We start from the raw sequence: 56836 nt of genomic DNA on the forward strand, positions 1-56836 counted from the left end.
ACGGATCAACGTGCTGTTCGCGATGCTCCGCGACGGCACCTTCTACGAACCCAGAACCCCACGCCTCGCTTGACGAAAGACATAGAGGCACCCCCGCGCGCCCCGGGAAGCCGCGGCCCTGACCGGATCCGCCAAGCTCTCCCGGACCCTCGGGGACGACATCACCTTCACCTTCGACGCGCATCTAGCCGCCGAGCACCGGATGGAGCCCGCGAAGGCCACCGGAACGTTCCGCTTCAGTCACTACCTCAACGGCGAGGGCGCCTGGGCCAAGGGAAGGATCGACTGTCTGGTGACCGGGGGGAAGGTCGCCGTCGCCACCGGTGTCATCACCGGCAGCGATCTGGCGGGAGCGAAGGGCAAGCGGGTCGGCTTCACCGTGCACGACATGGGGCGACACGACCGGCTGGGCTACAGCTGGGCCGTGAGCAACCCGGTGGAGACCAAGAACCTGCCCAAGTGCGTGAGTTCGGCGCCGTTCGAGCGCGTGAAGAACGGCACCGGCGACTTCCGGGTCCTGCCCTGGCAACCGGACGGCATTTGAAGGGGCCCCCGGTTCAGCGCACGGGGAAGCCGAAGGAGTAGCCCTGCTCCTCGAGCCGGGGCAGGATCTGGCGCAGCGCCTCCACCGTTTGGGAGCGGTCGCCGCCCGCGTCGTGGAACAGGACGGTCGGGCCGCCCGGCAGTTCACGTTCGACCGTGGCGACGATGGCGTCCGTGCCCGGCCGTTCGAAGTCCTTGGAGTCCACGTTCCAGCCCAGCGGACGCATGCCCCGGGAAGCGGCGAGCTTGCGGCTGAAGGGGGTGAAGGCGCCGCCGGGGGCCCGGTAGTACATCGGCCGTACGCCGCCCGAGGCCTGGGTGATCATGCGTTCGGCGTCGAGAATCTGCTGCGACTGGTATGCCTCGGACTTCTTGTCCATGGTGGTGTCGTGGGACACCGAGTGGTCGCACAGCCGGTGTCCGGCGGCGACGACCTGCTTCACCAGGTCAGGGTGGGCCTGCGCCTGCGTTCCCACCATGCAGAACGTGGCCTTGACCCCGTACTCCCGCAACACGTCCAGCACTTGGGGGGTCCACGCCGGGTCGGGTCCGTCGTCGATGGTGATGTTGACGCCGCGTGCTCCCTTGTCCGAGGCGTGCACGATGGTCACATCGACGGGCTTCACCGCACTGGCCGGCTTGGACGCCTTGGGCGGCGTGACCCCTACGGCGCCGGCCTGCGCGGTCCACACGGAGGCACCGGCGGCGAGCATCGTCACCCCGAGCGCCGCCCCGAGCACCTTGCCGTTCCAGCCCCGCCCACCGTGCCGTGCCATGTCCGCCCCGCTTTCCCGCAGTTCCTCGTCAATTCCCCGGTCACTCCGTGACCACCTGACAAGACGAGGAACTGCGGCCACGGGATGCGTCCGTTACGGATCAAGGACAATTCCGGGAGGGTTCACGGACAACCCGGCTGCGGAACACGGTGTCACACCCCCGTGGGAGCGTGAGAGGACGGACAACGGCGCGCGGTCGCCGTGCGCCCCGGACTGAGGGAGGCCGTGTCATGACCGACATCGACACCCAGTTCCTGCGCAGCCTGTTCGACGAGGAAGGCAGCCTGCACACCGCGGGCCGCACCGCCCTGTACCGGCTCTACGGCATCGAAGGCCTGCTGTACGTCGGCATCTCCACCTGCCCGCTCACCCGTATCCGCACCCATCTGCAACAACAGCCCTGGGGCCCCCGCGTCATCGGCGTCCAGATCGACTACCCCGACGACGCCCATGCGGCCGAACGCGAAGCGGTCCACACCGAACGCCCCCTGCACAACGTCGTCTTCAACGGGGCCGCCCCTCCCCCACCACCCGATCGGGCCGCGCGGCTCAGGGCGGAACTCGCCGCGCAACGCAGGCGGTTGGAAGAACTCGAAGCCGCTGTACCCGAGTCCGCCACCCACCTGCGTCTCATACTCCGCGGCATCACCGCGGCACAGGCGAAAGTCGCGAAACTCGCCGGAGAAGCGGAAGAGGCCGAGCCCGCACGACCCCCGGATCCGACCCGCGCCCCCTGATCCTCCACAATGGAGGCCGGAGTTCTAGCGTGCTGGACATGACCTCATATCAATCCCACGGCGAGCGACTGTTCGGGATCAACGGCGTCGAGCTGTGTGTCGAGACCTTCGGAGACCCCGCGGACCCGGCGATCACGCTGGTCGCCGGGGCGGCCGCCTCGATGCTGTGGTGGGACGCCGACCTGTGCGGACAGCTCGCCGCCCGCGGCCGCTTCGTGGTTCGCTACGACCAGCGGGACACCGGCCGGTCGACCTGCTGTCCACCGGGACAGCCGGACTACTCGTCCACGGATCTGGGCCTCGACGTGCTCGGCATCCAGGATGCTCTGGGCATCGAGCGCGCCCATGCGGTCTGCCAGTCGATGTCCGGCGGGATCGGACTCGCCCTCGGTGTCGACCATCCCGACCGGGTCGCTTCGCTGACGTTCGTCTCGACCTCGACCGGTGCCGACGACCTGCCGCCGCCGTCGAGCGACCTGGCCATGGCCGCCGCGCCGGACGTCTCCGACGTGGCCGCGCTCGTGGAGTACGTCGTCGACGGCGCGCGGGCCTACGCCGGCGGCTCGCCGTACTTCGACGAGGCCGCGACCCGGGCGTTGGTCCAGCGGGACGTGGCGCGGGCCAGGAACTACGCGTCGACGTTGGTCAACCACTTCGCCATCCGGTTCGACGGGCCGGCGCACGGCGGCTTCGGCGACATCGTGGCGCCGACGCTCGTGGTCCACGGCGACCGGGACCCCCTGCTGTCGTTGCCGCACGGCGAGGCGCTGCGTGACGCGGTCCCGGGGGCGGAGCTGCTGGTTCTCGAGGGCGCCGGACATGATCTGCCGCGGCCCGTGTGGGACGACTTCGTGTCGGCCCTGGTGCGGCACACGGAAGGAGGTCGCTCATGAACCCGCCGCGGTCGGCACAGTGATCGCCTCTTCGACCGGATCAGCCGTGCCGACGGGCGCCGGGCCCGCCGGGCGCGGCCCTCACCCGGCTCCGGCACCGGTCATGAGGTCTGCCGGGTCCGGTCCGCACGCGGGGCGGACAGCACGGTCCTGTCGACCGTGCCGGCCTCGTCGCTCGCGACGAGTCGCAGGTGAGCGGTGATCTCCTTGCCGTCGTCACGGGGGGTGACGACGACTCTGTCACTGACCGAGTGCACCAGGCGGAGGCCGTGCCCGCCGACGCGGCACCGGTCGGGCGGCTGGACCACGGGAGCGTCGGGCGAGGTGTCGTACAGGCTGATCGACAGCTCGGTTCCGGACACCCGGAGCATCAGCGCACAGGGGCCGGGAGCATGCTGCAAGGCATTGGTGACGAGCTCGCTGACGACGAGTTCGGCGTCCATGACCCTGGACACGGGGACGGCGGGACGGTCGCCGCACGGAGCGTGGGCGAGGACGGCGCGCACATCCCGTCGCGCGTCCACGGCGCGGGGGGTACTCGGGCCCCAGGCTGCGGCATAGCGCAGCCTGGCCTGCTCGTCCGCGTCCAGTTCATCCGCCGCCTGCTTCATAAGCGGGATGACCATGTAGAACTCTTTCGTCGCGTTCACCACTTCGGCCGGTTGCCGCTCTTGCGGCTACCCGGGCGCGCGGGGCGTACGCCAGGTGGTGCGGGTCAGGCCTTCTTCGCGCGGTCGGAACGGACTCGCTGGGCGACGTCGCGCAGCTTGATGTTGTGCTGCTGCGAGATGCGGCGCAGCACGTTGAAGGCGTCGTCCTCGCTCAGCTTGTGGCGTTCCATGAGGATGCCCATGGCCTCGCCGATGGCGTGCCGGGTCTCCATGGCCTCCTCGAGCTGGTCGATGGTGCGGGCGTCGGCGAGGGCGACGGCGGCGTGCGAGGCCAGCAGCCAGCCGGCGGTCTCGATGTCCTTGCCGAAGGCGCCGGGGCGCCGGGAGTACAGGTTCAGGGCGCCGAAGTCCGCGTCGTGGGTGTAGAGCAGTACGCCGGTCATGCTGCCGATACCCAGGTCGCGAGCCGCCGCGGCGAACCGCGGCCAGGACGGTTGCGGCTCGGTGATGTCGGGGATCCGGAAGACACGCTCGCCGTTCACACCGTCGGCCCGGGCGGCGAGATCGAAGCACGGGCCTTCGGCCAGCTCACCCTGCAGCCGGTCCGATGCCTCCACCACCTCGCCGCATGCGGAGAGCGTGACCGCCCGCCCCTTGCGGACCGCCAGGATTCCGGCCGCGTCACAGCCGTCAACCAGTCGCACCGCCGACGCCGCGATCTCGTCCAGCGTCCCCTGCACCGACTCCTGCGCCAGCAACTGCCGCGCGAGCTGAGCCATCGCCTCGGCGAACTCTCGCCACTCCACCGCCACCACCCGCCTCGACCACTGGTGCGGCCACCCTACCGCTGCCCTGCTGTGCGTCTTGGAGTGTGAGTGGCCTCGCCAGTGTGGGTGGCCTCGCCGGAACGCGGCTTCCCCGGCTCGTTGGCTGAACCGGAGAAGCCTGGCCGGTGCGGCCCCCATGGGTGCGCCGCCGCGCCGGCCTGCTCTTCAAGTCCCCACCCCTGACAGTGCTACTCCTGCGCAGTCGGTGCCGTCAGTGCCGGACGCGTACGACGAGCTTGCCGGTGGCGCGGTCGTGCTCCATGTCGTCGTGGGCCTGCGGCACCTGCTCCAGGCCGTCGTAGACACGGTCCACGGGGAAGGCCAGCCGGCCGGCGGCGACCGCGTCGAGGATCTCCTGGAAGGCCTCCCGTGGCAGGTCGGCGGCGTCGCCGAAGTAGCCGGCGAGGCGTACGCCCCGGGGCAGGTACTCGTTCGGGGAGAAGTCCCGCACCGTCCACTGGTTGGAGAGGCTGCCGCCGAAGCAGGCCGTGCCGTGCACGCGTACCGCGCGCAAGGTGTCGGGCAGGGTCGGTGTGCCGACGAGGTCGAGAGCGGCGTCGACGCCGTGCGGGTACAGCTCCCGTACGGCGGGCGCGATCTCGCCGGTGTCGAGCAGGGGGTGGTCGACACCGTGCTCGGCCAGCAGAGCGAGGCGGTCGGCCCGCCGGGTGGTGGACAGGACGGTGGCGCCGCGCCAGGTGGCCAGCGCGGCCGCTGCCAGGCCCACCGAGGAGGTGCCGCCTCGGATCAGCACGGACTGGCCGGGGGTGAGATCCAGGCCGACGGTGAGCGAGCCGTAGGCGGTCTGCACCATCTCCGGCAGGGCGCCCAGCACCTCCCAGGGCAGGTCGGTGTCCACAGGGAGGACCTGGGACAGCGGCACCGAGGTGTACTCGGCGTAGCCGCCGTCGTAGGTGCGCCCCATGTCCCCCATCATCGCGACGACCTTCTGCCCGGGAACCAGTCCGCTGCCCGGCGGGGCCGCGTCGACGGTGCCGGCGGCCTCGATGCCCGGCACCCGGGGGAAGGTGACACCGACGCCCAGACCCAGCCGCAGTTTCAGCTCCGACCGGTTGAGGCCGAACGCCTCGACGCGGATGCGTACCCAGCCGTCCCTTGCGGGCGGGACCGGGAGCGTCGTGAGCCGCAGGTTCTCCACGGGGCCGGGAGCGGAGAGCTGGACGGCGCGCATGGTGTTCGGCGAGGACGTCATGAGCCTGCTTTCTTCCCGGGACCGGGGAGGGCCGGTCGGCGGGTGCGCAAACATGCGGAGGCCGCCGGTTCATTCCCGACTCGCCCCGGATCACCGCCCGGTCGGGACTGCGCGGCGCTGTTCCGGCACTCACGGGACGGAGGTGAGCGATTTCCTGAACACTTGCGCGAGCTGAGTTACGCTCTTCTCTCACTGGGGGTGAACTGGCGTGCATCGAACGTGACTTCGGGGGACTTCTTGTCGGTACAGCGGCCGGCGTCGGCGGACGACGCGACTGCCGCGCTGCGGCAGACCGGTGCGTTACCACTGCGGCTCGGCGACCCGGGGCGCGTCGGCCCCTACGCGCCGGTGGCGCTGCTGGGCAGTGGCGGTATGGGTCGGGTCTACCTGGCGCGTCCCGCGGACGACAGTCCGGGGCTGGTCGCCGTGAAGGTGATCAGGCCGGAGTACGCGGAGGATCCCAGGTTCCGGCGCCGCTTCGAGCGCGAGGCAGCGGTGCACGCCCGCCTGCGGACACCGCACGCACCGCGGCTGTGCGGCACGGGCTTCGAGGACGAGCTGCTGTGGATGGCCACGGAGTACCTCCCGGGCTTCGATCTGGCGGAAGCCGTGAAGGAGTACGGCGCCCTGGAGGCGGCCGCGGTGTGGCGGCTGGTCGCGGAGCTGGGGCAGGCCCTTGCGAGCCTCGCCGTCGAGGAGATCGTGCACCGGGACCTGAAGCCGTCCAACGTGCTGCTGTCCGTCCGGGGCGCCCACGTGATCGACTTCGGTATTTCGAAGGCCGCTGACGCGAGCGCCATCACCGGCACGGGCAACCGGGTCGGCACTCCCGCCTACATGTCGCCCGAGCATCTGAGAGAGGGCCGGTCCGACACGGCGTCGGACGTGTTCTCGCTGGCCGGAACACTGGTCTACGCGACGACGGGACGTGCGCCCTTCGGTGACGGCACAGGGGTCGACGTGATGCACCGGGTGGCGTACGAGGACCCCAATCCCGAGGTCGTCGATGAGATCTCGGCGGCGGACGAGGAGCTCGGCGCCCTGTTGACCGCCTGTCTGGACAAGGAGCCCGCGCGGCGGCCCACCCCGCAGGAGCTGATCGACGCCGCCCGGGCACGTCCCGTAACCTCCGCCTGGCCGGAGCCGCTGGGCGGCGAGGTGCTCGCCCGGCAGCAGGCGTACGAGGCACTGCACCGTCTGCCGGTGGCGGCCATGGACCGGCTACGGTCTCCGGACAACCTCCCCCTGCTCCTGTCCGCGCGTCTGCCCCAGCCTGCTGCTCCTCGTGATGCGCAGCCGCCCGCGAAGGCCGAGGGCACCCCGCCCCCGCCCCCGCCGGCCCCGTCAGGTGCCCCTGCCCGGAGCCGGAGGAGGGCGCTACTCGTCGCCGTCGCGGGCGTCACGGTCTGTGTGGTGGCTGCGACAGCGTTGCTGCTGATGCGTCAGGATCCCCCTGCCGTCGCCTCTCCGAAAGCCGGTGCCACCAGCGCGGACGGCACGGGCTCCGGTGGCGCCTCCAGTGGTTCGGGGTCCCCGAGTACAGGCGGACTGAGCCGCACGAACGTCGACGGCGCCGCGGTGGAGGACCGCGACACCAAGACGGGGACCTCCTCGGCCCAGCCCAGGGTCTCGGGATCCGCCGGCGACCGGGACGACGTCGACGCGCCGCCTCCCGGTGCCGATCCGTCCACCACGCCGTCCCCCACTCCGTCCGCCGACAGCCCGTCGGCCGGAACCGACACCGCTCCCTGGCTCTCGGAGTGCACGTACTACGCCGGCAACGGACGCAGCAGCCTCGGCGACAGCGGCAAACGCGTACAGCAGGTGCAATGCATCCTGACGCAGCGCGGCTACGGCGTCGGAAGCGCCGGTGTGGACGGTGAGTTCGGCTCCGGAACCGAGAGCGCGGTCCGGGCCTTCCAGAACGAGCGGGGCCTCGGCGCCGACGGTGTCGTGGCGCACGACACCTGGGTCGCGCTGCGCAGCGCCGAGTGACGGCCACGGACCGGACGCGTCACGCTCACTCGTCGATGACCGCGCCGAAGTGGGCGCCGTGGGCGCTTCCGCCGAGGGCGGCGGCGCCGTAGGAACGGGAGCCGTCGGCGAGCAGGCCGTCGCCGCTCGCGGGCAGCAGCCACACCGCGCCGTCACCGGCGTTCTCGTCGGGCGCCGCGGCCACCAGCTCGGACCGGCCGTCGCCGTCGGTGTCGATCAGCCGAACCTGGACGCCCCAGCCGTCGCCGGCCTCGGCGGCTCCCGGGATGCCCCGCGTGTTCTGGTCGAAGTGCTGGTACCCGGTAGCGGTCACGCCCTCCCGCGAGCCGCGCAGCAGCGACACCGCGCCCGCCCTCTGTTCGCCGTCCGCGTCCTCGCCGGGCCCGCCCACCGCCAGGTCGGCATAGCCGTCACCGTCGACGTCGGACACCGAGAGGTCGTTGCCCCAGGCGTCGTGCTCCCCGGGCGAGCCGATCAGGCCCGGGGAGTTCTGCGACCACCACTGCGGGGCGGTGCCGGGACCCACCTCGCCGGCGGGCCCTTCCCCACCGCCGTAGTAGACGCCGACCAGACCGCCGGGGGCGTCCGCGTCACCGGCCGACTCGTCCACGCCGCTGCGCTGGCCGACGACGAGGTCGTCGTAGCCGTCGCCGTTGATGTCGCCGGAGGCGGTGCCCAGGCCGCCGTGCAGGTCGCTCCGGTAGCTCAGGCCCTCTTCTCCGCCTGCGTAGAGCGCCGACCAGCCCTTGACGTAGTCGTCGTCGGGGCTGTAGCCGGAGACGACGAGGTCGGCGAAGCCGTCGCCGTCGTAGTCGCCGGTGGTCAGGTAGGCGGCCTGCAGGGTGTGGCCGGTGGAGTGCGGGGTGCCGACCTGGCGCAGGACGCCGGCGTGGTAGGTGAAGACGTGCAGGCCCACCTTCTGGTCCAGAACGACGAGCTGGTCGCCGTAGATGTCCCCGGTGAACCGGGCGGCTGCCACCGAGTGGCCGAACCGGGCGCCCTCGGCGGGCTTGGCGGCGGTGATGGTTCCGGTGCGCCCCGTGTCGAGGCCCTTGGCGGATCCGTAGACGACGGTCACCCGGCCCGCGTCCTCGAGGGTGCCCTCGTCCTCGCCGGGCGTGCCGATGACCGCGTCGTCGTAGCCGTCGCCGTCCAGGTCGCCGCTCGCGACGGCCTGTCCGAAGAGGTCACCGGTCTCCGAGGTGCCGGGCACGCCCTTGGTCGACTGGCTGAGGAGCTGGACCTCGCCCTTGGGCACGGTGTTGTTGGTGCCGATGCCGTTGGGAGCGCCGTACTGGACGGTGACGTATCCGGCGCCCTCCTTGCCGTCGACGGTGCCCTCCGGGACCCCGATGAGGAGGTCGCCGTAGCCGTCGCCGTTGAAGTCGTTGTTGCGGTCGGCGGCGGAGGTGCCGCCGGGGACGCCCGCGAACGCGGTCGGCGCGGCCAGGATGCCCGCTCCCGCCAGCAGCAGGAAGGAGGCCGCCACGACGGCGGCCGAACCTGCGGTACGCCGGGTGGTGCGCGTGGTGATGCTCATCTGGTTCCCCCGTTGGATATTGACGCTCCGTCAGTCGGCTGGTCCGGCCGACTGGTCTTGTCTCAACGCAGGGTTCGACACGACGACCGCGGAACAGGTTGTGGGGGCCTGGCGTCCTGTGACACGCCAGTGACAACCGTTGCCGCACCACAACACCGAAGGGCGGGGGCGGGGTCAGTGCCGGGCGAACTGGACCCCGGTCGACTGCACGACGTCCGGCTTCACGCTGATTCCGTCGATCTCCAGCCGCTCCCCGTAGATGTCGGTGATCCTGATCGCACCACCGCACCCGCTGCCCTTCTCGGAGAGGAAGTAGTTGTAGTCGGTGCGGGGCAACTCGGACCACCCGGCAGAGGTTTGCACTTCCAGCCGGGCCAGCGGGTTGCGGTGGCCGATCGCCTGGATGCCGCACCAGTAGCGGCTCGATCCCGTCTTGTACCGGATCGAGATCGTGTCGGAGGTACTGGGGCTCAGCAGGCTCCACGTGATCGGTGTCTGACCCTGCACGGGGGCGGCGAGTTTCGCGAACGCCTGCGGACTGAGGTCGAGTTGGCCGGGGGCGCAGGGCAGGGGGCACTCGTTGGTGATGCGGACCGTGACGGAGGCACCGCTCGCGGCGCGGACGAGGATGTACGCCCCGCACGCCTTGGACGTCTCGTAGTCGGTGTGGTTCATCGCGGCGGTCATGACGTCGGTCGTGGGGCCGTACAGACAGGCGCCGTTGCCGTCGCCGACGTCGTAGAAGGTGGCCACGCCGTCGTAGGAGACGCCCGGCTTGATCCGTCCGGTCAGCGAGGCCGACGTGGACGTCTTCCGCGCCGGCTGCGTGACCGGCTTCTTCGAGGGGCGGGGCGAGGCGCTGCTGCTCGCGGTGGCCTTGGGGCTGCCGGTGCGGGCCGACGCCGAGGGGGACGCCGTGGTGGGCTCCGACTTCTCGGTCGTCGGGGTCGGCGTGCCACGGGTGCCGGCGACGCGCGTGGCCGCGGCCGGGCCGGCGTCGGTCTCGTGGTCGGGACTGAAGGCGAGGATCAGCGCTGCCACGAGCGCCACGGCGGCGACGGCGGCCGCCGAGACGAAGGCCGTGCGCCCCCTGCCCGACGAAGGGGAACGATGCGAACGAGATGCCACTGGTGCGTCCTTGGTGATCCGTGCGAGCCTCCGGCGGAGGGCCTTGCGACTTGTCAGTCGCCGCCGGGTCCGGAAAGGTTGCCGCCGATTTCGTGGGCCACCGCGTCCCCGGTCGGGTCGAGGCCCGTCATCAGTTCGGCGAAGGCACCGGCCGCGGCCGGGGAGTTGAAGAGGCGGTCGAGGCGGGCGCGGGCCAGGTTGCGCAGGAAGGGTTCGGCGTCGCCCGCGTCGTGCAGGGTGCGGGTGAGCCAGTGGGAGAACTCCTGGTCGTTCCAGACGCGACGCAGACAGCGCGCCGAGTAGGTGCGCAGGCCGGAGTCGTCGCCCCGGACGAAATCGCGTACGGCCCGGGCGAGGAGGTCGGCGTCGTACAGGGCGAGGTTCATGCCCTTGCCGCCCATGGGTGACACGATGTGCGCCGCGTCGCCGACCAGGAAGAGACGGCCGTACTGCATGGGGTCGTGGACGAGGCTGCGGAGCCGGAAGACCTCGCGGTCGGTGATCGGCCCTGAGACGAGGGCGGGGTCGCCGAGCCGGGTGCGCAGGGCGTCCCAGACGCGGTCCGCGGGCCAGGCGCCGGGGTCGTCGTCGGGCGGGCACTGGAGGTAGTAGCGGCTCGCGTGCGGACCGCGGGGGAAGTGGGCGGCAAAGCCCTCTCGGCCGGTTGCCAGGAGGGGGTGGGCAGGGGGCGGGGCGTCGGCCAGGACGGTGAGCCAGCCGATGCCGTGGTCGAAGGCGTACGCCGTCAGCTCGCCGTCCGGGACCGAGGTACGGCTGACGCCGTGATCGCCGTCGCAGCCGGCGACGACGTCGCAGGTGATCGCGTGGAGCGTGCCGTCGGCACCGCGGTAGCGGACGGTCGGGCGATCACCGCTGAGGTCGTGCAGGGAGACCTCGGCGGCCTCGAAGCGCAGGTCGCCGCCGTCGTCGAGGTAGGTCGCGGTGAGCTTCTGCACGAGGATCTGCTGCGGGCACAGGCGGGCCGCGGGACCGTCGGAGCCGTCGCTGTCGGACACGAGGTGGCTGCGGCCGTCCACCCGGAACTCCAGGATGCCGTCGTAGGGGACACCGCCGAGGACCCGGTCCGACAGTCCCCAGGAGTCGAACATGCGGACCGCGCGCGTCTCGACGATGCCGGCGCGCTGGCGTTGCGCCACATGGTCGCGCGAGCGGCGTTCCAGGACGACGCAGTCGATGCCGCTGTGCCGCAGCAGCGTGGCGACGGTCATCCCGGCCGGGCCGGCGCCGATCACGACGACGGTCGTGGATTCGGGAACATCCTGCAACTGACTTGTTCTGACGGCCACTTGGGCACCTCCGGCGGCAGCCTAGCGAGGGCTGCCGCCGGAGGTGCCGGATTCGATCAGCGATGGCAGGTGGTGAGGCCCGGTCGCCAGGGGCAGGCGAGCCCGGCGAAGCCGCCGTTCGCCACGACGTCGACCGTGAGGGTGTCGCCGCCGCGCAGCACCCGCCGGTCCTGGACGAGTCCGTCGGCCCCGTCCCGGATGGTCTCCACCAGCCACCGGCCGGGACCGAGGGACAGGGGCACCTCGGCCGTGCGGGCGGCACCGGCGTAGACCCCGCCCAGGAACCAGCGGTTTCCGCTGCGGCGGGCCAGTACGGCCTCCTGCCCGGGTTCGCCGGCCAGGAGGCGGGTGTCGTCCCAGGCCGCGGGGACCTGGTCGAAGTAGGCCCGGGCGAGCGGCCGGGCCTCGTACGACTCCGGGGTGCCCGCGAACATCTGCAGCCCCGACTCGTAGGCGACGGCGAGGCCGATCTCGGCCGCGTCGGAGTTGGGGCGCAGGCCCACCCGCTGGAAGGCGCCGGGGGTGAAGTCCATGGAGCCGATGACGTTGCGGGTGAAGGGCAGGGTGGTGAGGTGGGCGGCGGTGTTGGTGCGCTTCTCCTCGCCCGCGACGCCCTCCAGGGTCATGACCTGCGGCCAGGTGCGCTGGATGCCCTTGGGGATCGTGGAGCCGTGGAAGTCGACCATGAGGTGGTGGGCGGCCGTCTCCGCGAGGACGGTGTCGTACCACTGGAGCATGGGCTGCGCCTCGGAGTTCATGAAGTCGATCTTGACTCCCTTTACTCCCCACTTCTCCAGGGTGGGCAGCCACCGGGCGCGTTCCTCTGGGGTGTCGAGGTCGCGCTGGTGGATCCAGACGATGATGCCGACGCCCTTGGCGCGGGCGTACCGGACGAGTTCCGGTATCCAGCTGTCGGTCTGCCAGTCGGGGTTCGTGACGTCCCACTCCCCCGGCCGGTAGTACCAGCCGGCGTCGACCGCCTCGTAGGGCCAGTGGCGTTCGGCCGCGTAGTCGACGTACGCCTTCTGCGCGGCGAGGCTCTGACCCGCCGTCCTGCCGCCGGCGAGCCAGGTCCACAGGACGGTGCCGGGACGGATCCAGGACGTGTCGCGGACCTTGGAGGCGGGGGCGAGGTCGTCGGTGAAAGTGGAGCGGGTGACGGTGGCGAGGTCGCCGGTGACCATGGCCCGCCAGGGGGTGGCAAGGGGGCCGTCGGCCGTCACCCGGTCGTCGGCCAGCTCGATGCGGTAGGTGCCGGTGCCCTGGGTGTGGGCGAGGCGGGCGCCGGAGTAGGCGCCGGTGAGGTCGGACTCGGCGAGCAGGGTGTAGCCGCCGGGGGTCGAGAACAGGGCCTGGTCGGAGTACTCGCCGGTGGGGGCGCCCGCGGCGGTGTACGGGGCGAACTGGCCCTCGTTGTCCGCCCGGTAGGTGCCGAGCCACGCGCGCGCGTCGGCCGGGAGGTTGAAGGCGGACGTCTCACCGAGGACGTCACCGGCTCCGGCGGGCAGGACGTAGCGGTAGGCGACACCGTCCGCGGAGGCACGGACGACGAGGTCGAGGCGGGCGCCCGCGGCGGTGGCGAAGGACAGCCGGGTCTCGTTCATCCGGACCCGGCGGTCCAGCCGTTTGCCGGACCTGGTGCGGTAACGCTCCTGCACCGTACGGCTCTTGCGGTGCAGGAAGCGCAGGTCCTTGGACAGGTCGGCCTGTTCGGTGACGATGCCCACGGGTGACGGCTCGATGACGGTACGGCCCTCCCGGGACACGGCGAGGCTCAGCGTGCCCGTGGTGTCGTCGAGGGTGACCTGTGCGCGGGGCGCGTGTGCTCCTGCGGACACGGACCAGGCCCCGTCGCGCAGGTCGTGCTGTTCGGCTTGTGCGGGTGCGGTGGTGAGGAGTGCGGCCGCCAGCGAGGCGCAGAGTGCGGCGACCGCGGTTCTGATCGGAACCGCCATCGGAATCCTCCGTGTTGTGTGGCCTTTACGACAGTCCCCACGCCGGGCCCGGCTCGCTGACGGCGACGGGCGCGATGCTCAGGTCGGGACGGGAGCCGGTGTGGACGAGCACCTCGCGGCCACGCGGCAGGTCGATGGCGAGGGTGCCGTCGCCGAGGTCGTGGGTGCGGGCCGGGGTGCCGTCGTCCAGCACCGCGGTGAGGCGTCCGGTCAGGCCGTGCCGCAGCTTGAGGGGCTCGCCCGCCAAACTCTTGACCCTGATGAACCGGGTGGTCCCCGCCTTGCGGACGGCGCTGACCAGGAAGGCGCCCTGCGTACGGAAGTTGTGCAAGGTGAGATCGGCCCAGGCGGTCGGCACGGCCGGAAAGACGCGAATCACTCCGCCCCAGCTCTGGCAGAACATGTCGTGCAGGGACTGCGAGGCGGACAGCGGGGTCTCGATGACCGGGCCGGCCTCGGTGTAGTGGGTGTTGACCCGGCAGGGGTAACGGGTGGTGGGGTCGAAGAACTTGCGGAGATAGGTGATCGCGGTGTCGCCGTCGCCGGTCATGGCGTACAGCGAGGCGGCACCGGTGTAGCTGTAGCCGCGGTGGGCGCCGGTCAACGCGTGCCAGTGCACGACCGACTTGGTGATCAGGTCGCGGTTCTCGGGCTGGTCCCAGTTGACGAGGTAGAGCGGGTAGACCATCAGCAGGTGCGAGTAGTGGCGGTGGGACTGGGCGTAGGGAGTGTCGGCGCCGATCATGAAGCCGTTGGCGTCGACCGGGTACGGCGTGAGTCTGGCGAGGACCTCCTGCCAGCGCGGGGCCAACTCGTCGTCGATGCCGAGGAGTTCGGCGGAGTCGATGAGGGTCTGGCAGCCCCAGCGAATGAGGGCGAGGTCGTAGTTGGTGTCCTGCGGCGGTACGACGGGGTATTCGGGCGAGAGGGTGCTGGGCAGGTGGAGCTTGCCGTCGCTGCCCGGGGTGAGGAAGTGCAGGTAGTAGTTGATGGCGCGGCGCAGTACGGGGTAGATCGTGTCGCGCAGCAGGGATTCGTCCATGGAGTGGCGGTAGGACAGCCACACGTTGTGCAGGGCCCAGGTGAGGTCGCCGGTCTCGGCTCCGGTGCCCGGCCGGCCGACGCCGCGGTTGGCGAACATGTCGGAGCTGCGGCCGATGCCTGAGCTGTCGGCGCGGTAGGCGGCCGGCACGTTGGCGATCAGCTGTTCCTGGTTCTGGCGCAGGGTGGTGGCCAGGGAGTCGAGCTCGGGGTGGTTGAAGCCGTGGATGAGCCAGTACTCCAGTTGGACGTTGAGGTTCCACCAGACCGCGGGCCAGGGCGTGGGCTCCAGCCAGGGTCCGGAGGTCGCCATGACGGGGCCGCCGGCGCGGCTGGCGGAGGCGACCTTGTAGAGCTGGATCCAGTGGAAGCTCTGCAGACGCCGGTCGGGGAACGACACGAAGCTCTTGCGGTAGAAGGCGTGCCACCAGCGGAGGTGCCGTTCCCTGAGCGCGCTGTAGGACTTCGCGCGGCGGAGGTTGCGCAGCGAGTCGGCCTCGGCGGCGGTGTCGGACGGGTGGCTGTGGCCGACGCTGAGGAGCAGGTCGTTGCCGGTGCGGCGGTGGGCGGTGGCGGTCTGGCCGCCGCCGGTGAGGGGCTGGAGGACCTGTTCGGTGCCGTCGGTGGCGGTCCGTGTGGTCCAGGGCGGGTTGGCGGTGTAGTCGGCGGGCGGGGCCTCGCTGATCTTGCGCGGGCTGATGGCCTCCTCGGGGTGGAAGGTCCAGGTGGCCCGCTCACCGCCGGCGGCCTTCACCCGTACGGCCAGGACCTCGTCGTGGATGAGGGCGGCGAGGGTGAGGGTGCCGGCCGTGGTGGTGACGGTGCCGGTGAGTTCGGCGTTCCACAGGCTCAGCCGCCAGTCGACGGCGGTGATGGTGCCGACCGGTTCGAGGGTGAGATGGCCGACGGGGAGGCGGCAGGTGCCCCAGCCGCTGCCGAACTCGGGGCGGTGGTCCTGGACTCGGCCGTGTTGGACGGTGAAACGGATCTGGTTGGCGCCGGGTTCCTGGTAGATCATGCTGCCGAGTTGGCCGTCACCGAGGAACGGGCCCTCGTACCAGAGGGTGGGCAATCTGGTCCACAGCAGGTCCTGGTCGCGCAGGAAACGGGCCCAGGCGCTGTCGGTGCTCATGGTGTCGCGGAGTTTCCAGGGCCTTTTGGCGCCCCGCTGCGAAGACATCGGTTCTTCGGCGTGGGCCGTACCGGGTAACACGACCGCCGCGGCGCCGCCCAGCGCGGTGCCGAGTACGGCCCTGCGGGGCGGCTGCGCGTGTCTCTCGGGCTGTGAGGTCATCGTCGTCCTCCAGAGCGGGCGGATCCTTGATACATCGGGTGTATCCGGGAACCTAAGAGGCGTCCGTGTACCTGTCAATGGCTCGGCGCCTCACGAATCACGTAACCCATCCGATGTATTGCGACGCGAGCGGGGCCTGAAAGGAGCGTTGACACTCGTCGGGTTCGGCGTCACGGTGAGGGTTCTCGCGCATCGGGCCCGGAGGTCGTGTCTTGGCTGGTTCATCCGCACCGAACTCGGACGCCGAACTCGTCGAACATGTAAGGAAACTTCAGCCCCTCATCCGTTCGCACGCCCTGCGCACGGAACAGGAACGCCGGGTGACGGACGAGGTCGTCGCGGCTCTGACGGACGCCGGGGTCCACCGCATGAACGTCCCTCGCCGGTACGGCGGTTACCAGTCATCGGTGCGCACGCAGATCGACGTGTTGAGCGAGGTCTCGGCGGCGTGCGGGTCGACCGGGTTCACGGCGCTGATCCAAGCCGGGTGCGCGTTCATCGCGGCGCTCTTCCCCGACGAGGCGCAGGATGAGATCTTCACCGACTCCGGCATACGAGTCAGCGGCACTCTCGTCCCGAAGGCGAAGGCCCGTCCGGTGGACGGCGGTTATGTAATCGACGGGACCTCACCGTTCGCCACCGGCTGTCAGGACTCCGACTGGCATCTGCTGACCGCTGTGGCGGACTCCGGTGACGGCCGCCCTCCAGACCTGCTGTGGACGGCCGTTCCGATGACCGACCTCGACGTGCTCGACGACTGGAAGGTCTCCGGTCTGGCCGGGAGCGGCAGCAACAGTGTCGTGGCCCGAGAGGTCCATGTCCCGGCCCACCGTGTGCTGCCGCTGGGACCGTTGCTGGCCGGCTCCTTCCCCTCTCGCCTCAACAGCGCCGACCCTTCTACGGCATGCCCGTCCTCCTGCTGTTCTGCGCCTGGACGGCGGCCGGCGCCCTCGGTCCGGCCAGGGCGACGCTGGCGGACTTCGGTGAGCGCATCCATCGGCGGGGCATCACCTACACGTTCTACGGCCATCAGCACGAAGCCCCCGTGACGCATCTGCAGTTCGCCGAGGCCGCGATGAAGATCTCCTGCGCCGAACTGCTCACCGCCGACTTCGTCTCGCTGATGGACGCCCGGGTCGCCGGCGGCAACTCCTACACGACGGAGGAACGGGCTCGGATCCGGGCCAAGGCCGGCTATGTGGCGCGGCTGTGCAAGGAGGCCGTGGATCTGATCGGTTCCGCGTCCGGCGCGTCCTCGCTGAACCTGGAGGTGCCGGTCCAGCGGGCCGTGCGGGACCTGAACGCCCTGAACCTGCACTCCTTCGTCAACCCCGCCGCCAACCTGGAGCTGTACGGCAGAGTGCTGTCCGGACTGGACGCCGGGACGCCGTTCCTCTGAAGGCCCCAGTAGAACGCGGCCGGCGCGCATCCGGCGGTGGCGAGGGCGAGTTGCTAGACCTCTGTGCCCGAGAGTCGCTCAGCCGTTCGCCAGGAGCTCCAGCGTGTCGATCACGCGGTTCGAGAAGCCCCACTCATTGTCGTACCAGGCGACGACCTTCACGTGACGGCCCTCCACGCGGGTGAGGGCCGAGTCGAAGATCGACGAGGCGGGGTTGCCCGTGATGTCCGAGGAGACGAGCGGGTCCTCCGAGTACTCCAGGATGCCGGCGAGGGGGCCCTCGGCCGCGGAGCGGTACGCGGCGAGCACGTCCTCGCGGGTGACGTCGCGGGCGACGGTCGTGTTGAGCTCGACGATGGAGCCGACCGGAACCGGGACCCGGATCGAGTCGCCGGACAGCTTGCCGTCCAGATTCGGCAGCACGAGGCCGATCGCCTTGGCGGCTCCTGTCGTGGTGGGCACGATGTTGACACCGGCGGCGCGGGCGCGGCGGGCGTCGCGGTGCGGGCCGTCCTGGAGGTTCTGCTCCTGTGTGTAGGCGTGCACCGTGGTCATGAAGCCGTGCTCGATGCCGGCGAGCTCGTCGAGGACCGACGCCAGCGGGGCGAGCGCGTTGGTCGTGCAGGAGGCGTTGGAGACGATCGTGTGCACGTCCGGGTCGTAGGCGTCGGTGTTGACGCCGTACGCGAGGGTGACGTCCGCGCCGTCCGAGGGCGCGCTGACCAGGACCTTCCGCGCGCCGGCGTCGAGGTGGGCGCGGGCCGCCTTCGCCGACGTGAACCGGCCGGTGGCCTCCAGCACCAGGTCGACGCCGAGCTCGGCCCAGGGAAGCTGCGCAGGTTCGCGCTCGGCGAGCACGGTGATGCGGCGGCCGTCGACGACCAGGGTGTTCCCGTCGACGGTCACCGGACGGCCCAGGCGGCCGGCCGTGCTGTCGTAGGCGAGCAGCCTCGCGAGGGTGGCGGGTTCGGTGAGGTCGTTGACCGCGACGATCTCCAGGGCGCTGTCGCGTTCGAGGAGCGCGCGCAGCACATTGCGTCCGATGCGGCCGAATCCGTTGATGGCGATGCGAGTCATGAATGGTGTCCCGTGTCCGATGTCGACTTCCTACGCCCACCAGGCTCGCGCGCGGCCTCCACCGGTGACAGTGGCGCGATCGCCACGGTTCAAAAGGATCGCGCCAAGGGCGGTGCGGACGCGGGGACGCTACTCGCCCCGGGCGAAAGTGCGCCGGTACTCGCTCGGCGTCGTCCCCAGGATCCGCTGGAAGTGCGTCCGCAGATTCGCGCCCGTCCCGAGGCCGACGTCGGTGGCGATCTGCTCGACACTCCGCTCCGACCGCTCCAGCAGCTCGCGGGCCATGTCGATGCGGGCCCGCATGACCCACTGCATCGGCGTGTACCCGGTCTCCTCGACGAAGCGGCGTGAGAACGTGCGCGGCGACACCGCGGCCTGCCGCGCCAGGACGTCGAGGGTGAGGGGCTGGTCGAGCCGGTGCAGGGCCCACTCCCGGGTGGCGGCGAAGCGCTCACCGAGTGGCTCGGGCACGCTGCGCGGCACGTACTGCGCCTGACCGCCGCTGCGGTAGGGGGCCGCGACCAGGCGCCGGGCCGCGTGGTTGGACGCGGCGACGCCGAGGTCGCCGCGCAGGATGTGCAGACACAGGTCGATGCCGGAGGCGGCGCCGGCCGACGTCAGCACGCTGCCCTCGTCGACGAACAGCACGTTCTCGTCGACGCGGACGAGGGGATGCCTCGCCGCGAGCGCTCTCGTGTAGTGCCAGTGGGTCGTGGCGCGCCGCCCGTCGAGCAGGCCGGTCGCGGCCAGTGCGAAGGCGCCGGTCGAGATGGCGGCGAGCCGGGCACCCCTGCCGTGAGCGGCGACCAGGGCCTGGACGACGGACGGCGGCGGGTCCTCGCGGTCCGGGAACCGGTAGCCGGGGATGAAGACGAGGTCCGCCCACGCGAGCGCCTCCAGACCGTGGGCGACGTGGTACGACAACCCGTCCCCACCGCTCACGAGCCCCGGGGCCGCGCCGCACAGCCGTACCTCGTACGGCATGCTCGCGCGCGTGGTGAACACCTGCGCGGGGATGCCGACGTCCAGGGGCTTCGCGCCTTCGAGGACGAGAACGGCGACGCGGCGAAGGCGGGAGGCTGACACGGGGACAGGCTACGCAGAGGTCAGGCGTCCTCGACGGTGGCGGTGACGGGCGTGCCGATCTCGACCGTGCGGCTGACCGTGCACAGGCGGTCGTGGGAGGTCTTCACCGCCCTGGGCAGGATCGTGCGGGCCCGGTCGGCGCCCTCGCCGTCGGGGAAGGCCACGGTGAAGGTGACCGCGAGGTCGGTCAGCCGGTTGCCGAGTTCGTCGTCGACCTTGTTGCCGCTCACCTCGACGGTGAAGGAGCTCGGCTCGGCGTGGCGGCTGGTGGCGAGGGCGACGTCGACCGCCGTGCAGCCGCCGAGCGCGGCGAGAAGCAGTTCGACCGGGGTGAACTCGGCGTCGGAGCCGGTGCCGAAACTGATCGTGCCGCCTCGGGTGTTGGTGGCGACGAAGTGGCCGGTACTGGTGCGTTCGACGGTGACGGACCGCGCGGAGTTTTCGCTCATGCCGAGGACATTAGCCGGGGGTGCCGAGCGGTGCCGTCAGCGCCTCCGTCAGGCGCCGGACGGCAGTCAGGTCGGGCAGGCCGCGCAGCTTGGCCACGGCCTCGCGACTCCCGAACGCGCGCTGCTCGGCGGTCACCGCCGGGTCGACCGCGCATTCGGCCTGTACGTACACGTAGTTGAGGTCCGTCGCGAACAGCATCGAGAAGGAGTCCGGGCCCTTGACCACCGCGCGGCCTCCGGCGTCCCGGTAGGCGCGCACCAGGCGCCGTGCCTCCTCGGCGTCGAAGCGGTTGCCGCCCGACCACACGTACACGGCACGGGCCAGTTCGCGCTCCGCCGAGACGGGCCCGGCGTTGTCCCAGTCGAGCAGGACCGGTCCGTCCGGGCCGACCAGGACGTTCTGCGGCCGCATGTCGAGATGGGACGTCACCACCTCACCGGAGGACGACGGCGAGACGTACCGGGCCAGCTCGACGGCGGTCGTGGCGACGAACCGGCCCAGTTCCCCCGCCCAGGGCAGGCCGGCCCGCTCCACCTTCCCGAGCAGTTCGGCCCAGGCGGACGCCGGGTTGCAGCGCTCGTACCAGGCGCTCGGAGTGCCGCTCGCGCCCTGACCGGCCCTGTGCAGAAGGGCGAGCGTACGGCCGCACCAGCTCAGGATCTCCGGGTCCGACGGGTCGGCCGCAGTGCCGTCGACCCAGTCGTACAGCTTCACGTAGGAACCCCCGGGGAGCCGTACGACGTGGGCGCCGGTGCGGTCGGGCAGGAGACGCGGTGCGGAGATGCCCAGCATCCCGGCCGCGTCGCGCAGTGCGGACTCGGCGCCGACGTCCGGCTCGTCCTTCTCGAAGAGCAGTTCCTTCACCGCCCACGCGGTGCCGTTCCCGGACAGCTTCCAGATCTGTCCCAGGGCACCGCGGGCGACGGGCGTCATCGTCCACTCTCCCGGGCCGAGCGCGTAAGCCTGCGCGATGAAGTCACTCGTGTTCCGCATGCAACCCCCCGCTACCGCCCCCCTGTTGACGAGAGCCTATCCGCAGCAACCCGAACCGTTCTCCAGACGGCAGAAGCACGACGCCTGCACCGGTACGTCGGCCAGCGCGGCGGCGACCCGCAGTTGCTGGGCGATGATGCGGGCCTCTCCTTCCTTCCCCCCGCGGACCAGGCACTCGTGGAGGCCGTGCAGCGCCCACACGTTGCCCGGGTGCTGGAGCGGGCGCGGGAGGGTGTCGTCGAGACCGAGGTCGGCGCGGTAGACGGCCTCGGCCTCGGTGACGCGACCCTGTTCGAGCAGGAGGGCGCCGTAGGCGTGCCGAGTCGGCTGCATCCAGCCCCAGGGCTCGTCGTAGGGGAGGTTGTCGTCCAGCTCGACCGATCGCTCCAGGGCCGCGAAGGCGGTGTCGAACTCGCCCTTGCGGTAGGCGAGTTCACCGTCCAGCATCGCCGAGGCGACGGCCAGGATGTCGGCGCACGTGTTGTTGAAGAGCATGCGGGTCTCGGGGACCTCGCCGACCGCCTCGTGGAACAGGGCGCGTTCGCCCTCCGCCTCCGTGATGCGGCCGAGGGCGGACCAGGCGACACCGCGGGCGTAGTGAAGCATCGCGGTCGTCACGCAGTACAGGCGGGGGTCGGCGGGCAGGGGGAGGTCCAGGATCTCCGCCCAGCGGCCGAAGCGGATCAGGACGTGGACGCGCATCGCGCGGAAGCCCTCCAGCCAGTCGGCCATGGGCGGGCTCTCCACCCGCAGCAGCTCCTCCGGGATCGACTCCTCCAGCTGGGCGGCGGTCTCCAGAGCGGTCTGCGACTGGCCCAGGAACATCGCGCCGTAGATCTTGAAGTGGTAGTTGTGCGAGCGGTAGAGCGTGTAGAAGTTCAGCGCTCCGGCCCGGGCGAGGTCCTTCTCGTCGGCGGCGATCGCGGCGCTGTTGTCCGTCACCACCCGCCGGTAGTCGCCGCACAGCACCTCCAGGTGCGAGGGCATGTGCAGCAGGTGTCCGGCGTCGGGCACCAGACCACGCAGCCGGTCCGCGACGGGCAGGGCCAGTTCGGGCGTGGGCGACATCTCCATGAGGTGGACGTACAGGTGCAGGACGCCCGGGTGGCTGCGACCGGAGGCGCCGGCGAGCGCCCCTTCCAGGACGGCCCGTGCCTCGCGGGTGCGAGCGCCGGCGGCGGGTTCGCCGGTGCGCAGGTCCCACAGCTGCCAGGGCGTGAGGTTCATCAGCGCGTCCGCGTACGTCGCGGCCACGTCCGCGTCGTCCGGGGCGAGTTCATGGACGGCGGCCATGCTGTCGGCGTACGGCACGTTCCACACCGCGCAGTCCTGGGCGGGCTCGGCCTGCGGGTAGCGGGAGCGCAGGGCGCCGATCAGAGCCCGCTCGACCGCGGTGGCCCGGGTGGCCGCCTTGTGGTGCGCGGCCTCGACGGCCGCATGGGTGCGCTCGACGGTCCGGGCCAGGTCCCGGTCGTCGAAGGACTCCCAGGGCTTGTTGTAGTTGGGGCCGAGCGCGTAGGCGATGCCCCAGTGGGCCATCGCGCAGTCCGGGTCGGCGGCGGCCGCCTTCTCGAAGCAGGCCACGGCCTCCTCGTGATGAAAGGCGTACGTCCACACCAGGCCGCGGTCGAACCAGAGTTGGGCCTCGGCGGAGTCGGTGGTGACGGGACGGCCGTGAGAGCCGAGGTCGTAGTACTCCATGCACGGCGATTCTGCCCGAAGAAGGGCCAGTCGGCCGCGTGGGAGCCGGTTCGTCGCCCGAACGAACGCAGGTGCCGGAGAGAGGACCTTGTGAAGCGGTCAGTTCTCTCTCCGGCACCTGTCGGGCGGTGCTAAGCCGTCACACACGGAAGATCTCGAGGAAGCTGCTCCAGAAGCCCTTCTTGGCCGGCTTCTGCGACACGGGTGCGGGCGCGGGCGCGTGGACACGCGCCGCCTGCTGGGGCTGCTGGACGACGGTCGGGCGGGGCGCGGTGGGCACGCCGTACGCCGATGCCATCCGGGTGGCCGGGGTGGGGGTGAACCGCACGGGGAGGGCGGCCAGGGCGCGGTGGAAGGGGCCGGGGCGCCAGTGCAGTTCCTGGGCCGGGACGCTCAGGACCAGGTCGGGCAGCGCGTTGAGGATCAGCTCGATGGCGGTGACCGCGATGACCTGGGCCGGGCTCTTGGCCGGGCAGGCGTGCGGGCCCGCACCCCAGGCGAGGTGGGCGCCACGGCTGTGGGCCTGGCCCGACGAGGCGAGCGCGGGGTCGCTGTTGGCTCCGGCGAAGCTGATGACCAGCGGGGAGTTCGCCTGAACCACCACTCCGCCGAGGTCGACGTCCTGGAGCGGGAAGTGCGTCGCGTAGTTGGCGATGGGCGGGTTGTTGAGCAGGACGTGGTCGAGGGCGTCCTCGATCTGCATGCTCGGCCCGTCCTCGCCGTCCCGGTCCAGGAGCAGGAGCAGGGCGTTGGCGATGAGGTTGCGCTCGGGCTCCACGCCGGCGCCGACCAGCATCACCAGCTGGTCCTTGAGCTCCTCGTCGCTGAGGCCGGCGGGGTGCTGGACCAGCCAGGAGGTGATGTCGTCACCGGGTTCGCGGCGCTTGAGGGAGACCAGCTCCATGAAGCAGGCGGTGAGTTCGTCGCTGGCCTTCAACGCGTCCTTGCCGTCGAACATGTCGGCCATCGCGCTGGTGACGCGGTCGCCGATGGCGGCGGGGCAGCCGAAGAGCTTGTTGATCATCAGCAGCGGCAGCAGCTTGGCGTAGTCGTTGATGAGGTCCGCCCGGCCCCGCTCGCTGAACTGGTCGATGAGGTAGGCGGCGATCGGCTCGACGTCGCGGCGGATGCGGGTGACGTTGAGGCGGTCGAGGCTCTCGGTGACCGCCTTGCGCAGCCTGAGGTGCTGGGCGCCGTCGGTGAACAGGCAGTTGGGCCGGTACGCCATCATCGGCAGGACGGGGCTGTCGAGGGGGACCCGGCCGTCGTTGAGGGCGGTCCAGCGGCGACCGTCGCGCGCGAACAGGTTGGGGTTCTGCAGTACGCGCAGGGCGGTCTCGTGGTCGACGACGAGGGTGGCGTCGACACCGGGGGCGAGTTCGACCGGGCCGGCGGGGCCGTGGGCCCGGAGGTAGTCGTAGACCTTCTGCGGGTCGGCCGCGAAGGAGCCGTCGTACATGGGGCATCTGGCCGCACCGGTGGCGGCCGTGTCGTGAACGTCCATGTGTGTCCTTTGGTGGCCCGGACCGTGCGGTCCGGGCGGGGGGTGGTGGTTCAGGCGGCGCGGTCGAGCAGGTGACGCACGAGGGCGATCAGGGCGCGGGCGGAGGAGCGCTGATCGCGGGCGTCGCAGTAGATGACGGGAGTGTCCGGAAGCAGGTCGAGGGCTTCACGGATCTCCTCCTCCTCGAAGTGGCTGGTCTGCGAGAAGGTGTTGACGGCGATCGCGTACTCGAGGCCGTACTCGTCGATCAGGTCGATGACCGGGAACGTCTCCTCCAGCCGCGAGGGATCGACCAGGAGCAGGGCACCGAGCGCGCCGCGGGCCATGTCCTCCCACAGCTGCATGAAGCGCTGCTGTCCGGGGGTGCCGAACAGGTACAGCACCAGCTCGTCGCTCAGCGTCAGCCGGCCGAAGTCCAGCGCCACGGTGGTGGTCGCCTTCTCGGGCGCCCCGCGCAGGTCGTCGACGTGCATGGACGCCTGGGTCATCTTCTCCTCGGTACGCAGAGGAGTGATCTCCGACAGGGACCCGATGAAGGTCGTCTTGCCCACGGCGAAGTGTCCGACCACCAGGATCTTCGCGGCGGTGGTCACGTCGGCGGAGACGTAGATGGAGCCGTTCGCCCCGGGGTCAGCCGATGTTGAGGGTTTCGAGTCCATGCAGAACCTTCTCGAGTATCGCTCGGGGGACGTGCTGGGCGGGGGCCGGTTCAGCGCGGCGCAGGAGGTGCCCCTGTTCGAATAAATCGGACAGCAGCAGTCGGGCCACGCCGACGGGCAGACCCAGATGACCGGCGACTTCGGCGACCGAGAGGTAGCCGCCCGAACACAGCTCCCAGATGGCCCGTACCTCGGGTCCGGCCCCGAGCGGCAGGGTCCGGTCGGGGGCCAGGCACACCAGGGTGTGCAGGGCCAGGTCGTCGTCGGAGGGGAGACGGCGGCCGCCCGTGATGACGTAGGAGCGGACGAAGTCGCTGGTTACCGGAGCGTCCTCGCCTGGCCAGGTCATGCGTCTGCGCCGGTGTGCTGGCGCGGGGTCGCGCTCATCGCCTTGGTGAGCGCGCCCACCGTCTTCTGCATCCTGATCGACATGGCCTCCATGTCGACGTCCAGGGCGGTCGAGACGGCGAGGTAGGAGCCGCTGCCCCCGGCGATGAGGAAGATCCATCCGCCGTCGAACTCGATCAGTGTCTGCTTCCACAGGCCCTTGCCGCCGCCCACGAAGGGGGCCACGCTGCGGCACAGGGACTGCAGCGAGCTCATCGCGGCGGCGTTGCGCTCGGCGTCGTCACGGACGATGCCGTCGGACCGCTGCATCAGCAGACCGTCCGCCGAGACGAGGATGGCGTGGCGGGCTCCGCGTACCTCGAGCACGTCGTTCAGCACCCACGACAGGTCGGGATTCACTGGTTCTGAGGTCCTTCCGTATTGTCCGAGTCCCGCCCGAGCAGGGTTCCGCGAGCGAATGCCTTGAGCCGTGAGGCGGTCTCCTCGCCGGCCGCGTCCAGGTCGGGCACCTCGGCCCTGGGCGTGGTGACCATGGAGACGGCGCCGTTGCGGCGGCGACGGCGCTTGGGCAGGCCGCCGGCCGTCTGTCCGACGACGAGGGAGGCGACCGGGGTCGGCTTGGCCGCCACGGGCTCCCCCTCCTGGTCGTCGAGTTCGACGGGCGCGGGTGCGGGCACGTCCGCCGTCAGGAGGTTCTCGGGCACCCGGATCACGGCACGCACACCGCCGTAGGGGGAGACCGCGTCGACGGAGACGTGGAACCCGTAGTGGGCGGCGAGCTTCCCGGAGAGGGCGAAGCCGAACTTGGGCGGGTCGCCGAGGCTCGTGATGTCCACGGATCCGCCGGTGGTCAGCAGGGACGCGGCGCGGGCCTTGGTCTCCTGGTCCATGCCGAGACCGGCGTCGTCGACGATCAGGCAGATCCCGGTGGGGACGGCCTGGATGTTGATCTCGACGGGGGTGCCGGGGGCGCTGTACTTGGTGGCGTTGTCCAGCAGTTCGGCCAGGACCATGGCGACCGGTTCGACCGCGCGGCTGGTGATCGCGACGTTGGCCTGCGAGTGGACCTTGACCCGCTCGAAGTCGCGGATCCGCCCCTGGGCGCTGCGGGCGACGTCGTACACCGATGCGTCCCGGTCACGCCGGCCGAGCCAGCCGCCACAGAGCACCGAGATGCCCTTGGTACGGCGGCTGAACTGGCTGCCGGTGTGGTCGACCAGCATCAGGTCGGCGAGGACCGCGTGGTCGTCGCCGTACTTCTGCTGGAGTCCGTCGAGCAGGGACAGCTGCTCCTCGGCCAGGGTCGCCAGGGTGCCCACGGCCGACTTCAGGGTCGCCTTGGTCGCCGACTCGGCGTCTTTGCGCACCTCTTCCAGATCCGCGGCGTGCCGTGCGCTCACCGACGAGTAGGTCGTCTGGAGCTCGGCGAGCTGACCTCGCACACTCGCCATGTCGCCGTGCAGTTTGTTGTTGTTCGCGCGGAGCTGGATGTTGGTTCTCCGTGCGCGCATCACTGCGAAAACCGCAGCGATGAGTACCACGAGCAGGACCCACAGGAGTGGATCTTCGAACAATGACGTCATGAGACTCTCTTCAAGTCGCCTCGCGTCGGGAGACTGACCGTGCATGGGACCCCGGACATGCCCGTCGCCGTACGGCGCGGACGTCACCGGCGGACCAACCGTCACTCCTTCACGATGGGGCCGTTTTGGCTGTCCCCGTACGCGCGTATGACGCGTCATCAGCCTACTGAAAAGTGTAATGATCTTATCAGCCGTCACGGTGTCAACAGGCGCACCAGGCACCACACTTGAGGACTCTCCATAAAGATCCCGCAAAGGACTCGTCCAGGCCGGGCGGGGGTGGTGGTCGCTGTGGCGGCGGTCCGCAGGGGATCCCCCTGTTCCGGCCGCTCGTTCATGATCGACGGCCGCAGCCTACCAAGCCCCTGAGAACGCTTTCTCTCGCTCACGCAAAAACTCGTTTGCGACCGCCGCGCCCGCCCCCGACCCTTGCCTCATGCCCTATCTCCTGCGCGCTGCCGCGCCCACCGACGCGCCGGCCGTCACCGAACTGCTCAACGAGATCGACCGGATCGAGATCGGGCGGCCCGAGACGGATCTGCACACGGTGGAGTCCGATCTGGGGCACCCCGAGACCGATCTCGAGCGCGACTCCTGGCTGGCCTTCGACGGACCGCGTCTGGTGGCGTACGCCCTGGTGTGGGACGACTCCAAGGGCGAGCGCATCAACGCCGACCACTATGTGCTCCCGGACCATCAGCAGGCCGGTGAACTCCTCCTGGAGGCGGTCGAGACCAGGGCGCTGGAGAAGGCCCGGGCGAACGGCGCCTCCCGGGCCGTGCTCCATCTGCACCTCAACGCGGCACCCACGACCGACCTCGCGCTGATACGGTCGCGCGGGTGGTCGGTCGTACGCCGCTACCACGTGCTGGAGCGGGCGCTGCGGTCCGGCGAGGACCTGCCGCCCGAGCCGCCCGCGGGCGTACGGGTGCGGGACTGCTCCGACGAAGCGGACCGGAAGCAGGCGTACGCCCTCGACCAGGCCGCCTTCGCCGAGCACTTCGACTTCCAACCGCGCCCGTACGAGCAGTGGCTGGCCGACATCCACGCCGACCGGCTCGACTGGTCCCTGGTGTGGCTGGTCGCCACCGAGGATCTCGGGGACGTCGGTTTCCTGATCGCCCGCGACGACCGCGAGGCCATGGGGTGGATCCGCAGCGTCGGAGTCGTCCGCGAGGCCCGCGGCCGGGGCCTCGGAGGGCTGCTGCTGCGGCAGGCCTTCGCGGCGTTCGCGGCCCGGGGGCGGGACACCGTCGGACTCGGCGTGGACACCGAGAACACCACCGGCGCCCCCGCGTTGTACGCGCGCAACGGAATGTCGGTCCATTACGCCGTCGACACCTGGGAAATCGTGGTGAGTTGACATCTGGATGGCCGCGGGAAATCGCTATTGATTCCTGCCGTGCAGCAATGCGCAGACGAAGTTCTCCTGAAGGGCGCGCATTCTTTGCAGCTGTTCCGCGTCGGAGGACCGGGTGATCTGAGCGGTGACCGAGAAGGTCAGTGAACGGCGCCCGTCCGGGGTGGCCGCGATCAATTGGGTATATCCGAGCGTGTTGCCGGTGTGCCCGAGGACGACACCGCAGCGCGTCTCGTACCGGAAGAGGGCCAGGCCCGCGGAGTTGCGTCCCGGTCCGGCGGGTTCGGACGCGCCGCCCTCGACCCATCGCCGTTGCTGTTCCACGACCGGCCCGCCGTACAGCCGTCCGCCGGCGTAGTTCCCGATGAAGCGGGTCATGTCGGCCGGCGTGGAGACGATGCCCCCGGAGGCCCAGACGCCCGACATGCCGATGACCTCGCTGACGTCCTCCGGGGTCGCGGGCCGGCTCACGTCGTAGCCGTGCAGATAGGGCTTCGGCATCCGATTGCCCTGCGGCAGGCTGGTGGAGTGCAGCCCGAGCGGCTCCTGGACGATTTCCCGCAGGAGTTCCTCGTACGGCCTGTGGGTCGCCGCCTGGGCCATGAGCGCTACGGCGATGTTGTCCGAGTTGGAGTAGCGGTACTGCGTGCCCGGCTTGAAGAGCAGGGGCTGGTCGGCGACGTAGTCGAGCAGACGCTGGGAGTCGAAGTGGTGGAGGGGGTCGGCCCGCAGCTGGTCGAGGAACCCGTCGCTCCGGGAGTAGTCGGGCAGACCGCTGGTGTGGTTGAGGAGTTGACGGAGCGTCACGGACGCCCATGTGTCGGGAAGTTGGGGAAGCCGCTCGCCCAGCGTGTCGTCCAGGTGCAGAGCGCGCCGGTCGACCAGGGTCAGGGCCACCGCCCCGCTGAAGGCCTTGGCCGTGCTCGCGATGCGCATGTGGTCGTCGGGACCGGGCCGGCGGTCCGTGCCGACCTCGGCGGCGCCGGCGCGCACGACTCTCGTCCCCTTCTCGGTCCGCAGGACGGCGATGGCTCCGGGCGGGCCTCCCGAGCGGCGCACGAAGTCGTCGAGCTGACGCTGAAGCGACTGGTCATCCGATGGATCGGCGCCGGCACCGGCCGTCGTCGGGGCCAGTGCGGCGAGGCAGACCGCCAGGACGGATGCCGCTCGCAGGCGGGGTCGGCGTAGAGACATGGGGGCTCCCGGAGCTGGGACGTCCTGGCCCGTCAGGCCGCGCCGGGAGCCACGGTCCCCTGCTTCCCGGACTGCCGCACATGGACCAGTGGCGGGGCCACGGAGTGGTGCCGTGAATTCACCCCGCCGGGATCAGCGGCCGCCCGTGTTCAGCTTGGTTTGAGGATACAACGACCTTTCCCGAGGCGGTCGCGGGGTAGGGTCCGAATTCGGTTTCCCAGACCAAGAGTAACCACGTCGATTTCGAGGTGCATGTCAGCAGTCGAGTGGCTGTCCGCCGGTGGAACCGCGCGGCGGACAGCCACTCCGCTTGTCATTCGTGCCGGTTGATCACATCGAGCGGCGGCTGGTACGTCGTAGGAGGACGAAACCGGAGATCAGGAGAATCGCGCCGAGTGCGGCCGGCCACAGCTGAGTGCCGGTCTCGGCGAGGCTGCTCTGGTTGCCCTGGGGTTCGGGCTGTGCGGCGACCGGGGGCTGGGCGACGGCAGCGGGGGCGTCGGTGGCGGTGTCGTCCTGGGGAGCGGGCTGGGTCGCCTGGTTGTTGCCGGTTCCGGTCGCGGTGCCCGTCCCGTTGCCGCTGCCGGTCTCGTTCTTGGGCGACGGGGCGGTCGTGCTGTGGGCGGTGGGTGAGCTGTAGGTCTTGGGCTCGTTGTCGGCCGGGGCGGTCGTCGGGCCGCCTGCGGGGGCTTCGGCGGTCTGCGTCGGCTGCTGCTGCGGCTCGTCGTTGTTTCCGGGGTTGTCCTCGGAGCCGTTGTCGCCGCCGTTGCCGTTGTCGTTCCCGTTCTCGTTCCCGTTGCCCGGGTTCTGGCTGGCGCCGGGGTCCGGGGCGGAGCCGCCACCGTTGTCGCCGTCACCGTTGTCGCCGCCGCCGTTGCCCGGGTCGTCCTGGCCCGTGCCCGCGCCGCACTGACGGCCGTCGTTGATGCAGCCGACCATCTCGTTCATCAGGTCCTCGTCGAAGACGTTGATGAAGTCGCCGTGGTCGGTGACGGGCTTGTGGAGCTGCTCCGGGAAGGAGTCGACCGCGAACAGCGGGGTCGTACGGCCGCCGTCGTTCAGGCTCGGCGCGTCGACGTCGTAGACGATCCGCTGGACCAGCTGCGGGATGGCCTCGAAGCCCTGCGGGCAGGTGCCGTCGTTCTGGGCGAACGCCACGTGGGTGCGGTGGTTGGCGCTGTCGATGTTGCGACCGTCCCAGCAGCTCTGGAACTTGAAGGTGCGCACCACGTCACTGCCCTGCGGGCACAGCGGGTACTTGTCCTTGAGCTGCCGGTCCTCGAACCCGGTGCAGCTCCAGGACGCGTTGGCGTTGGCGGTGCCGTTGACGAAGGCCTTGGCGTCGCCGGTGATGACGCGCAGCAGCCGCGGCATCGCGGTGACCTTGCTGCGCGGGTTGCCCACGAATGTCAGCGTCACCTCCTTGGGGGTGACGATCTCACCGGCGTTGCCCTCGACGCCGCCGCCGGGCGAGTTGGCGTCCTGCTCCTGCGTTCCGTTCTGGAGCCGGATCACGGGCCAGTAGTACGTCGACTTGTCGCCCTGGTCGACGCAGCTCGTCTCGGCGTTCGCCAGGTCCTGGTCGCTCGCGAAGGCGGTGTTGGACTGGTTGCCGATGTAGTCGTGGAAGTGGTGGGCGCCGTTGGAGACACCCGGGGCGACGATGACGTTGTCCGAGTTGAACAGGCCGTTCGCGTTCACACCACAGCTGGTGACGAACGTTCCGCGGGAGGCGTCGCCCTGAGCCTGCGGCGCCTGTGCGGTGGACGGAGCGCTGTTGATGTCGGCGTAGTCGGCGGCGACGGGACCGTTGCCCGCCTGCCCGCCGTTGCCCTGCTGACCACCCTGGTCCTGGCCGTCACCCTGCTGGCCGTCGCCCTGCTGGCCGTCCTGGTTCTGACCGTCGCCCTGCTGGTCTCCCTGGTCCTGACCGTCGCCCTGCTGCTGGTCCTGACCGTCGCCGTTCTGGTTCTCGGTCTCGCGCAGGGTGCAGTCGGCCATGTCGCCGAGGCCGTCCGGCTGCTCTCCCGCACCTTCGAGCGCGGCGCCGATGCGCTCGATCGTGGCGGCGCGGTTCTCCTGGAGCGGGTCGACGATACGACTCTGCGCGTCCTCGCGGTTCTGCACCGACGGGTCCTGGAGTTGCTGGTAGGCCTCGGCCACCTGCTGGTCCAGCAGGGCGAGTTCCTTGTCTACATCCGCCCTCGCCCCGTCGGGCACGCTGGTGAGCGTGTCCCCGACGTCCGGGCAGTCGATGGTGACGGCTCCCCACGAAGTCTGCTGCGGCGTGCCGCTCTCCGTGGCGGAGGCGTACACATTCGCCGCGACCAGGCCACCACCCCCCAGCATCAGGGCCACTGCGGCGAAGGTCGCACGTCGTGCGCCTGTCGGTCGTCTGCGATTGCTGCGTCCCACGGAAGTACTCCTGCGCGTGTCGGCTCTCCGGGCATGCAAATCCCTTGCCCCATACGGACGGCGGGCCCCCGGTGTTCAAGCGCCTCGGAAATTCACAGCACTCTCATACGGAACACCGGGTTCCATCACCCCCTCTCGAACCTCCTTGCAGGGAAAACGAGATGACTCGCACACATCTGCGCCCTTACGGTTCTCGTCATGAACGACACGGGCAGCGGGCGCCTCCTGAACGTGGTGGACGTCGAAGCCACCTGCTGGCCGGGCTCCCCTCCCCCCGGTGCGGTCGGCGAGATCATCGAGATCGGACTGACGGTGGTGGACCTGTCGACCGTCGAGCGCGTCGAACGGCACCGGATCCTGGTGCGGCCCGCCCGGTCCGAGGTCAGCGACTTCTGCACGGAGTTGACCGGCCTCACCCGGGAAGAGGTCGACGGTGGGCTGTCGTTCGGGGAGGCCTGCCGGCTGCTGGCCGCGGAACACGCCTCCGGGGCGCGGCCGTGGGCGAGTTGGGGCGACTACGACCGCCACCAGTTCACCCGGCAGTGCGGGGCCACGAGGACGCCGTATCCCTTCGGCCGCCGCCATGTCAACGCCAAGGCGGTCTTCACCGAGGTGCACGGACTGCGCAAGCGCCCCGGGATGGCGCAGGCGCTCGAGATCGCCGGGCTGCCTCTCGAAGGACGGCATCATCGCGGCGAGGACGACGCGTGGAACATCGCGGCGCTTGTCCTGCATCTGGCGGCGCGGGGCGGCTGGCCCCAGCAATGAGCGAGCCGGTCACCGAGCCCGACGGCACCCTCGTCGTGACCGCCGCCGTGACCATCCCGGTCCGGACGCCGACCGTCTACGAAAGTGTCGGCCGGTGATCGTGGTGCTCCCGCCTGCTGAGGTTGAAATGCCCCTGGCAACGACCGACGCTCCCGCCGACCGAGGGCCGCCCCGTTCCCTTCTTTCGCAGGCCAACCACCCACCGGCCCACGTTGACCCGTCCCCCGGCCGCAGGCCAACGCCTCCCCTCCCCCAGGGCGCCTGCCCACGTCCGACGTCCCGCCGTGTCGAAGCCCGACCCCCGGGTACTCGGGCCTCGCCGTCACGGCCCCTTCGGTGCGGGCCGTCCAGGAAGGGGGCACTGATGACGCAGCACGCCGACGACGACGTCGACCGCCACGGGGGCGTCGCCGGACTGCGACTGGCGACCGAGAGCGCCGCGGACGCGCTCGCCTCGAGTCTGCCTGTCGACCGCAACCAGGCAATCCTGGAGGCGGCCAAGCAGGTCGGGGCGATCCTGAAACGGGAAGGGCACCCGTTCGCGCTGGCGGGCAGTGTCGCCGTGTACGCCCACGGCGGCGCCCAGAATCTTCAGCACGACGTCGACTTCGCGATCCTCCCCGAGGACGCGCAGGCCGTGGCCGAGACCCTCAGCCAGGCGGGTCTGGAGGTCCGGACGCCTCCGGAGGACTGGCTGCTGAAGGCCGACTGCATGGGCCAGCAGGTCGACCTGATCTTCGAGCTGGCCCACCAGCCCGTCACCAGGGAACTGCTGGCGCGGGCCGACGAACTCTCGGTGGACTCGGTGCTCATGCCCGTGCTGTCCCCGACCGACCTGCTGCACAGCCTGCTGTCCGCGTTCTCCGAGCACCACTGCAACTTCGGTGCCGTCCTGCCGATCGCCCGCGCGCTGCGGGAGAAGGTCGACTGGGAGGCCGTACGCCGGGACTGCGGGGACGCGCCGATGCCGGACGCGTTCTTCTACTTCCTGGAACGTCTGAAGGTCATCGAGCCGAGGACGACGGAGGGACGGCCATGAGCGAGCCTCTGACGCAACACTCCGAGAAGAACGGCGAGAACGGCGAGAACATCGAGTACCGCGTCGCCCACCTGCGCGACCGGCTCGCCGCGGAGGAGCTCGGCGAACTGGGTGTCCGCGCGGAGGTGCGGGCCGGGGCGGTCGTGGTCACCGGCACGGTGCCGTCCGCGCAGTGCCGGGAGACCGTGCTGCGGACCGTCCGTGAGGAGCTCGCCGGGCTCGCCGTGCACACCGACGTGGTGGTGGCGGAGACCGCCACGCCCGATCATGCGGAGGAACTGCCGTGATCCGTGTCGCCGCCGTGGGGGACATCCACATGGGACTCGAGAGCCAGGGCGTGCTGCGTCCGGCCTTCGACACGCTGCCCGACTGCGCCGACCTGCTCCTGCTGGCAGGGGACCTCACCCGGCACGGCACGCCGGAGGAGGCCCGGGTGGTGGCCCAGGAGGTACGGGGCCTCCCGGTGCCGGTCGTGGCGGTCCTCGGCAACCACGACCACCACGACGAGCAGCCCGAGAAGGTCGCGGCCCTCCTGGAGGACGCGGGCGTACGGGTGCTGGAGGGCGAGGGGACGGTCGTGGAGTGCGGCGACACGCGCGTGGGCATCGCCGGCACCAAGGGGTTCGGCGGCGGGTTCGTGGGCCGCAGCGCCGGGGAGTTCGGCGAGCCGCTGATGAAGGAGTTCGTACGGTACTCACGGCGCTGCGCGGACGGACTGCGCACCGCGCTGGAGGAACTGGAGCGGCAGGGCTGCGGGACGCGGGTCGCGCTCACCCACTTCTCCCCCGTCGCCGACACGCTCGCCGGTGAGCCGCCGGAGATCTATCCGTTCCTCGGCAGCTATCTGCTGGCCGAGGCGATCGACACCGCGGGGGCCGACCTGAGCGTGCACGGACACGCTCACGCGGGCACCGAGCACGGGGTGACGGCCGGTGGCGTGCGCGTGCGGAACGTGGCCCAGCCCGTGATCCGGCGGGCGTTCAACGTGTACCACCTGCACGCCGACTGACGGCCAGGCCCTCAGAATCGGGCTCGGAAGCGGACTCAGACGCGGGCGCGGGCGGACGCCTGATCGTGGTCCTCCCACGCCTCGTCCCGCAGCTCGGGCCGCAACAGGACCTCCACCGCGGTGCGGGCCAGCGCCTCCGCCGCCGCGAGCATCACCTGCCGACCGCGCTCGGAACCGGCCGCGACGGCGAACTCGGGGGTGTGGTCCGAACCGTCCTCCTCCATGATCGCCACGAAGGGGTGGATGGCGGGCACCCTGCCGCTGACGTTGCCGACGTCGGAGGAGCCCAGGTAAACGCCCGGGGCGGGTGGTGTCATCTCGATGCCCGTGTCCGCCAGGTGCCGGGCGAACCGGGCCGAGAGCACCGTGCTGTCCCGGAAGTGCTCGTAGCGCGGCGTGGCCCGTTCCACGGTGACCGTCGTGCCGGTCGCCCGCGCCACCCCCTGGGCGCAGGTCAGCAGCTCCCCCGCCAGGTCCTCCAGGGCGGACGTCGTCACCGCGCGCAGCCCGAAGAGGCCCTCCGCGTACTCGGGGACGATGTTGGTCGCCCTGCCGCCCTGCGTGACGATGCCCTGCACGTGCGAGCCCTCGGGCAGCCTGCGCCCGAGCACGGCCAGCGTGTTGAACAGCTGGATGAGCGCGGCGAGCGCGTCGATGCCCTCGGTGGGGTTCCCGGTCGGGTGGGCGGCGCGGCCGCGGAACGCGACCCGGTACTGGGCCTGTGCGGTCAGCGGCGCCCACTGCCAGTTGTGCACACCGGGGTGGAACATCAACGCGGCGTCGACGTCGTCGAACACTCCGGCATCGGTCTCGGCGACCTTGCCTCCGCCGCCTTCCTCGGCGGGCGTGCCGATGGCCCACACGGTGCCCGCGTCCCGGTCGAGCACGGCACGGGCGGCCAAGGCCGCGCCCAGGCCGGCCGCGGCGATCAGATTGTGGCCGCAGGCGTGGCCGAGGCCGGGCAGGGCGTCGTACTCCAGCATCAGGGCCACCGCGGGGCGGGCCCTGGTGCCGGAACGTGCGGTGAAGGCGGTGGGGAGTCCGGCGACGTCCCGCCGCACCTCGAACCCCGCCCATTCCAGTTCCCCGCACAGCAGGGCGGCCGCCCGGTGCTCCTCGAAGGCGTACTCCGGGTCGGAGTGCAGCATCCGCGCCATGTCCCACAGCCGATCCGCCCGTGCGGCCACCTCTCCGCGCACTCGCGCGAGCACCTCGTCCACGGCGTCGGTCACATCGGCCTCCCAGCGGCGTCGTACGGCTGTGTCCTGGTGCGGGTTCCTTCCAGCGGGCCGCCTTACACCCGGGGCGCCGTCACCGGCTCAAACCGGTCGTCCCCGCGAGCGTCTCCCGGAGCAGCGCAGTCTCCGTACTGATCGAACAATCGTCCCCACGGGTTCCGGCAAGCCTGTGACCAGGCATAGAGAGTGCGGCACAGGGCACCCGGGGGCCGGAGGTGAAAGAACATGGGACACGGAGGAAACGTCATCGACGAGCTGGTGACCGATCACCGCGAGGTCGAGGAACTGTTCGGGAAGATCGAGGCGCTGGCACCCGGTGAGAAGGACCGGAAGGTGTACGCCGACCAGGTCACCATGGAGCTGATCCGGCACTCGGTCGCCGAGGAGGAGTACCTCTACCCGGCGGTGCGGGAACACCTGGTCAACGGGAACACCATGGCCGACCGGGAGATCGAGGACCACTCCAAGGCCGAGCAGCTCATGAAGGACCTGGAGAGCTGCGAGGCGGACGATCCCGAGTTCGACCGGCTCGTGGGCGAGCTGATGGGCGAGGTCCGCTCGCACATCGCCGAGGAGGAGGAGACCCTCTTCCCGCAGCTGCGGGTCGCGTGCTCGGCCGAGGAGCTGGACAAGCTGGGCGACAAGGTGCGCCGCGCCAAGAAGATGGCGCCGACCCGCCCCCACCCGTCGGCCCCGGACACACCTCCGGCGAACAAGCTGCTCGCTCCGGGGGCCGGTCTGGTCGACCGGATGCGGGACGCGCTCTCGGGCCGCGGCAAGCAGGACTGAGGTTCGGGAAAAGGAACGGCAGGGGCGTCGGCCGACGCCGCCGTACTCGCTCCTCCCGGCGCCCGCCGTCAGGCGACGAGCGCCTCGTCCGACCCGAGCCGGTCCAGAAGCTCGCCCCGGTGCAGCCCGGCAACCGGGGCGAGCAGGTCCGGGTGGCGGAGCAGGGCGGCGGCATTCCGGTCCGTCGGGTCCGGGGCGAGCAGACGACGGAACACGGCAGGTGAGCCCGTCGTGTGCTCGCCCTCCGCCAGGTCGGCGACCGCCCGCTCGGCCAGTTCGGGGTCGGTGAGCAGACAGGCCGCCCAGCTGGCCACGACCTCGTCCACCCAGGTGCGCCAGGCGTGCTCCTCGGCGCCCAGGTCGATGCCGGCGTCCGCGCCGGTGACCCAGTCGAGACGGGCGGAGCCGCCCGGGCCCGCCATGCCGACGAGCGCGGCGTCCATCGCCGTCGGGTAGCGCAGCCACGCGGCGACCGTCACGGCCTGCCGTGCCTGCACCTCGCACAGCGCGGCGGCCAGCGCGCCGCCCGCCGACGGGTAGGCACGGGTCAGCCAGTGCGCGGTCGCCGCGATGACCGGTGAGAGATCTGCTTGCACTGCCGGGCCGCCCGAGGGACTGGTGGAAGAGGGGACTGCGCGAACGGTAGCCCGCGCTCCCGCCAGGACGACATGGCTCCGGCCTCACCCGGCACGTGGCTTCGGCCACACCGGGCCCCCTCGCGCGCCTACGCCTCCAGCCAGAACCGGGTGCGCCTCAGCCACAGATCCAGCAGCTCAGAGTCCCCTCGCGTCTCGACACCGGGCGCCGGCCGGGCGTAGAGGGACAGGAGCAGGTCGGTCACCGGCCCGCGCACGCTGGCGGTGGCCGGGCCGGCCCCGCGCCGCCACACCGGCCGCTCCCCGCCGAGGTCGAGCAGCCACTCCCCCGCCGTCCCCGCGTCGAAGCCCACGGTCCGCCCGTGCCCGAGCAGCTCGGGCACGCCCGGCAGGGGCTCGTAGGCCTCGGGGACGGTGGAGAATTCCAGCCACTCCTCCACGGCGTCCACCGCGAGGGACTCCTCGGCCAGGAACTCCGCCCCGGTCACGAGCGCCGCGTCGGCCCGGTGCAGCAGCGTCTCGAAGGTCATGCGCCGAGCCCAGAACATCGCGGACTGCTCGACCAGTTGCTCGTCGGCGGGGGTCCACACCGCCAGATCGGGCCCGGCCGCACGCAGGGTGCCGGCCAGCCTCGTGGCGCCCTCGGCGAGCCAGCCGCCGAGCTCGGAGTCGGCGAGGCCGGCGTAGGCGGCGGGGTCGTTGACCGAGTCGTCGTCGACGGGCTCGGTGGCCCGGGTCCGTACGATCTCCTCCGCCCAGCGGTGATCGCCGCCCACGTGCCGCAGCAGCCGGCCGAGGTCCCAACCGGGGCAGGTGGGCACCGCGAGGGTCGGATCGGCGCCCTTGACATGGCGGGCGAGCAGGTCGGTCTGGGCGACGATCGCGTCGCAGTACTCGTCGAAGGCCAACAACGCTTCCCCCATCGCTGCACGATTCGTTATTCCTGCCACCTAACCTGACTCCTTCGAGTACCACCACTGAACAGAGGGAGACACGGCCATGCTGGTCAGGGCGGGGAACACGTGGCTTCGGATGGCCCATGTGGCGTTGCTGGCGGGTGTGCTGACGGGCTGTTCGGAGGCCGCCGACGGGGACGACTCCCGCGGGTCCGCGCGGCCGTCGGCGACGGCGCGGACGTCCGCTCCCGACGACACGGCCGTGAGCAGCGGTGGCTCGATCGGCGCCGCCGGCTCGGCGTGCGAGCTGCCCGTCACCTTCGACACGGCGAAGAGCTGGAAGGCCGAGGCGGTGAAGGCGCCTCTGAGTCAGGGGCCCGTCAGCTTGGCATGCGAGATCGACGCGAAGCCCGCGGGCAACATCGGCTTCCTCCGCGTCTGGGCCGGAAAGCCCGGTGCCGCCGACGCCCGCACCATGCTGGAGGCCTTCGTCGCGGCCGAGGACGGGGTGAGCAAGGAGAAGTACAGCGCCTTCACGTCCGGTGGCCTGACGGGGGTACAGGTCGAGTACCTGTACGCGAGCGAGCTGCTGGAGGAGACGAAGAAGGAGAGCGCCTTCGCCGTCACGACCGCGGCCGGGCCGGTGGTGGTGCACCTCGGCGGCCTCGACACCGACGAGCACGAGGAGATGCTCCCGGCGTACGAGCTCGCGCGGCGCACTCTGCGCACCGCCTGAGCCGGGATGTGAGCCAGGCCTTGAAACAGAAGTCCGGGGCCGCGGAGTGTGCCGCGGCCCCGGGCTCAGGAAGTGGTGGAGTCGGTCACGCCGGTATCACCTCGGATCGCAGCATGGGATGGCGCGCCGTGATCTCGTCCGACACGGCGAAGGCTTCGGTGAGCGAGAGGGCGTGCGGCACCAGTGCGGCGACGGTGGCCTCCAGGACCTCCGGCAGGTACCGGACCTGCTCGGCGGTCAGCCGCTCGTGCGCGAGCAGTTCACCGCTGTGCGCGGCCACGTACCGCAGGGCGAACAGCCGGTGGAGGTGCTCCAGCAGCAGGGCCACCTGCGGGTCGGCCACCTGCGCGGCCGCGGCGAGGAGTTCATGTGCGGCCAGTCGGTGGACGTGGGCGTCGACCAGGGACAGCGCCGCGCCGGAGGCGCCGTTCCAGCGGTCCAGGGGCGAGCCGGCCCGTTTCGCGCGCAGCCGCACACGGGCCCGCTCGTGCCGTATTCGCTCCAGGTCCCCCAGCAGGTCGTGCAGGTGGGCCGGATCGTGCAGGCTCCGGGTGGCCGGGGGCACCTCACTGGGCGGCCTCGGAGTGAAGCCGCCCAGCAACATCTCCCCGGCCGCCTTGACCCAGATGACGGCGTTGTCGCCCTCCGCGGTGATCGTTCCCTCGTTGGCCGCGAGCTGGCCCGCGATCCCGTTGGAGAGCAACAGGCCCTGGGCGCCGCAGCGTTCCCGGCACTCGGTCATGACGGCGCGCGCCTGCCAGGTGATCCACCCCTTGGCCACGGCCACCAGCCGCTCGGCCTCCTCGCGCTCCTCCCCCTCGGCCTTCGCCCATCGCCGTACGACCTCACGCTGCAGCAGGGTGGCGGCGTAGGTCGTGGCGAGCGCCTCCACGAGCGGGGCGTGGTGGGTGCGGTGGGCGAACAGCGGCACCCGCTGCCCGCTGGTCATGCCCGTGGTGACCCGCTGGTGGGCGTGGCGCACGGCGACGGTGAGGGCGTGCCGCGTCACCCCCAGGCTGTAGGCGCTCATGCACAGCTTGCCCATGGTCACGCGGCCGATGGAGCGCAGGAACCGTTTGCGTGGACTCCCCAGGCAGGAGACGAGTTCACCCTCCTCCGTCAGCCTGCCGTGGTCACCCTGGAGCATGGCCGTCCGCGGCAGCCGCACGCCGTGGAAGGAGGTGGCGCAGTGGTCGACCGGGCTGCTGGCGGTCTGCGGCAGCAACTCGACTTCCACGCCCGGCAGATGACGGCCGTTCGTGTCGGTCAGCGAGGTCAGGAAGAGGAAGACGCCCTGGTCCTTGCCGTCGATCACCAGACGGGCGGCGACCAGGGCGTCTTTCGGGCCGCCGGCCACCGAGGTGTTGGGCATCCACTTGCGTGCCCCCCGCGTCGGGGTGGTCAGCACGAATCCGCCCGTGGCCCGGTCCAGGGTCGCGGTGGTCTCCAGCTGGGGGGCGTCGTTGCCGTGCGCCTGCTCGGTGCACAGGAAGGTGCCGATGCGTTCCATCCGCAGATAGGGGCCCAAGTCCCGCCCCTCGTGGTCGTGTTCGAGCAGACTGCCGAGGAACAGGTTGTAGTGGATGCTGGCGATCGTCGTCATGCCGGCGTCCACCACCCCGGCCCACTCGTGCAAGGCGCTCAGGGCGACCGGGTCCCGCGCCAGGGCCTGGGGGTCGGGTACCGCCGCGTTCAGCGTGCGCAGGCGTTGATAGGACAGTTCCGTGCGCTCCTGGTGGGTGAGCCCCTCGTGGTAGGCGAACACGTCGGAGCTGAACAGGCGGCGCCAGGGTTCGTGGATCTCGTCCTGTGCGCCGAAGAGGAGGTGCCGGATCGCGGCCGTCTCGGTCAGCGGGGGTGCCGTTACGGGGAGTTGAGAGGTGATCACAGCGGCAACGTAGTCCGAGGCGGCCCCTGATCACATCATGATCATCACCACGATTGAACGCCCGCGTGCGGTGGTAGTTACCCCTTAAACGGCCTCTCCAATACCACAAGCCACGATCTACACAAGGGTGATTCCCCTCCCACACGGCACTTTACGCCCGTGTGTCGGAACGACTTTCGGTCACTGTCCCCGGCGTGTCGCCACGGGGGTCGGGGGGTGATCACCACTTGATCACCACCCGCTGACGCGGCTCCAGAAGGCCTGGACGACCGGCGCACCCGCCGTCGCCGACATGCTGTCGACCACGTGGTAGCCGTGGTGCTGGGCCGCGGTGGCGCAGGCGTGGTTGGGCAGGACGCGCAGGCGGGTGCCGATCGGCAGGTCGGGCAGGGGGGCGCCGTCACGGGCGGTGAGGGTGCCGTGTTCCTGGCTCGCGGCCGTCATGACCAGGCCCGGGACCGGATTGCCGTCGAGGTCGGCGACCAGGCCGTACCCCTGGTCCTGTGCCTGGGCCGCGGTGCCGCGGTCGCGGGACATGGCCATCCAGCCGCCGTCGGTGAGGATCCAGCCGTGCTCGGGGCGGTGGCCGATGACGGTGACGACGACCGACAGGGCGAGGTCGTCGAGGCGGCAGACACCGAGGCCGGCCATCACCAGGTCGAAGAACACGTAGTTCCCCGCCCGCAGTTCGGTGACCCCGGTGAGGTCCTCGGCGGCATGGGCGGTGGGGGTGGAACCGACGCTGACGGTGGCAACGGGCAGGCCCGCCGCGCGCAGCCGCTCCGCCGCGGCGACGGCACTGTCGCGTTCGTTCCCCGCGGCCAGGCGCTGCCCCTCGGCGGTCCAGGCGAAGTAGGACTCGCCCGCGTGGGCCAACACCCCGTCCAGGCAGCCCGCTTCGTGCAGGACGCGGCCGATCTCGGTGAGCGCGGGAGCATCGGGCCGGAGGCCGCCGCGGTGACCGTCGCAGTCGATCTCGATCTGGGCGGGGACGGGAAGTCCGGCCCGGCGCGAGGCCTCGGCGACGAAGTCCGCCTGCTCCGCGCTGTCCAGCAGGACGCGCAGGGTGACCCCACGTCGCAACAGGGCGACGACACGCGGGAGTTTGTGGGGGTCGATCCCCACGGCGTAGGTGATGTCGGTGTAACCGCCGTCGGCGAACGCCTCGGCCTCGGCCAGGGTGGACACGGTGACCGGGCACGGCGGGGCGCCTTCGTGCAGGAGGGCGGCGACGTCGAGGCTCTTGGCCGTCTTCACGTGGGGCCGCAGGGTGACACCGAGCCGCTGGGCCCTGGCCGCCAGCCGCTCGACGTTGCGTCTGACCCGGTGGACGTCGACGACGGCGAACGGGGTGTCGGGATCGGCCAGGGTCCGCGCCGCGGCGCTTGCGGGGGTCCGGACAGGGCCTGCAGGGGTCGCAGGACTCACAGGACTCACAGGACCCATAGGGCTCACGTCGCTCACAGGGAGATGTCCATCCTCTTGAGTAGGGCCAAGCCCGGATACAGGTCCTGCACTCCGATCCCGGAGCTGTCGAAGACCGTGGTGTCGCCGTCGGAGAACACTGGGGCGCGGGCGAAGAGTTCGAAGACCGGACCGTCCACCGTCACGGCGAAGGCGACGCGGGCAGCTGCCAGGACCAGGTCCTCGTCGACGGGCGCGGCGGTCCGCTCTTCCGTGATGCGTGGCGGGCCGGGGTACGGTCCGGCGGAGGTCATCGCGAGCCCCTCACTTGCTGTAGTTGTAGACGGTCGCCCGGGACACACCGAGCAGATCCGCGATGGTCTGCGCGGCGTCCCGTGAGTCGAAGTAGCCGTCCCGGTGCAGCCGCCGTACGAGTTCCTTCTTGTCCTGTCTGCTCAGTGAGCGAGGCGTGGCGGCGCGCTCCGCGGCCAACTCCTCAACCGTCCGGCGCAGTTCGCGCGTGGTGCGGTCCCGCAGGGTCTCCAGTGACTGCTCGCGGTGCTCGGTGTCGGTGGCCACGAGGTTCGACAGGGCGAGCGTCACGGGGGACAGCACCGACACGTCGAGATTGAGACACAGGGCCGCGATGTACTCACCGGCCTCGTTCTTTATCCCGATGGACGTGCTCTTGGCCGGGCGGCCGTCGGGGAACCGATTGGGGTAGTTCTGGATCACGCTCGGGTACCCCGGATCGGCGATGCGCGCCAGCCCCAGCTCGGTCGCGGAGTCGCCGATCCGGCGGCCGGAGAGGTTGTTCTCGATCGCCCGGATCGCCTGCCGTGGATCCCGCAGATCGTGCAGCACCACCTCGCACAGGCCCGGAAACATACGGCCGAGCGCGACAGCGATCTTCTCGGCCTCACCGATGAGGTGCTCATCCGCACCGTCGACGTCGCCCTTCACCATCGGCGCTCCGTCCAGGGACTTGATAGACTTATTGTCTAAATCTGGAGGTTCAGCCTAAGAGTCCGACCGATGGTTGTCCAGCAGGGTGAGGGAGGTATACATATGGCCGCCCGGGTGCGGGCCGCTGTCCTTGTGGCGCATTCTTGCTGTGTCGCCCGCGGGACGGTGCACGGACTAGGTAGGGCCGATGACTGGGAGCGTCGAGGACCCACGACCCATGGCCGGGCGGCTGGCGGCGCTGCTGATCGACGCTTCGACGGAGGCGATCAGTGCGGCCGGCGGCCACGCCGGAGGGGTCTATCTGCGCTCCCGCACGCCCGGACTGCTCCGGCTCGCCGTTCTGTCGGGGCTCCCCGGACCGCTGTTCCGCCCCTGGTGGCGGCTGCACGCCGACCGCCCTTTCCCCGTCGCCGACGCCTACCGGCTCGGTGTCCAGGTGGTCCTGCCGAACGCGACCGAGACGATGCGGCGCTACCCGCAGTTCGCCGCCGGCCTGCCGTTCCAGTTCGGTTCGCTCTACGTGCCCGTCGTCTGCGGTTCGACGACCTTCGGTGTGCTGACCGTGCTGCGCCCGGCCGTCCCCGACGCCGCCGAGGTGCTGTCCGGCCGCGACCGGATGGTGCGCCTCGCCCAGGAGCTGGGCGAGGCGCTGCGGGGCCTGGAGGAGGCGGACCCGGACCAGGTCGTCTGGGAGGGTGAGCCGGTCTGCCTGCGGCCGCCGACCTCCTCCACGTCCGTGGGACGCGCCGGACGCTTCGCCTGGGACCCCGACGCGGCCGACGTCGCCCTGGACGAGGACCTCCACACCCTCCTGGGCGTGCCGCCCAGCGAGTTCTCCGGCACGACCGAGGCGTTCGCCGAGGCCGTGGCCCCCAGCGACGCGCACCGCATCCTGGCCTCCCTGCGCGACACCGCCGCCGGCCGCCCTCCCGCGCTGCCCCTCTACCTGCGGGCCGAGGACGGCACGCTGCGCCTGCTGGACCTGTGGAACGCCTACGAACCGCCCGCCGCCCCCGCGGTTCGGGGCGTCGTATTGGCCCCGGGCCCGGCCCCCACTGCGGACTCGGCGGCCGACCTGCTGCCCGACGGCGTGTTCTGCGTGGACCGGCTGGGCCTGGTCGTCTACGCGAACCCGCGCGCCGCCGAGCTCCTGGGCCGCCCCCGCGCCGAACTCGTCGGCCGCGACCTGTGGGAGGCCGTGCCCTGGCTGGCCCGCCCCGAGTTCGAGGACCACCTGAGAGCGGCCCTCCTCACCTCGGACCCGGTCCACTTCCATCTCGTACGACCGCCCACGCGGGACTCCGAGACACGGCCGACCGCTGAGGACACCGGGCCACCGCGGCCCACTCGGGACGCCGGGCCGCCACCTGCTCAGGACGCGGGGTCGCTGAGGTCCACGCAACAGACCGGGCCACCACTCGCCGGGGACGCCGGACCACCGCCTGCGCAGGACACCGGGCCACCACGGCCCGCTCAACAGACCGGACCACCACCGCCCGCCCGCGACGCCGGACCAACACCGCCCGCCCCGCACACCGACTCGCCGTCTCCCACCCAGGACACGGGATCACCGTCCTCCGCCCACCCCAACCCGCCCCCCGCTGACCACACCGCCCCACCCCCACCTGCTCAAGAGCCCCCGCAAGCCCCCACCCCCGCCCCCCAGCCGAACGAAGGCGACTGGCTCGCTCTCTCCGTGCACCCCGGGCCGGACCGGCTGACCTGTACGGTGCGGCCCGCGAGCCGGGTGACGGGCAGTCCCGCGGGGCAGGGGGCCGCCCAGGTGTCCGAGGCGGGTGTGAGCCCGCTGGCGCACCTGTACCGGCCGATCGCGCTGGCCATCGCCCTGACCGAGGCGGTCACCGCCCGGCAGGTGTCCGCCGTCGTGATGCGGGAGCTGCTGCCGGCGTTCGGCGGCCGCCGGCTCGCGATCTACCTGCTTCAGGAACGGCATCTGTACCTGGAGTGGGAGACCGGCTTCCCCAAGGGCTTCCTGGCGCCCTTCGACGGTGTGGACATGGGCACGCACCTGCCCGGCGTGGAGACCCTCACCACCGGCCGTCCGCTGTTCTTCGACTCGATGGAACAACTGACGGCCGCCTATCCCGGCATCGCCCTGGACGCCACCGAGGGCGCCCGGGCCTTCCTGCCGCTGATCGCCTCCGGGCGCCCGGTCGGCTCCTGCATCCTCGGCTTCGACCGGCCGCGCAGCTTCAGCACCGAGGAGCGCACGGTCCTCACCGCGCTGGCCGGACTCATCGCCCACGCCATGGAGAAGGCGCAGCGCTACGAGTCGGAGACCGTGCTCGCCCGGGGTCTCCAGCAGGCGCTCCTGCCCCGCCGTCTGTCGGCGCATCCGCTGGTGGAGACCGCCGGGCGCTATCTGCCGGGCACCGCGGGGATGGACGTCGGCGGCGACTGGTACGACGTCGTCGAGTCCGGTGACGGGCTGGCCCTGGTCATCGGGGACGTCCAGGGGCACGGGGTGCAGGCGGCGGCCACCATGGGGCAGCTGCGCAGCGCGGTCAGGGCGTTCGCACTCGGGGACCGGCCGCCGGACGAGGTCATGAGCAGCACCAACCATCTGCTCATCGACCTCGATCCCGGCCTGTTCGCCAGTTGCTGCTACATCCGGCTCGACCCTGCCACGGGCGTGGCCAGGGCGGCCCGCGCCGGACATCCGCCGCCCCTGCTGCGCAGCCCCGACGGTCGCACCCGGGTCCTGGACCTGCCCGGCGGGGTGGTCCTCGGGGTGGCCCCGCGGGCCGGCTATCCGGTGACCGAGCTCCAGATGGAGCCGGGCGCGATCCTTGCGCTCTACACCGACGGGCTGGTGGAACGGTCCGGCACCGACATCGACGAGGGGATCACCGCCCTGCGGGTGGCCCTGGCGAAGGCCGGTACTCCGGCTGCCCGGCCGGGCAGCAGGTTCCTGGCGGGCGTGGCGGACCGGCTCACTGCGACCGCCCGGCACGCCGTGGACCGGCCCGACGACATCGCGCTGCTGCTCGCCACCCGACGGACAGCTCCGTCGCGGTCACTGTGAGGAACTCCGTATGACAAGCTGTGCCGGTTTTCGATGGGCCGTCACACCGTGTGACGCCCCTCGCCTCCTGGGGCGCGGCAGTGTAGACATGGGCACATGGTCCGACTCCTGGGCCGCTTCGGGGGCGGGACGGCCCGTCGCCCCGGCGGTCCCCGCCCACCGCAGACACCCGACCACGCCCGCCACGAGGGCCCGCTGAGGGGCAGTTCGCCCACGCGGGCGGAGCGCGACGGAGCCCGGACGCGACAGCCGCCGGGAGCGCTGCGGGCGGCGGTCGGCGGACGCAGCGTGGCCGGACAGGTGTTCGTCCTCCAGGTCGTGATCGTCCTGCTGCTGGTCGTGGCCGCGGTGGTGGCCCTGGTGCTCCAGGTACGGCACGACAGCACCATCGAGGCCCGCAACCGTTCGGTGGCCGTGGCCCAGGCGTTCGCCAACGCCCCGGGCACCGTCGAGGCCCTCAGCAGTCCGGACCCCTCGGCGGTGCTCCAGCCGCGTGCCGAGGCGGCCCGTCGGGCGACGGACGTGGACTTCATCGTCGTCATGGACACCGAAGGCATCCGGTACACGCACCCCAAGCCGGACCGCATCGGCAAGAAGTTCGTCGGGGACATCGCCCCCGCGCTGGCCGGACGTGTGGTGACCGAGGACATCACGGGCACCATCGGGCCGCTCGTGCAGGCCGTCGTCCCGATCAAGGCGGACGACGGCAAGGTCGTGGGGCTGGTGTCGGCCGGCATCACCACCGCCAAGGTGGGCGGCACCGCCGACCAGCAGGTGCCGCTGCTCCTGCTGGCCGCCGCGGTGGGGCTCGCCCTGGCCACGGCGGGCACGGCGCTGGTCAGCCGACGGCTGCTGCGCCAGACGCACGGCCTGGGCCCGCACGAGATGACCCGCATGTACGAGCACCATGACGCGGTGCTGCACGCCGTGCGCGAGGGTGTGCTGATCGTCGGCGGCGAGGGGCGGTTGCTGCTCGCCAACGACGAGGCCCACCGGCTGCTCGACCTGCCCGCCGACTCCGAGGGCCGGCACGTCCTGGACCTCGCGCTCCCCGCCGACATCGCCGGGCTGCTGGCGTCCGGGCGCGTCGCCACCGATGAGGTGCACCGGGTCAAGGACCGTCTCCTCGCGGTCAACCAGCGGCCCACCGACATCCAGGGCGGCCCGCCGGGCAGCGTCGCCACCCTGCGCGACTCCACCGAGCTGCGCGCCCTGTCCGGACGCGCCGAGGTCGCCCGCGAGCGCCTCGACATGCTGTACGACGCCACGGTCGGCATCGGCACAAGCCTGGACGTGACCCGCACCGCCGAGGAACTGGCCGAGCTCGCCGTTCCGAGGTTCGCGGACTTCGCCACCGTCGACCTCTTCGACGCGGTGCTGAGCGGGGGTCAGCCGGAGGCGGCGACCACCCTGCGCCGCACCGCGCTCAGCGGCATCCGCGAGGACGCCCCGCTGTACAAGGTCGGCGAGCGCATTCCCCTGGTCGACTCCGCTCCCCAGTCCCGCGGCATCAGCAGCGGCCGGGCCGTCCTGGAGGCGCGTCTGGCGGAGGCCGCCGGATGGCGCGCGCAGGACAAGGAGCGCTCCGCCCATGTCATCGAGTACGGCATCCACTCGCTGATCGCCGTCCCCCTGCGGGCCGGCAGCCTCGTCCTGGGCACGGTCAGCTTCTGGCGCTCGGACAAGCCCCAGCCCTTCGACACCGAAGAGGTCGCCCTCGCCGAGGAGCTCGTCACCCGGGCAGCGGTCTCCATCGACAACGCCCGCCGCTACACCCGCGAACACACCATGGCGGTGACCCTCCAGCGCAGTCTGCTGCCGCGCCGGCTGCCCGAGCAGGACGCCCTGGACATCGCCTACAAATACTTGCCCGCACAGGCCGGGGTGGGCGGCGACTGGTTCGACGTGCTCCCGCTGTCCGGTGCGCGGGTGGCGCTCGTGGTCGGTGACGTCGTGGGGCACGGGCTGCACGCCGCGGCCACGATGGGCAGGCTGCGCACGGCGGTGCACAACTTCTCCGCCCTGGACCTGCCGCCCGACGAACTGCTCGCCCTGCTCGACGAGTTGGTGGCCCGGATCGACCAGGACGAGGCGGAGGAGAGCGGCAACTCCCCGGTCACGGGGGCCACTTGTCTGTACGCCGTCTACGACCCGGTCTCCCGACTGTGCACGGTCGCCCGGGCCGGCCATCCGCCGCCCGCCGTCATCCACCCCGACGGCAGTGTCGAGTACGCCGACGTGCCCGCCGGTCCCCCGCTCGGCCTCGGTGGCCTGCCGTTCGAGACGGCCGACCTGGAACTCGCCGAGGGCAGCCGTCTGGTGCTCTACACGGACGGGCTCGTGGAGGACCGGGAGCGTGACATCGACGTGGGCCTGGAGCTGCTCCGCACCGCACTGGAGCAGGCCGGCCCCTCGCCCGAGGACACCTGCCGGGCCGTGCTGGACGCGCGGCCGCCGACCCGGGCCACCGACGACATCGCCCTGATAGTGGCCCGTACCCGGGCGCTGGCGGCCGACCGGATCGCCGAGTGGCAGGTTCCCGGCGACCCGGCGGCCGTCGCCGACGTCCGGGCGACCGTGTCCCGGCAGCTCGCCCGCTGGGACCTGGACGACCTCGCGTTCACCACGGAACTGATCCTGAGCGAGCTCGTCACCAACGCGATCCGCTACGGTGGCGACCTCATCCACGTCCGCGTGCTGTACGACCGCGCCCTGGTCTGCGAGGTCTACGACAGCAGCAGCACCTCACCGCACCTGCGGTACGCGGCCATGACCGACGAGGGCGGCCGCGGACTGTTCCTCGTCGCCCAGCTCAGCGACCGCTGGGGCACCCGCTACACCCCGGCGGGCAAGGTCATCTGGGCGGAACAGCAGCTCCCCTGACCGGCTTCCAGCCCCTGATTACTCATAAGGTGACCTTATGAGCTCATAGAGTGGACCCGCGTACCGACTTAGGCTTGCCTTAGCTTAGGCTTCCCTGGAGTTGATCTGTCGCCGCTCGAAGGGAACCTGATCATGCCACGCCCCCTGCGGGTAGCCATCGTCGGAGCCGGCCCCGCCGGGATCTACGCCGCCGACGCGCTGCTCAAGTCCGATGTGGCCACGGCACCGGGTGTCTCCATCGACCTCTTCGAGCGGATGCCGGCCCCGTTCGGACTGATCCGTTACGGCGTGGCTCCGGACCACCCCCGGATCAAGGGCATCATCACGGCCCTGCACCAGGTGCTCGACAAGCCGCAGATCCGCCTGTTCGGCAACGTGGACTACCCGACCGACATCAACCTGGACGACCTGCGCGCGTTCTACGACGCCGTGATCTTCTCCACGGGCGCGACCGCCGACCGCGAGCTGCGCATACCGGGCATCGAGCTCGACGGTTCGTACGGCGCCGCCGACTTCGTCTCCTGGTACGACGGCCACCCGGACGTGCCGCGCACCTGGCCCCTGGAGGCCGAGAAGGTCGCCGTCCTCGGCGTCGGCAACGTCGCGCTCGACGTGGCGCGCATCCTGGCCAAGACGGCCGACGAACTCCTCCCGACGGAGATCCCGCCGAACGTTTATGAGGGCCTCAAGGCCAACAAGGCGCTGGAGGTCCACGTCTTCGGCCGCCGTGGCCCGGCGCAGGCGAAGTTCTCCCCGATGGAGCTGCGCGAGCTGGACCACTCCCCCAACATCGAGGTCATCGTCGACCCCGAGGACATCGACTACGACGAGGGCTCGATCGAGACCCGGCGCGGCAACAAGCAGGCCGACATGGTCGCCAAGACCCTGGAGAACTGGGCGATCCGGGACGTCGGCGACCGTCCGCACAAGCTGTTCCTGCACTTCTTCGAGTCGCCCACCGAGATCCTCGGCGAGGACGGCAAGGTCGTCGGTCTGCGCACCGAGCGCACCGCCCTCGACGGCACCGGCAACGTCAAGGGGACCGGCGAGTTCAAGGACTGGGACGTCACCGCGGTCTACCGCGCGGTCGGCTACCTCTCCGACAAGCTGCCCAAGCTGCCCTGGCACATCGACTCGGGCACGGTCCCGGACGAGGGTGGCCGGGTCATGCAGGAGAGCGGCGAGCACCTGCAGTCGACATACGTCACCGGCTGGATCCGGCGTGGTCCGGTGGGTCTCATCGGCCACACCAAGGGCGATGCCAACGAGACGGTCTCGAACCTCCTGGACGACTTCGCCAACGAGCGTCTGCAGACCCCGGGTTCGCCCGAGCCGGAGGCCGTGGACGCGTTCCTCGCCGAGCGGAACGTCCGCTTCACCACCTGGGAGGGCTGGTACAAGCTGGACGCCGCCGAGAAGGCGCTGGGCGAGCCGCAGGGCCGCGCGCGCGTGAAGCTCGTCGAGCGCGAGGACATGCTGCGCGAGAGCGGCGCCTGACAGGGGCCGGGCGGCGGCGGAACCCCCGCCGCCGTCCGGTCGTTCCTTCCGTGTCCGCACGACCGTGCGGGCGGACGCGGGACGAACGGGGTGGGCGTGGCACGCGTACTGGTCATCGGCGGCGGTATCGCCGGTACGGCGGTGGCTCTGGCGCTGCACAGAGCGGGCTTCGAGGCCGTCGTGCACGAGGCGCATCCCGACTCGGCCGAGGACATCGGCGCGTTCCTCACCCTGGCGAGCAACGGCATGCGCGCCCTCGCCCAGTTGGGCGCCTCCGCGGCGGTCACCGCGATCGGCTTCCCGCTGACCTCACTGCGGGTCCTCGACGACACGGGCACCGAGCGGGCGCACGCCCCCATGGGCGAGACCTCCGACCCGCTGCTCCACTACCGGTGCCTGCGCCGCGGTGACCTCAACACCGCGCTCCAGGCGGAGGCCGCGCGCCGGGGCATCACCGTCCGGCACGGCGCACGGCTCGCCTCCGTCGAGGACGGTCCCGACGGGGTCACCGCGCACTTCGCCGACGGCACCACCGCGACCGGTGACCTGCTGATCGGCGCCGACGGCCTGAACTCCACCGTACGACGCTCGGTCTCACCCGGGACGCGGCCCTTCTACGCCGGCCAGTACGTCTTCTACGGCTACACGCGCGCCGCGTCTCCTCCCGGCACGGACGCCTGCATCACCATGGTCCGCAGCAGCGGAGCCGCCTTCGGGTACGCGGTGTCGCCGGACGGGGAGGCGTACTGGTTCGCCCGGGTGAGCGGCGACCCGCTGCCCGCCGAGGAGTTGGCGCAGGGCACGCCCGCCGACTGGCGGGCCCTGTTGCTGCCGCTGCTGCGCAAGGACGCCACGCCGGCCGCGGATCTCGTCGCGGCCACCGGCGACGACCTCATGGTCACCAACGCCACCGAGATCCCCACCGGCACCCCGTGGCGCTCAGGACGGACCCTGCTCATCGGCGACGCCGCCCACGCCGCCTCCCCCGCGACCGGCCAGGGCGCCTCGATGGCGCTGGAGGACGCCGTCGTCCTCGCCAAGTCCCTGCGGGACGCACCGGACACGGAGGCCGCGCTCGGCCTCTACGAGAGACTGCGCCGCCCCCGCGTGGAGCACAACATCACCGTCAGCGGCAACATCTCCCGGGGCACTCACACCCCTTCGGCCGCGCCCCGCCCCTCAGACGAGGACCTCGCCCGGCTCCTGGAATGGGGCGGCGACCTCTGGGCCGAACGGCACCCTCTCTAGAACTCAGAGCCCTGCCCCCTCAGGAGAACAGCGCCTGGATGTCCGGCTTCTTGTCGCCGAAGATGCCGTCCTCCTCGCCGAGCGCGGCGAGCTTCTCCAGTGAGGCCGTGTCGACCTGAGGCGGCCAACTGGGAAGGATGAGCTTGGTCAGCACATCGCCGCTGATCTTGGTGTAGACGGTGAGGATCTGCCGGGCCTCGTCCGGGTGGCCGGAGGCGTACTTCAGTGACTCCGTCATGGCTTCGGTGAACTTCTTCACCAGGTCGGGGTTCTGCTGTGCGATCTTCGTCGAGGTGAACCAGGTCGCGACCGTGAGCTTCGGGTCGGTCTCGGCGAAGGGCGAGGCGATGACCCGGGCGCCCTGCGCCTTGGCCACGGTCTGGGCCGGCTCGCCCATCCACGCGGCGTCCACGCGACCGCCGTCCAGCGCGGCCGGCATCTGGTCGAAGGGGATCTCGACGAACTTCACCTTCGCCGGGTCGCCGCCGTCCTCGCGCACCGACTCGCGGACCGTGGTGTCCCCGATGTTCTGCAGGGTGTTCACGGCGACCGTGTGCCCGGCCAGGTCCTTCGCGGACTTCACCGGGCTGTCCTTCTTCACCAGGACACCGGTGACGTCGGCTCCGACCTTGCCGTTGGAAGCCGCCCCGTTGACCACGGACTTCACGGGAACGCCCTTGGTCTGGGCGAGCATCAGGGACGTGGTGTTGCTGAAGCCGAACTGGAACTGACCGCTCACCACTCCGGGGATGATCGCCGCACCGCCCTGCGCGGTCACCATCTTCAGCTCGATCCCGCGACGGGCGAAGAACCCCTGCTTCTGCCCGAGGTAGAGCGGCGCCACGTCGACGATGGGGATGACACCGACGGTGACCTGGGTCTTCTTCGCTCCGTCGGCGGACGATGTGCCGCCGCTCCCGGAGTTCGACGATCCGCATCCGGCGGCGCCCGCGAGGGTCACCACCGCAACGGCAAGTCCGAGCACACGCCTTTGCATGGGGCCCTCCTGACGAGGCGTCAGAGCGCCTCACGACCCGTCCATTGATGTTGTGCACATCATTGACGCCCGCAATGTACACGCCTACTTTCGCCGGTGTCAGTCCCCCCGACCGCAGCAAAATACGGACTGCCCCCAAGGAGCCCACGTCTCGTGATGCACAGCATCCGCACCCGCACGCTCGTCACCGTGGCGGCACTGCTGCTCGCCGCTCCCCTCACCCCGGCCGCCCACGCCGCCGAGGACGCCCATGTCGAGGGCCGGCTGCCGTCCGGCGCGACCTACCTCATGGACGTGCCGGCCGGCTGGAACGGCACGGTCCTCCTCTACAGCCACGGCTACACACCGCCCGGCGTCCCCAACGCGGCCCGCAACGCGCCCGACGACACCACGAAGTCCCTGCTCCTGAAGCAGGGTTACGCGCTTATCGGTTCCTCGTACGCCACCACCGGCTGGGCCGTCACCGAGGCCGTGCCCGACCAGCTCGCCACCCTCGACACCTTCACCGCCCGCTTCGGACACGCGGGGCGCACCATCGCCTGGGGCACGTCCTACGGCGGCCTCGTCACGACCGCCCTCGCGGAACGCCACGCGTCCCGTCTCGCCGGTTCCCTGTCGATGTGCGGTCTGGTCCAGGGCGGGGTCGCCAACTGGAACAGCACGCTGGACCCGGTCTTCGCACTGAAGACGCTCCTCGCACCCGGCTCCGGCATCCCGCTGGCCGGGCTGCAGAGCCCGGCCGCCGCCACCCGGGCCTCCGACGACATGACGGCTGTCCTCACCGAGGCGCAGGGGACCGCCGACGGACGGGCCCGCATCGCGCTCGCCGCGGCCCTGCACAACATCCCCGGCTGGAACGACCCTTCACAGCCCCGGCCCGCGCCCACCGACCGGGACGCCCAGCAGTTGGGCCAGTACCAGGCCGTTGCCGGGCTGGTGAAGTTCCCCGCCTTCGTGTGGCGTCAGGAGGCCGAGGCCCGGGCGGGCGGGAACATGTCGTGGAACACCGGCGTGGACTACCACGCCATGCTCCGCACCTCCCCCTACCTCAAGGAGGTCAAGGAGCTGTACGCGAAGGCCGGTCTCTCGCTGAAGTCCGACCTCAACGCCCTCGACAAGGCCCCGCGCACCCGCGCCGACAGGAAGGCCGTCGACTGGATGACCCGTACGAGCACCTTCACCGGCCGCCTCACCAAGCCCCAACTGAACATCCACACCACCGGCGACGCACTGATCCCGGTGCAGTCCGAGACCGCCTACCGCCGGGCCGCCACAGCCGGGGGCTCGGCTCCACTGCTGCGGCAGCGCTATGTCGACAACGCGGGCCACTGCACCTTCAGTCCCGGCGAGCAGATCGCCGCCCTGCACGCAGTGGAGGACCGGATCAGCAGCGGTCACTGGCTCCGCAGTGATCCCGCCGCACTCAACTCCCGTGCCACCGAAGCCGATCCGGCCTCACCGGCCCGCTATCTCCCCTACGCGCCGACCGGTTACCCCCGCCCCTACGACCGGGCACACCCTTCCGACGGGCACCGGACGTAGCCCCAGGCCGTCACGGCTGCGAGGTCTCCGACTCGAGCGCGGCGCGCGTCGCCGTGCCGTAGACGCCGGGCTCGTCCTCGACGACGAAGCGGCTGACCTGGTAGGTGCGCACCGCGTTCTCGACCTGCTGGTCGAAGTCGCCGTCGGCCTCCCCGGCGTAGACGCCGACCTGCCGCAGGCGGAGCTGGAGTTCGACGACCTCGGGCCCCTGGTCACCGAGGCCGAGGACAGGAGGCCGGCCGCTCGACGCCGTCGGGCCGGGGCCCACCGTGGCGGTGGCGGCGGCGCTCGACGGGGCGCCGGTCGGGGTGGTGGTGACCGTCGGGGACGCGCTGTCACTGGACTCTGCGGTCGGCGAGGAGGAGGGCGATGCGGAGGACCGCGTCGAGGTCGCCGTAGGAGAAGACGCCGTGACGGAGGGAGCGCTCGACGACGGGGGCGCTTCCGGCACGCCCGCGCGTACGCCGCCGGCCACGGAGCCGTCCCGTGAAGGGCCGTCGTAGGTGAAGAGCCCGCCGACGAAGCCGCCCGTGACCAGGACGGCGACTGCTGCTCCCGCCCCGGCGACGATCAGGTTCCGCCGCCCGCGGCCGTGCGGGGCGCTGTCGGCCGGGGACGGGACGCACGGCTCCTCGCGAGATGCCGGTCCCTCGTCCACCCGGACCAGGGCGGTCTCACTCAAGTCCCCTGCCGGGGCCGGTCGTTCCGGCTCTCCGGCCGGGTCCGCCGGTTCCTCGCCGACCTCCACGAAGGGCCGGATGCGCACCGGGTCGAAGTCCTCCGCCGCGGCCGCCTCGGCCGTACGGGACTCGCGGTGGGCCTCGGATGCGCGGTGTGCGCAGGTGCAGGAGGGAGTGCCGTCCGCCGCCCTGGGCGCCCCGCACTCCGGGCAGACGAGGACTGGTGGTTCACTCACACGCGTTCCCTCTCCCTACGATCTTCATATCGTAGACAGATATGCCGCGCAGAAATTCCACACCCCGTATCACTCGGAAACCACGGCAGCCATAGGGCCGGGATTCAGCCACCGCGCGTGAAGGAGAGGTGAACGGCGGTCGGCACGGGGGCCCAACGCCCGGTCCGCTGCTGGGAACTTGACGATCCGGGCATGCAGAAGACGGCGACAACATGGGGTAACCAGCGGTAACTTCTCTCCCGCCCCGCCCCTTCACCCGTGCCACTCCTCCAGGAGACACCCCCCATGCGCAGACTCCTCGCTGCTCTGGCGACGACCGCCGCCGCCCTCGGCGGACTCACCGCGGCTGCCCCGACCGCCACGGCCGCCGACTCGGGCAGCTTCAGCGTCCTCAGCTACAACGTGGCCGGCCTGCCCTCGGCCATCTCCAGCGCGTCCACACCCCGCGAGTCGAGCACCACGGCGATCGGCCAGCGGATCGCGCCGTACGACATCGTCCACGTGGAGGAGGACTTCAACTACCACGCCTACCTCTACGCGGGCGACACGAACCACGCCTACCGCACCCCCACCAGCGGCGGCGCCGGCATCGGCAGCGGCCTGAACACCCTGTCCAAAATCCCCTACGACGCCGACGACTTCGAGAGGGTTCGCTGGAACTCCTGCCAGGTGGACTCGGGCGACTGCCTCACCCCCAAGGGCTTCACCTTCATGCGCGAGCGCCTCGCCGAGGGCGTCTACGTCGACTTCTACAACCTGCACACCAACGCCGGCACCAACGACGGGGACCTCGCCTCGCGCGCGGACAACCTCAACCAGCTCACCGCGTTCATCAAGGCCCACTCCGCCGGCAACGCCGTCGTGGTCATGGGTGACACCAACACCCGCTACACCCGCTCCGGCGACACCATCGCCGAGTTCGCCGCCGCCAACGGCCTCAAGGATCCCTGGGTCCAGCTGATCCGTGGCGGCACCCCGCCCGCCAAGGGCAGCGACGCCCTGGTCTGCGACCAGACCGGCACCACCGTCCCCAACACCTGCGAGGTCGTCGACAAGGTCCTCTACCGCAGCAGCAAGCTGGTCTCCCTGAACGCCACCTCGTACAACAACGAGCATGCCAAGTTCCTCACCAGCGACAACCTGATGCTCTCCGACCACGACCCGATCACCGTCGGCTTCACCTGGTCGCGCAACTCCGCCTACCAGCTCAGCGAGCAGTACGGCGGCCCGCACGGCGACTACTTCAACGACATCGCCGCCGTCCCCGCCGGTGCCCGCGCCACCACGGTCGCGCTGCGGGCCGGATCCCGTGTCGACCAACTGGGCCTCACTCTGACGAACGGCACCGCGCTCACCCACGGCGGAACCGGCGGCACCGCGTCCTCCCTCACCCTGGGCAGCGGGGAGTACGTGACCGCGGCCCAGCTCTGCCAGGGTGAGTACAGCGGCCACACGCGGATCTTCTACGCCAAGTTCTCGACCAACCTCGGCCGCACCCTGGCCGGCGGCACCACCACCTCCGACTGCGTGACCCGCACCGCGCCGACCGGCTGGCAGATCGCCGGGTTCCACGGCCGTGGCGGCGACGAGGTCGACAAGATCGGCTTCATCTACACCCAGCGCTGACCCACCCGCCCCGGGGCGCTCCCGAGCGCCCCGGGTGCACAGGAATCACAAAAGAGTGACAGGACGATTGACGCGCCCACGGCCAGGGCCTACTTTCTGACCGATTTACCGAACCATGTTCGA

48 protein-coding genes and 2 pseudogenes are annotated in these 56836 nt (G+C 71.1%); 19 read left to right on the top strand and 31 right to left on the bottom strand.

Going from position 1 to position 56836, the window contains the following annotated elements; all coding sequences use genetic code 11:
• Nucleotides 1-94: 94 nt before the first annotated feature.
• Nucleotides 95-544: pseudogene (locus tag ACZ39I_RS06415) on the top strand (hypothetical protein); the annotation flags it as partial.
• A 13-nt stretch (nt 545-557) separates the two neighbouring features.
• Here ACZ39I_RS06415 and ACZ39I_RS06420 read toward each other — a convergent pair.
• Complete coding sequence (locus ACZ39I_RS06420) at nt 558-1319, bottom strand: polysaccharide deacetylase family protein (RefSeq protein WP_467243333.1); 762 nt, start codon at nt 1317-1319, stop codon at nt 558-560.
• A 230-nt stretch (nt 1320-1549) separates the two neighbouring features.
• On the opposite strand from ACZ39I_RS06420, the gene ACZ39I_RS06425 reads away from it, so the two are divergent.
• Complete coding sequence (locus ACZ39I_RS06425) at nt 1550-2056, top strand: GIY-YIG nuclease family protein (RefSeq protein ID WP_467243334.1); 507 nt, start codon at nt 1550-1552, stop codon at nt 2054-2056.
• 38 nt (nt 2057-2094) lie between these two features.
• Nucleotides 2095-2949, top strand: a complete 855-nt coding sequence (locus ACZ39I_RS06430; RefSeq protein WP_467243335.1) for an alpha/beta fold hydrolase — start codon at nt 2095-2097, stop codon at nt 2947-2949.
• 101 nt (nt 2950-3050) lie between these two features.
• Here the strand turns inward: ACZ39I_RS06430 and ACZ39I_RS06435 are convergent, their stop codons facing one another.
• The 3 genes from ACZ39I_RS06435 to ACZ39I_RS06445 form a co-directional block, all read right to left on the bottom strand.
• A complete protein-coding gene (locus ACZ39I_RS06435) occupies nt 3051-3575 on the bottom strand; it encodes an ATP-binding protein (RefSeq protein ID WP_467243336.1) in 525 nt (174 codons plus the stop codon).
• 89 nt (nt 3576-3664) lie between these two features.
• A complete protein-coding gene (locus ACZ39I_RS06440) occupies nt 3665-4366 on the bottom strand; it encodes a GAF and ANTAR domain-containing protein (RefSeq protein ID WP_467243337.1) in 702 nt (233 codons plus the stop codon).
• Nucleotides 4367-4598: 232 nt separating this feature from the next.
• A complete protein-coding gene (locus ACZ39I_RS06445; RefSeq protein WP_467243338.1) occupies nt 4599-5600 on the bottom strand; it encodes a zinc-binding dehydrogenase in 1002 nt (333 codons plus the stop codon).
• A 237-nt stretch (nt 5601-5837) separates the two neighbouring features.
• Between ACZ39I_RS06445 and ACZ39I_RS06450 the strand changes: the two genes are divergently transcribed.
• On the top strand, nt 5838-7595 hold the full coding sequence (locus tag ACZ39I_RS06450) for a protein kinase domain-containing protein (RefSeq protein ID WP_467243339.1): 1758 nt from the start codon (nt 5838-5840) through the stop codon (nt 7593-7595).
• A 25-nt stretch (nt 7596-7620) separates the two neighbouring features.
• Here ACZ39I_RS06450 and ACZ39I_RS06455 read toward each other — a convergent pair whose 3' ends face one another.
• From ACZ39I_RS06455 to ACZ39I_RS06475, 5 genes are all read right to left on the bottom strand, one after another.
• The gene (locus tag ACZ39I_RS06455) at nt 7621-9135 is read right to left on the bottom strand and encodes an FG-GAP and VCBS repeat-containing protein (RefSeq protein ID WP_467243340.1); all 1515 of its coding nucleotides are present in this window, start codon (nt 9133-9135) and stop codon (nt 7621-7623) included.
• A gap of 174 nt (nt 9136-9309) precedes the next feature.
• A complete protein-coding gene (locus tag ACZ39I_RS06460; protein ID WP_467243341.1) occupies nt 9310-10263 on the bottom strand; it encodes an expansin EXLX1 family cellulose-binding protein in 954 nt (317 codons plus the stop codon).
• A gap of 53 nt (nt 10264-10316) precedes the next feature.
• Nucleotides 10317-11570, bottom strand: a complete 1254-nt coding sequence (locus tag ACZ39I_RS06465) for a 4-hydroxybenzoate 3-monooxygenase (RefSeq protein WP_467243342.1) — start codon at nt 11568-11570, stop codon at nt 10317-10319.
• Nucleotides 11571-11626: 56 nt separating this feature from the next.
• A complete protein-coding gene (locus ACZ39I_RS06470) occupies nt 11627-13525 on the bottom strand; it encodes a glycoside hydrolase family 97 protein (protein ID WP_467243343.1) in 1899 nt (632 codons plus the stop codon).
• Between the two features lie 25 nt (nt 13526-13550).
• Nucleotides 13551-15860, bottom strand: coding sequence for a glycosyl hydrolase family 95 catalytic domain-containing protein (locus tag ACZ39I_RS06475; RefSeq protein ID WP_467243344.1), 2310 nt, complete (start codon nt 15858-15860; stop codon nt 13551-13553).
• Nucleotides 15861-16180: 320 nt separating this feature from the next.
• Here ACZ39I_RS06475 and ACZ39I_RS06480 point away from each other — a divergent pair.
• Nucleotides 16181-16327: pseudogene (locus ACZ39I_RS06480) on the top strand (acyl-CoA dehydrogenase family protein); the annotation flags it as partial.
• Here ACZ39I_RS06480 and ACZ39I_RS06485 read toward each other — a convergent pair.
• The gene (locus ACZ39I_RS06485; protein WP_467244384.1) at nt 16255-16401 is read right to left on the bottom strand and encodes a hypothetical protein; all 147 of its coding nucleotides are present in this window, start codon (nt 16399-16401) and stop codon (nt 16255-16257) included. The pseudogene ACZ39I_RS06480 and the gene ACZ39I_RS06485 overlap by 73 nt on opposite strands.
• 363 nt (nt 16402-16764) lie before the next feature.
• On the opposite strand from ACZ39I_RS06485, the gene ACZ39I_RS06490 reads away from it, so the two are divergent.
• The gene (locus tag ACZ39I_RS06490) at nt 16765-17259 is read left to right on the top strand and encodes an acyl-CoA dehydrogenase family protein (RefSeq protein WP_467243345.1); all 495 of its coding nucleotides are present in this window, start codon (nt 16765-16767) and stop codon (nt 17257-17259) included.
• A gap of 78 nt (nt 17260-17337) precedes the next feature.
• Here the strand turns inward: ACZ39I_RS06490 and gap are convergent, their stop codons facing one another.
• The 10 genes from gap to ACZ39I_RS06540 form a co-directional block, all read right to left on the bottom strand.
• A complete protein-coding gene (gene gap, locus ACZ39I_RS06495) occupies nt 17338-18336 on the bottom strand; it encodes a type I glyceraldehyde-3-phosphate dehydrogenase (RefSeq protein WP_467243346.1) in 999 nt (332 codons plus the stop codon).
• A gap of 129 nt (nt 18337-18465) precedes the next feature.
• Entirely contained in the window at nt 18466-19422 is a 957-nt protein-coding gene (locus tag ACZ39I_RS06500; protein ID WP_467243347.1) for a GlxA family transcriptional regulator, read from the bottom strand.
• 20 nt (nt 19423-19442) lie between these two features.
• Nucleotides 19443-19871: an OsmC family protein gene (locus ACZ39I_RS06505; RefSeq protein ID WP_467243348.1), complete on the bottom strand. Its 429-nt coding sequence runs from the start codon at nt 19869-19871 to the stop codon at nt 19443-19445.
• Nucleotides 19872-19881: 10 nt separating this feature from the next.
• Entirely contained in the window at nt 19882-20865 is a 984-nt protein-coding gene (locus ACZ39I_RS06510) for a phosphotransferase enzyme family protein (protein ID WP_467243349.1), read from the bottom strand.
• 36 nt (nt 20866-20901) lie between these two features.
• A complete protein-coding gene (locus ACZ39I_RS06515; RefSeq protein ID WP_467243350.1) occupies nt 20902-22566 on the bottom strand; it encodes a hypothetical protein in 1665 nt (554 codons plus the stop codon).
• 139 nt (nt 22567-22705) lie between these two features.
• Nucleotides 22706-24070 (bottom strand): cytochrome P450 family protein, encoded by a 1365-nt coding sequence (locus tag ACZ39I_RS06520; RefSeq protein ID WP_467243351.1) that lies wholly within the window; start codon nt 24068-24070, stop codon nt 22706-22708.
• 50 nt (nt 24071-24120) lie between these two features.
• Complete coding sequence (locus ACZ39I_RS06525; RefSeq protein ID WP_352385127.1) at nt 24121-24729, bottom strand: GTP-binding protein; 609 nt, start codon at nt 24727-24729, stop codon at nt 24121-24123.
• The gene (locus tag ACZ39I_RS06530; RefSeq protein ID WP_007386762.1) at nt 24701-25078 is read right to left on the bottom strand and encodes a DUF742 domain-containing protein; all 378 of its coding nucleotides are present in this window, start codon (nt 25076-25078) and stop codon (nt 24701-24703) included. Before ACZ39I_RS06530 ends, ACZ39I_RS06525 begins: the two co-directional genes overlap by 29 nt.
• Nucleotides 25075-25476, bottom strand: a complete 402-nt coding sequence (locus tag ACZ39I_RS06535; RefSeq protein ID WP_037713893.1) for a roadblock/LC7 domain-containing protein — start codon at nt 25474-25476, stop codon at nt 25075-25077. Before ACZ39I_RS06535 ends, ACZ39I_RS06530 begins: the two co-directional genes overlap by 4 nt.
• Entirely contained in the window at nt 25473-26660 is a 1188-nt protein-coding gene (locus tag ACZ39I_RS06540; RefSeq protein ID WP_467243352.1) for an ATP-binding protein, read from the bottom strand. Before ACZ39I_RS06540 ends, ACZ39I_RS06535 begins: the two co-directional genes overlap by 4 nt.
• 436 nt (nt 26661-27096) lie before the next feature.
• Here ACZ39I_RS06540 and ACZ39I_RS06545 point away from each other — a divergent pair, with 436 nt between their 5' ends.
• A complete protein-coding gene (locus tag ACZ39I_RS06545) occupies nt 27097-28023 on the top strand; it encodes a GNAT family N-acetyltransferase (protein ID WP_467243353.1) in 927 nt (308 codons plus the stop codon).
• 24 nt (nt 28024-28047) lie between these two features.
• Here the strand turns inward: ACZ39I_RS06545 and ACZ39I_RS06550 are convergent, their stop codons facing one another.
• Both ACZ39I_RS06550 and ACZ39I_RS06555 read right to left on the bottom strand, forming a co-directional pair.
• Nucleotides 28048-29214, bottom strand: coding sequence for a serine hydrolase domain-containing protein (locus tag ACZ39I_RS06550; RefSeq protein ID WP_467243354.1), 1167 nt, complete (start codon nt 29212-29214; stop codon nt 28048-28050).
• 330 nt (nt 29215-29544) lie between these two features.
• A complete protein-coding gene (locus ACZ39I_RS06555; RefSeq protein WP_467244347.1) occupies nt 29545-31563 on the bottom strand; it encodes a DUF1996 domain-containing protein in 2019 nt (672 codons plus the stop codon).
• 264 nt (nt 31564-31827) lie between these two features.
• Here ACZ39I_RS06555 and ACZ39I_RS06560 point away from each other — a divergent pair, with 264 nt between their 5' ends.
• The 4 genes from ACZ39I_RS06560 to ACZ39I_RS06575 all read left to right on the top strand — a co-directional run bounded on the left by ACZ39I_RS06560 (nt 31828) and on the right by ACZ39I_RS06575 (nt 34445).
• The gene (locus ACZ39I_RS06560; RefSeq protein ID WP_467243355.1) at nt 31828-32397 is read left to right on the top strand and encodes a 3'-5' exonuclease; all 570 of its coding nucleotides are present in this window, start codon (nt 31828-31830) and stop codon (nt 32395-32397) included.
• 364 nt (nt 32398-32761) lie between these two features.
• On the top strand, nt 32762-33436 hold the full coding sequence (locus ACZ39I_RS06565; protein WP_352385116.1) for a nucleotidyltransferase family protein: 675 nt from the start codon (nt 32762-32764) through the stop codon (nt 33434-33436).
• Nucleotides 33433-33723, top strand: coding sequence for a BON domain-containing protein (locus tag ACZ39I_RS06570; protein ID WP_467243356.1), 291 nt, complete (start codon nt 33433-33435; stop codon nt 33721-33723). The genes ACZ39I_RS06565 and ACZ39I_RS06570 overlap by 4 nt, the downstream gene beginning before the upstream one ends.
• On the top strand, nt 33720-34445 hold the full coding sequence (locus tag ACZ39I_RS06575; RefSeq protein WP_403655003.1) for a metallophosphoesterase family protein: 726 nt from the start codon (nt 33720-33722) through the stop codon (nt 34443-34445). Before ACZ39I_RS06570 ends, ACZ39I_RS06575 begins: the two co-directional genes overlap by 4 nt.
• Before the next feature lie 35 nt (nt 34446-34480).
• Here the strand turns inward: ACZ39I_RS06575 and ACZ39I_RS06580 are convergent, their stop codons facing one another.
• Complete coding sequence (locus tag ACZ39I_RS06580; protein ID WP_467243357.1) at nt 34481-35677, bottom strand: amidohydrolase; 1197 nt, start codon at nt 35675-35677, stop codon at nt 34481-34483.
• Between the two features lie 231 nt (nt 35678-35908).
• Here ACZ39I_RS06580 and ACZ39I_RS06585 point away from each other — a divergent pair, with 231 nt between their 5' ends.
• Nucleotides 35909-36472 (top strand): hemerythrin domain-containing protein, encoded by a 564-nt coding sequence (locus ACZ39I_RS06585; RefSeq protein WP_467243358.1) that lies wholly within the window; start codon nt 35909-35911, stop codon nt 36470-36472.
• Nucleotides 36473-36540: 68 nt separating this feature from the next.
• On the opposite strand, the gene ACZ39I_RS06590 is transcribed toward ACZ39I_RS06585, so the two are convergent.
• Both ACZ39I_RS06590 and ACZ39I_RS06595 read right to left on the bottom strand, forming a co-directional pair.
• Nucleotides 36541-37068 (bottom strand): hypothetical protein, encoded by a 528-nt coding sequence (locus ACZ39I_RS06590; protein WP_467243359.1) that lies wholly within the window; start codon nt 37066-37068, stop codon nt 36541-36543.
• A gap of 128 nt (nt 37069-37196) precedes the next feature.
• Entirely contained in the window at nt 37197-37991 is a 795-nt protein-coding gene (locus tag ACZ39I_RS06595; RefSeq protein ID WP_467243360.1) for a maleylpyruvate isomerase family mycothiol-dependent enzyme, read from the bottom strand.
• A gap of 76 nt (nt 37992-38067) precedes the next feature.
• On the opposite strand from ACZ39I_RS06595, the gene ACZ39I_RS06600 reads away from it, so the two are divergent.
• Entirely contained in the window at nt 38068-38700 is a 633-nt protein-coding gene (locus ACZ39I_RS06600) for a lipoprotein (protein WP_467243361.1), read from the top strand.
• Nucleotides 38701-38785: 85 nt separating this feature from the next.
• Here ACZ39I_RS06600 and ACZ39I_RS06605 read toward each other — a convergent pair whose 3' ends face one another.
• The 4 genes from ACZ39I_RS06605 to ACZ39I_RS06620 all read right to left on the bottom strand — a co-directional run bounded on the left by ACZ39I_RS06605 (nt 38786) and on the right by ACZ39I_RS06620 (nt 42958).
• A complete protein-coding gene (locus ACZ39I_RS06605) occupies nt 38786-40588 on the bottom strand; it encodes an acyl-CoA dehydrogenase family protein (RefSeq protein WP_467243362.1) in 1803 nt (600 codons plus the stop codon).
• 231 nt (nt 40589-40819) lie between these two features.
• Nucleotides 40820-42034: a DSD1 family PLP-dependent enzyme gene (locus ACZ39I_RS06610; protein WP_467243363.1), complete on the bottom strand. Its 1215-nt coding sequence runs from the start codon at nt 42032-42034 to the stop codon at nt 40820-40822.
• Nucleotides 42035-42048: 14 nt separating this feature from the next.
• Nucleotides 42049-42306 (bottom strand): hypothetical protein, encoded by a 258-nt coding sequence (locus ACZ39I_RS06615; RefSeq protein ID WP_467243364.1) that lies wholly within the window; start codon nt 42304-42306, stop codon nt 42049-42051.
• 10 nt (nt 42307-42316) lie between these two features.
• Complete coding sequence (locus tag ACZ39I_RS06620; protein WP_467243365.1) at nt 42317-42958, bottom strand: helix-turn-helix transcriptional regulator; 642 nt, start codon at nt 42956-42958, stop codon at nt 42317-42319.
• Nucleotides 42959-43145: 187 nt separating this feature from the next.
• Between ACZ39I_RS06620 and ACZ39I_RS06625 the strand changes: the two genes are divergently transcribed.
• The 4 genes from ACZ39I_RS06625 to ACZ39I_RS06640 all read left to right on the top strand — a co-directional run bounded on the left by ACZ39I_RS06625 (nt 43146) and on the right by ACZ39I_RS06640 (nt 51632).
• Nucleotides 43146-46004, top strand: a complete 2859-nt coding sequence (locus ACZ39I_RS06625; protein ID WP_467243366.1) for a SpoIIE family protein phosphatase — start codon at nt 43146-43148, stop codon at nt 46002-46004.
• Nucleotides 46005-46100: 96 nt separating this feature from the next.
• Complete coding sequence (locus tag ACZ39I_RS06630) at nt 46101-48887, top strand: SpoIIE family protein phosphatase (RefSeq protein WP_467243367.1); 2787 nt, start codon at nt 46101-46103, stop codon at nt 48885-48887.
• Between the two features lie 132 nt (nt 48888-49019).
• Complete coding sequence (locus tag ACZ39I_RS06635) at nt 49020-50384, top strand: FAD-dependent oxidoreductase (protein ID WP_467243368.1); 1365 nt, start codon at nt 49020-49022, stop codon at nt 50382-50384.
• Nucleotides 50385-50480: 96 nt separating this feature from the next.
• Nucleotides 50481-51632 (top strand): FAD-dependent oxidoreductase, encoded by a 1152-nt coding sequence (locus ACZ39I_RS06640; protein ID WP_467243369.1) that lies wholly within the window; start codon nt 50481-50483, stop codon nt 51630-51632.
• Between the two features lie 19 nt (nt 51633-51651).
• Here ACZ39I_RS06640 and ACZ39I_RS06645 read toward each other — a convergent pair whose 3' ends face one another.
• On the bottom strand, nt 51652-52629 hold the full coding sequence (locus tag ACZ39I_RS06645) for an ABC transporter substrate-binding protein (RefSeq protein WP_467243370.1): 978 nt from the start codon (nt 52627-52629) through the stop codon (nt 51652-51654).
• A gap of 156 nt (nt 52630-52785) precedes the next feature.
• Between ACZ39I_RS06645 and ACZ39I_RS06650 the strand changes: the two genes are divergently transcribed.
• Nucleotides 52786-54171 (top strand): alpha/beta hydrolase family protein, encoded by a 1386-nt coding sequence (locus ACZ39I_RS06650; RefSeq protein ID WP_467244348.1) that lies wholly within the window; start codon nt 52786-52788, stop codon nt 54169-54171.
• Nucleotides 54172-54181: 10 nt separating this feature from the next.
• On the opposite strand, the gene ACZ39I_RS06655 is transcribed toward ACZ39I_RS06650, so the two are convergent.
• Nucleotides 54182-55087: a peptidoglycan-binding domain-containing protein gene (locus ACZ39I_RS06655; protein WP_467243371.1), complete on the bottom strand. Its 906-nt coding sequence runs from the start codon at nt 55085-55087 to the stop codon at nt 54182-54184.
• 285 nt (nt 55088-55372) lie between these two features.
• Between ACZ39I_RS06655 and ACZ39I_RS06660 the strand changes: the two genes are divergently transcribed.
• Nucleotides 55373-56713 carry a jacalin-like lectin gene (locus ACZ39I_RS06660; RefSeq protein ID WP_467243372.1) on the top strand — a complete coding sequence of 447 codons (1341 nt, stop codon included), beginning with the start codon at nt 55373-55375 and terminating at the stop codon, nt 56711-56713.
• Nucleotides 56714-56836: the final 123 nt, after the last annotated feature.

This window comes from Streptomyces sp. NPDC024687 (assembly GCF_055559055.1).

Bases quoted from the DNA above. Each gene is read 5' to 3' on its own strand.
- ACZ39I_RS06510 (WP_467243349.1), bottom strand. From the start codon at position 20,865: ATGCGGAACACGAGTGACTTCATCGCGCAGGCTTACGCGCTCGGCCCG.
- ACZ39I_RS06445 (WP_467243338.1), bottom strand. From the start codon at position 5,600: ATGACGTCCTCGCCGAACACCATGCGCGCCGTCCAGCTCTCCGCTCCC.
- ACZ39I_RS06645 (WP_467243370.1), bottom strand. From the start codon at position 52,629: ATGCAAAGGCGTGTGCTCGGACTTGCCGTTGCGGTGGTGACCCTCGCG.
- ACZ39I_RS06620 (WP_467243365.1), bottom strand. From the start codon at position 42,958: ATGGTGAAGGGCGACGTCGACGGTGCGGATGAGCACCTCATCGGTGAG.
- ACZ39I_RS06425 (WP_467243334.1), top strand. From the start codon at position 1,550: ATGACCGACATCGACACCCAGTTCCTGCGCAGCCTGTTCGACGAGGAA.
- ACZ39I_RS06475 (WP_467243344.1), bottom strand. From the start codon at position 15,860: ATGACCTCACAGCCCGAGAGACACGCGCAGCCGCCCCGCAGGGCCGTA.
- ACZ39I_RS06540 (WP_467243352.1), bottom strand. From the start codon at position 26,660: ATGACGTCATTGTTCGAAGATCCACTCCTGTGGGTCCTGCTCGTGGTA.
- ACZ39I_RS06455 (WP_467243340.1), bottom strand. From the start codon at position 9,135: ATGAGCATCACCACGCGCACCACCCGGCGTACCGCAGGTTCGGCCGCC.
- ACZ39I_RS06430 (WP_467243335.1), top strand. From the start codon at position 2,095: ATGACCTCATATCAATCCCACGGCGAGCGACTGTTCGGGATCAACGGC.
- ACZ39I_RS06490 (WP_467243345.1), top strand. From the start codon at position 16,765: ATGCCCGTCCTCCTGCTGTTCTGCGCCTGGACGGCGGCCGGCGCCCTC.
- ACZ39I_RS06555 (WP_467244347.1), bottom strand. From the start codon at position 31,563: ATGCTGGGGGGTGGTGGCCTGGTCGCGGCGAATGTGTACGCCTCCGCC.
- ACZ39I_RS06560 (WP_467243355.1), top strand. From the start codon at position 31,828: ATGAACGACACGGGCAGCGGGCGCCTCCTGAACGTGGTGGACGTCGAA.
- ACZ39I_RS06545 (WP_467243353.1), top strand. From the start codon at position 27,097: ATGCCCTATCTCCTGCGCGCTGCCGCGCCCACCGACGCGCCGGCCGTC.
- gap (WP_467243346.1), bottom strand. From the start codon at position 18,336: ATGACTCGCATCGCCATCAACGGATTCGGCCGCATCGGACGCAATGTG.
- ACZ39I_RS06570 (WP_467243356.1), top strand. From the start codon at position 33,433: ATGAGCGAGCCTCTGACGCAACACTCCGAGAAGAACGGCGAGAACGGC.
- ACZ39I_RS06525 (WP_352385127.1), bottom strand. From the start codon at position 24,729: ATGGACTCGAAACCCTCAACATCGGCTGACCCCGGGGCGAACGGCTCC.
- ACZ39I_RS06630 (WP_467243367.1), top strand. From the start codon at position 46,101: ATGGTCCGACTCCTGGGCCGCTTCGGGGGCGGGACGGCCCGTCGCCCC.
- ACZ39I_RS06635 (WP_467243368.1), top strand. From the start codon at position 49,020: ATGCCACGCCCCCTGCGGGTAGCCATCGTCGGAGCCGGCCCCGCCGGG.
- ACZ39I_RS06550 (WP_467243354.1), bottom strand. From the start codon at position 29,214: ATGTCTCTACGCCGACCCCGCCTGCGAGCGGCATCCGTCCTGGCGGTC.
- ACZ39I_RS06610 (WP_467243363.1), bottom strand. From the start codon at position 42,034: ATGGGTCCTGTGAGTCCTGTGAGTCCTGCGACCCCTGCAGGCCCTGTC.
- ACZ39I_RS06565 (WP_352385116.1), top strand. From the start codon at position 32,762: ATGACGCAGCACGCCGACGACGACGTCGACCGCCACGGGGGCGTCGCC.
- ACZ39I_RS06470 (WP_467243343.1), bottom strand. From the start codon at position 13,525: ATGGCGGTTCCGATCAGAACCGCGGTCGCCGCACTCTGCGCCTCGCTG.
- ACZ39I_RS06505 (WP_467243348.1), bottom strand. From the start codon at position 19,871: ATGAGCGAAAACTCCGCGCGGTCCGTCACCGTCGAACGCACCAGTACC.
- ACZ39I_RS06615 (WP_467243364.1), bottom strand. From the start codon at position 42,306: ATGACCTCCGCCGGACCGTACCCCGGCCCGCCACGCATCACGGAAGAG.
- ACZ39I_RS06520 (WP_467243351.1), bottom strand. From the start codon at position 24,070: ATGGACGTTCACGACACGGCCGCCACCGGTGCGGCCAGATGCCCCATG.
- ACZ39I_RS06625 (WP_467243366.1), top strand. From the start codon at position 43,146: ATGACTGGGAGCGTCGAGGACCCACGACCCATGGCCGGGCGGCTGGCG.
- ACZ39I_RS06585 (WP_467243358.1), top strand. From the start codon at position 35,909: ATGGGACACGGAGGAAACGTCATCGACGAGCTGGTGACCGATCACCGC.
- ACZ39I_RS06435 (WP_467243336.1), bottom strand. From the start codon at position 3,575: ATGGTCATCCCGCTTATGAAGCAGGCGGCGGATGAACTGGACGCGGAC.
- ACZ39I_RS06600 (WP_467243361.1), top strand. From the start codon at position 38,068: ATGCTGGTCAGGGCGGGGAACACGTGGCTTCGGATGGCCCATGTGGCG.
- ACZ39I_RS06660 (WP_467243372.1), top strand. From the start codon at position 55,373: ATGCGCAGACTCCTCGCTGCTCTGGCGACGACCGCCGCCGCCCTCGGC.
- ACZ39I_RS06515 (WP_467243350.1), bottom strand. From the start codon at position 22,566: ATGGAGTACTACGACCTCGGCTCTCACGGCCGTCCCGTCACCACCGAC.
- ACZ39I_RS06650 (WP_467244348.1), top strand. From the start codon at position 52,786: ATGCACAGCATCCGCACCCGCACGCTCGTCACCGTGGCGGCACTGCTG.
- ACZ39I_RS06420 (WP_467243333.1), bottom strand. From the start codon at position 1,319: ATGGCACGGCACGGTGGGCGGGGCTGGAACGGCAAGGTGCTCGGGGCG.
- ACZ39I_RS06530 (WP_007386762.1), bottom strand. From the start codon at position 25,078: ATGACCTGGCCAGGCGAGGACGCTCCGGTAACCAGCGACTTCGTCCGC.
- ACZ39I_RS06595 (WP_467243360.1), bottom strand. From the start codon at position 37,991: ATGGGGGAAGCGTTGTTGGCCTTCGACGAGTACTGCGACGCGATCGTC.